Here is a 57,671-nt window from a genome sequence, read left to right as displayed (position 1 = left end):
CCCGCAGCGCCTGGGAAGTGATCACGGTCTACCCCGGCTTCCATGCCGTGGTGCTGCACCGCTGGGCGCACGCCTGTTGGACCCACGGTTTCAAGTGGCCGGCCCGCTTCATCGCGCACTGCGCGCGCGCGTTCACGGGCATCGAGATCCACCCGGCCGCCAAGATTGGCGAGCGCGTGTTCTTCGACCACGCCATGGGCGTGGTGGTGGGCGAAACCGCCGAGATCGGCGACGGCTGCACCATCTACCAGGGCGTGACGCTGGGCGGCACCTCGCTCTACAAGGGCACCAAGCGCCACCCGACGCTGGGCAAGAACGTGGTGGTGAGCGCGGGCGCCAAGGTGCTCGGCGGCTTCGTCGTGGGCGACGGCGCCAAGATCGGCTCCAACGCGGTGGTCATCAAGCCGGTGCCGGCCGGGGCGACCGCGGTGGGCATTCCGGCGCGCATCATCCCGTCGAAAGAGGGCGAGAGCGCCGACGTGGCCGCGCCGCAGAAGTTCTCGGCCTACGGCATCACGCAGGACGACGACCCGCTGAGCCAGGCCATGCGCGGCCTGATCGACAACGCCTCGAGCCAGGAGCACCAGATCGCGCTCTTGTGGCAGGCCATCGAGAAGCTGTCGGCGCAGCCGGGCACCAAGGACTGCGTGCCGGGCGACGCGGCGCGTGGCGAGTCGTTCGAGGCCGACAAGCTGACGCAGCTGATCGGCAAGTAAGAGCCGATCAGCCGGCCCGCTTGCCCGGCGCGTGCAGCGTGCCGTGCACATGCCCCGCGTGCTGGCCGAAGGTCTCGGGCGAGAGTGCGGCGGTGTCCAGCTCCTGCAGGATGCCGCAGGCGCTCGCCGATTCGGGGCCGCCGCACTGCAGGCGCAGCGCCTTCAGCTGCTTTTCGAGCGTCTTCAGCTCGGCGATGCGCGAGGCCACGTGGCCGATGTGGTCGTCCAGCAGCTGGTTCACCTCGCCGCAGTCGTCCTGCGGCGCATCGCGGAATTTCAGCAGGCTGCGGATCTCGTCGAGCGTCATGTCCAGCGAACGGCAGCGGCGGATGAAGCCCAGGCGCTGGGCATGCTCGTCGTCGTAGATGCGGTAGTTGCCGTCGGTGCGCGCGGGCGCGGGCAGCAGCTGTTCGCGCTCGTAGTACCGGATGGTTTCGACCGGCGTGTTCGTGGCCTTGGCCAGTTCACCGATTTTCATGATGCGGCATCTCAAGGAAGTGGTAATCAACGGTTGACTCTACACCTGCTTCAGGGTTTCCAATGAATGCATGACGAATCAGAACACCCTGAATCCGCCGGTGCCGCGCGCTGCGCCGCATGACCACGCCCATGACCACGGGCACAGCCACGGACACGACCACGCGCACGACCACGGGCACGACCATGCCCACGATCACGCCCCCGCCGCGCCGGCAACGGCCTGCTGCGGCAGCGCGGTGTGCGGCAGTACGCCGGCATCGGCCGAGCCGGCCGACCTGCCGAAAGGCGCCGTGCTGTTTCGCATTCCCACCATGGACTGCGCGGTCGAAGAGTCCGAGATCCGCCGCGCCCTCGAGCCCGTCGCGGGCGTGAGGGCCCTGCGCTTTCGCCTGAGCGAACGCACGCTGGCCCTCACCACCGAAGACGGCGCGCTGCCCGCTGCGCTCGAAGCCATCCGCCAGGCCGGCTTCAAGCCCGAGCCGGTGGCGTCGTCGACGGGGCAGAAGGCCGAGCCCGCGCGCTTCGCCGGCATGTCGACCGGGCTGGCGCGCCTCGTGGCCGCGCTGGTGCTGGCCATTGCGGCCGAGACCGTGTCCTTCCTGGCGCTCGACGGCGTGGGCTTCATGGCCGCCGAGATGGGGCTCGCGCTCGCGGCCATCGCGCTGGCCGGCCTGGACACCTACAAGAAGGGCTTCGCCGCGCTGGTGCGCGGGCGCCTCAACATCAACGCGCTGATGGCCGTCGCCGTCACGGGCGCCTTCATCATCGGCCAGTGGCCCGAGGCCGCGATGGTGATGGCGCTTTACGCCATCGCCGAACTCATCGAGGCCCGCGCCGTCGACCGTGCGCGCAACGCCATCCAGAGCCTGCTCGCGCTCGCGCCCGAACAGGCCGAGGTGCGGCAGCCCGACGGCAGCTGGCTGACCGTGCGCGCCGACGCGGTGGCGCTCGATGCCGTCGCGCGCATCCGCCCCGGCGAGCGCGTGCCGCTGGACGGCGTGGTGCTCGAAGGCACGAGTGCCATCGACCAGGCGCCGGTCACGGGCGAGAGCATCCCGGTCGACAAGGCTGCGGGCGACGCGGTGTTCGCCGGCACCATCAACCAGACCGGCGCGCTGGTGTTCCGCGTGACGGCCGTGGCGGCCAACACCACGCTCGCGCGCATCATCCACGCGGTCGAAGAGGCGCAGGGTTCGCGCGCGCCCACGCAGCGCTTCGTCGACCGATTCGCTGCCATCTACACGCCCACCGTCTTCGTGCTGGCGCTGGCCATCGCGGTGCTCACGCCGTGGCTGCTGGGCTGGACCTGGGTGCAGGCCGTCTACAAGGCGCTGGTGCTGCTCGTCATCGCCTGCCCGTGCGCGCTGGTCATCTCCACGCCCGTGACGGTCGTGAGCGCGCTGGCCTCGGCCGCGCGGCGCGGCATCCTGATCAAGGGCGGCACCTACCTCGAAGAGGCGCGCAAGCTCAAGGCCGTGGCGCTCGACAAGACCGGGACCATCACCGAGGGCAAGCCCAAGCTGGTCGAGTCGGTGCTGATCGACAAGGCGGGCAGGGATGAAGGCGCGGTGTACGCATTGGCCGCCAACATCGCCGGCCGTTCCGACCACCCGGTGTCGAAGGCCATTGCCGAAGGCCTGGGCGGCGCAGTCGAAGAGGTCGGCGACTTCACCGCGCTGCCCGGACGCGGCGTGCAGGCCACGCACGCGGGCCAGAGCTACGTGCTGGGCAACCACCGGCTGATCGAGGAGCGCGGCCTGTGCTCCCCGGCACTGGAAGCCGAGCTGAAGCGGCACGAAGAAGCCGGCCGCACGGTGACGCTGCTCGCATCGGAAAAGTCGGTGCTGGCGCTGTTCGCGGTGGCCGACACCATCAAGCCCTCGTCGCAGGCGGCCGTGGCCGAGCTGCGCGCGCTGGGCGTGACGCCCGTCATGCTCACCGGCGACAACACCGCCACCGCGAAGACCATCGGCGCGCACGCCGGCATCGACGACGTGCGCGGCAACCTGTTGCCCGAAGAAAAGCTGGGCGCCATCCAGGCGATGCAGCAGCGCTACGGCGCCGTTGCGATGACCGGCGACGGCATCAACGACGCCCCGGCGCTCGCCAGGGCCGACATCGGCTTCGCCATGGGCGGCGCCGGCACCGACACCGCGATGGAAGCGGCCGACGTGGTCATCATGAACGACGACCTGCGCCGCATCCCCGAGACCATCCGCCTGTCGCGCCGCTCGCATGCGGTGCTGTGGCAGAACATCACGCTCGCACTCGGCATCAAGGGCGTGTTCTTCGTGCTCGCCGTGTTCGGCAGCGCGACCATGTGGATGGCGGTGTTTGCCGACATGGGGGCGAGCCTGCTGGTGGTGGCGAACGGGCTGCGGTTGATGCGCATGCCTAAATGAGGTGATCGACGCGTTGCGCGGCGACGTTGTCCGACCCCAAGGTTCTCTCGGCTACTGAGTTCGACCCATGTAACGATCTACACTGCCCTTTCGAACAACGATTCGAACCATCGCCAGCCTCGGGGACTTCCCGCAGGCTGGCTTTCTTTTGTCAATGGAGGAGGGTGGGGATGCTTCAGAAAATGAAATGGGCGCTGGTCGTTTCGGCCGTGGCGTTGGTCAGTGCATGCGGCGGTGGAGGCGACGGCAATGGCGGGGTTCAGTTCCTGCCCTTGCCGGCTGTTGCGCCGCCCACCACCGACAACGGTTCTGCGGCCAGCGCGCCAACGGCGGTGATCACCAGCCCGTCCAGCGCGGACATCGGATTGGTCTTGAAGCTGGATGGGGCCCAGAGCACCAGTGCGTCGGGGCACAAGCTCGACTATTCGTGGCTGCTGCGCTCCAAGCCAATCGGCAGCAAGGCCGAGTTGAACGACCCACTCCTGAAGAGCCCGGAGTTCGTCCCTGATGTGGCGGGAGAGTATGTGCTGAGGCTCGTGGTCAGCGACCGGGGGATCTACAGCGAGCCGGTGTACGCGACCCTCAAGGCCACGACGCCCCCGGTTGCCGGCCCATTGTTGACGCTGACGATACAGGACACGACGGCGATGACGCTTGCTCCGGGGGTCTCATCACTGTGGGCCGTCACAGCAAGGGAGTTCTACAGGCCAGAGAAGTTTCTTGCGGACTTCTGGGCCTTTTACCCGGCGGGGGCCATGTTGAACGACAGCGTGTTTCCAAACTTCGAGGTGAATTGGACCGATCCCGGTGCGGAGGGCACGTTTGTGTCACTTCGCAATCAGCTGAGCTTCACACCGCGGAAGAACCACACGACGCTGGTGGAGCCATTCGATACGCTGCCCGGTTCGATCGACCCGCGCAGAGGCATCGAATACCGGTTGAAAGCGAACCCGAGGGGCCTGGCAACGATGCCTGTCGGACAGAGCGCAGGGTGGAACTACGGCAGCGACACGCTCGGGATGGCATCGATTTCCTCGCCGCTTCCTCCGGGCGCCCCGCGCTTGGCGACCTACAAGATCGTCGGTGAGATGTCGCCGCAGATGGTTCCTGCGGGATGGAAGGCCAATGTGGAAGTCACGGTGAATGCCACCATTCAAACGCTTGCTGCTTCAGGGGCCACTCAACGAACGTCCATTTTCCAGAAGGCTTTCACGCAGAGCTTTTCCGAGGATGTATCAATCGACCTCGACGCGAGCAAGTACCCGTCGCTGGTGGGGCAGTCGTTCATGATGAACGTTTCAAGCCGGGTCACGTACCAACGCTTGCCCTCCTGAGTCTTCCCGGGGCCAGCGAGCCCCAAAATTCTTTCGGGTCGGAGGTTCTGGCCGGCCGCTGTCGGCCGCTGGCTTGAGCCGGGCGCATGGAACTCACTAACATCAGGCGAGTTTTTCGCCCACTCCGCGCCCCCGCCCATGTCCGTCACCACCCTCCTGCTGCAACTCGTCGTCATCCTCACCACCGCGCGCCTGTGCGGCTGGGTGCTGCGCCATGTGGGGCAGCCGAGCGTGGTGGGGGAGATGGCGGCGGGGCTGATGCTCGGGCCGGCGGTCATGGGGCTGCTGTTCCCGTCGCTGCATGCGCAGCTGTTCGCCAAGGAGTCGCTGCAGGGGCTGTCGTCGCTGGCGACGGTGGGGCTGGTGCTGTTCATGTTCGTGGTGGGCCTGGAGCTGCGGGCCACGCGCAACATGCGCGCGCAGCTGCAGGCGGCCGGCGCGGTGGGCGTGCTCAGCGTGCTGGTGCCGCTGGTGCTGGGCCTGGCGATCTCGCCGGCGCTGCACCCCACGCTCGCGCCGGCCGGCGTGGGCTTCTGGCCCTTCGCGCTGTTCATGGCGGCGGCGCTGTCGATCACGGCCTTTCCGGTGATGGCGCGCATCCTGAAAGACCGCGGCATGACGCGCACGCCCTTCGGCCAGCTCTCGCTGAGCGCTGCGGCGGTGGTCGACGTGTTCGCGTGGATCCTGCTGGCCTTCGTGGTCGCGCTGGTGGGCACCAGCGACGGCTACGCGGGCCTGATCAAGATCACGGTCGGCGTGGTGGTGATGCTCACGGTGCTGTTCCTCGGGCTGAAGCCGGCCTTTGCGTGGCTGCTGCGCGTGAAGGCGCCCGACGGCGAGCCGTCGACCACGCTGATGGCCGCGCTCATGATCGGCCTGCTGGTCACGGCGCTGCTGACCGAATGGCTGCACCTGCACGCGGTGTTCGGCGCCTTCCTGTTCGGCGCCTGCCTGCCGCGCGACGACCGCCTGCTGCGCTCGCTGAGCGAGCGCATCGAGCCGATCTCCATCGTGGTGCTGATGCCGCTGTTCTTCGCGCTCGCGGGGCTGGGCACCACGGCCAACGCGTTCTCGGGTGCGAGCCTGGGCGCGATGCTGCTGATCGTGGGCGTGGCCACCGTGGGCAAGATCGCGGGCGGCGCGGCGGGCGCGCGCATCGCCGGCTACAGCTGGCGCGACAGCCTGGCCACCGGCTCGCTCATGAACGCGCGCGGGCTGATGGAGCTCATCGTCATCAAGATCGGCCTGGACGTCGGCCTGATCGGCCCCGAGCTCTTCACGATGCTGCTGGTGATGGCGCTGGCCACCACCGCGATGACCGGGCCGCTGATGACGCTGTGCATCGGCCGCAAGCCCAAGCCCGCCGAGACGGCGGCGCACGCCGAGCCCTGAACCCCTTCAGCTGCCGCGGCGCACGCTGAACCCGATGCGCGTCTGGCCGCCCTGGCTCGACGCGAACACCTGCCCGCCGTGCATGCGCGCGATCGCCTCGACGATCGACAGGCCCAGCCCGTGGTGCCGCGTGGAGCCGTCTCGTGCCTGGGCCGCGCGGTAGAAGCGCTCGAACAGGCGCGGCAGCGCCTCGGGGTCGATCGGCGCGCCGCGGTTGATCACGGCGATGGTGTGGTGTTCTCCGCCAGGGGCGGCCGCAATCTCGATGCGCAGCGTCGAGGCCGGTTCGGCAAAGCGGATCGCATTGCCCAGCAGGTTGAAGAGGGCGCGCCGGATCAGCCCCGCGTCCACCTCGGCCACGGCCTCGCCATGCACTTCGGCGCGCAGGCCGGCCTCGTCGAGCATGGCGTCGTAGAAGTCGATCACGTCGCGCGCTTGCTCCGCCAGGCTCACCGGGGCCATCGAGCGTGCCGAGGTGCCGCGGTCGGCCTTCGAAAGAAACAGCATGTCGGTCACGATGCCCGACAGCCGCCCCATCTCCTCGAGGTTGGAGGCCAGCACGGCCTGCAGCTCCTCGTTGCTGCGCGGTCGCGTGAGCGCCACCTCGGTCGAGCCGAGCAGGTTGGCCAGCGGCGTGCGCAGCTCGTGCGCCACGTCGGCGTTGAACGACTCCAGCTGCACGTAGGCGCGCTGCACCCGTGCCAGCAGCGCGTTGAACTGCGTGATCCAGGGCCGCAGCTCCTGCGCGAAGGCGCCGGGGTCGATCGACTGGTGAACGTGGTCGGGCGTGATGGCCGCGGTGCGTTCGGCCAGCGCCTTCAGCGGCCGCAGCCCGCGCCGCACCAGCCACATGCCGGTGAGCGACACCAGCGCCGTGCCCAGCACCACCGCGCCCAGCAGCGTCCAGGCCAGGCGTTCGAGCAGCCGGGAGTCCTGCGCGATGTTCACGCCGACCTGCACCGACAGGTCGGTGTGGAAGTCGCCGTTCTGCCAGGGCACGACCATGGCGCGTCGCAGCCAGCGGCCCTGCGGCGGCGGCGTGGACTGGAACAGCGGCTTGCCGGCGTTGGCGATCGACAGGGTCACGTCGTCCTGCATCGAGAAGAAGTCGTCGAGCTTGTGCCGCAGAAAGACGAGGTCGCCGCCTTTCTCGGCCTCCTTGAGCAGGTGCTCGACGAGCACCGTCTTCTGGTCGAGCGCGTCGCGCTGCTTGGCGCCGAAGCTCCAGGCGGTCACGAGGTAGATGGCCAGGCAGATGATGCTCAGGCCGGACAGCGTCTGCGCGGCGAACCAGAACGAGAGCCGGCTCTGGATCGAATGCGGCTTCGGGCTCATGCCCACGAGCGGTCTTCGAGTACGTAGCCCATGCCGCGGACGGTGTGCAGCAGCTTCACGTCGAAGGGGTCGTCGATCTTGCTGCGCAGGCGGCGGATGGCCACCTCGACCACGTTGGTGTCGCTGTCGAAGTTCATGTCCCACACCTGCTCGGCGAGCGTGGAGCGCGACAGAATCTGCCCGCGCCGGCGCAGCAGCACCACCAGCAGCGTGAACTCCTTGGCCGTGAGGTCCAGCCGCGTGCGGTTGCGCATGCACTTGCGGCTCACCAGGTCCAGCTCCAGGTCGGCCAGGCGCAGCACCGTGGGCTCCTGCGTCTTGCCGCGCCGTAGCAGCGCCTGCACGCGCGCCAGCAGCTCCGAGAAGGAGAAGGGCTTCACCAGGTAGTCGTCGGCGCCTTGCTGCAGGCCCTGCACGCGGTCTTCGACCTTGTCGCGCGCGGTGAGCACCAGCACCGGCACGTTCTTCGTGCGGCGAATGGCCTGCAGCACGGCAAAGCCGTCGATGCCGGGCAGCATCACGTCCAGCAGCACGAGCGCGTAGTCGCCCTCGGTGGCGAGGTAGCGGCCTTCGATGCCATCGCGGGCGATGTCGACCACGTAGCCGTTCTCTTCCAGCCCCTTTTTCAGGTAATCGCCCAGTTTGGGTTCGTCTTCGATGACAAGAATTCGCATGGTACGGATCGTACCCAAGGCCTTTCGAGACGCTGGTTACGATTTAGTAATCCTATTGAAGGACAAAGCGCCGACACGCTGTCGTACAGTGGGCCGGGCCCTCGGTTCGCAGGGCTTTTCTTGGTCGGCGCGCCACGCCCCGTCGATATACTTTTGTCAACAATGCGCCGCTGGCTCCTGATTTTCCTGCTGTTTCTCCTGCCTTTCCAGTACAGCTGGGCGGTGTCGGCCGCCTATTGCCTGCACGAAGGCGACAAGGGCAGCGGCCACTGGGGCCACCACGAGGACGAGCCGCGCGGCACCGACCGCACCCACGCGGGCGACGGCGCCAAGAAAGACAGCACCCGCCAGCCCAACGCGGCGGTCGGCCATTGCATCGTTGCCCACTTCGGGCAGGCCCAGCATGCGGACACCGCCGCCGCGCTGCCGGCCGAATCGCCCATCGCCTCGCAGGCGCTGCGCGCCACTGCCACCGAACGCTTCGCCTCGCACATCGCCGAAGTGCCGGTGCGCCCCGACTGGTTGCTCGCCGCCTGATTCGGCGAGAGCACAGCCCCTTTTTCTTTTTCTGATCTCACTCATCAGCTGAGCGCTCCTCGCCGAATTCGTCCGTCCGTTGTTTTGCAACCCAGGAGAATTCGATGCGCACGCTTTTCGTGCCGCTGGCCGTGTTGGCCTTGGCGGTACCCCCGGCCTTTTCACAGCAGACCCCGCAGGCGGCCGGTCCCTCGTCGTCCCTGTCGGCACCCGCCCGCACGCTGGAGCCCGAAGGCCCGCTGACCCTGCGCGCCGCCGTGGCGCTGGCGCTGCAGGCCAACCCGGGCCTGTCGGCCGCGCGCCATGAGCAGGCCGCCGCCGACGGTGCCGTGGTGCAGGCCGGCGCCTGGCCCAACCCCACGCTCGACACGCAGCTGGAAGACCTGCGCCGCAACAACCGCACGACCACGCTGCAGCTGAGCCAGCCCCTCGAGCTGGGCGGCAAGCGCGCCGCGCGCGTCACGGCGGCCGAGCGTGCGCGCGACCAGGCGGCGTCGGCGCTGTCGGCGCGGCGCGCCGAACTGCGTGCCGCGGCCGTCACTGCCTTCTTCGACGTGCTGACCGCGCAGGAGCGCCTGCGCCTCGCGCAGGACTCGGTGGGGCTCGCGCAGATCGCCACCCGCGCCGCGGCCAACCGCGTGGCGGCCGGCAAGGTGTCGCCGCTCGAAGAAACCAAGGCGCGCGTGGCCGAGGCCGGCATCCGCGTCGAACTGCTGCAGGCCGAAGGCACGCTGCGCGCGTCGCGCCAGCTGCTGGCCGCGCTGTGGGGCAACCCGGCGCCGCGCTTCACGCAGGTGGACGGCGCGGTCGACCAGCTGCCCACCCAGGCCGCCGCGCCCGAGGTGGCGCGCCGCCTGCCCGATGCGCCCGTGCTGCGCCAGGCCCGCCTCGAGGTCGAGCGCCGCCGCGCGCTGAGCGACCTGGAGCAGGCCAAGCGCATTCCCGACGTGACCGTGTCGCTCGGCGTCAAGCGCGTGCCCGCGTCCGAAGGCGAGGGCGGCGAGGCCGTGAGCAGCAGCCGGCGCAACCAGGTGGTGGTGGGCCTGTCGGTGCCGCTGCCGATCTTCGACACCAACCGCGGCAACATCGCCGAAGCACTGAGCCGCGAAGACAAGGCGCGCGACGAACTCGCCGCCGCCGAGCTGCAACTGGGCGCCGACGTGGCCCAGGCCAGCGAGCGCCTGCGCTCCGCGCGCGCCACCGCCGAGACGCTGCAGCGCGACGCACTGCCCGGCGCCGAGACCGCCTACCGCGCCGCCACCAAGGGCTTCGAGCTGGGCAAGTTCAGCTTTCTCGAGGCGCTCGACGCGCAGCGCACGCTGTTCCAGGTGCGCAACCAGTACCTCGTTGCGCTGGCCGAGGCGCACCGCGCGGCCGGCGAGCTCGACCGCCTGCTGGGCACGGAGGGCGACGACATCGCCTCGAACGCGACGCTGAACGTGACGCCGAACGTGCGCTGATGAAGAACACCGAACCGATTCCGACCATGACCACACCACACAACCGCACATCGTCCGCCGGCCGCAAACAGTGGATCGCCATTGCCGCCGTTTTGCTCGCCGGCCTCGTTGCCGGCGCGCTCATCCTGCGCACCGCGCCGTCCAAGCCCGAGGCGGGCGGGCACTCGGAGTCCGCCGGCCATGCCGACGGCGAGCACCACGAGGAAGACAGGGGCCACGCCAAGGGTAAGGAAGATGACCACGGCCATTCGCACGACGAAGGCCATGGCGACAAGGAACACCACGCGGAAGAAGGCAAGGATGCCGGCAAGGACGCAGGCAAGGAAACGCCTGCATCGGCAGAGCCGCAGAAGGCCGCCGCCAACGCCCACAAGGAAGACGAGGAAAAGATCCCCTTCACCGACGAGCAGGTCAAGGCCGCCGGCATCGCGATCGACAGCGTCGGCCCGGCGCGCATCAAGACGTCGCTGCAGCTGCCCGGCGAGATCAAGTTCAACGAAGACCGCACGGCCCACGTGGTGCCGCGCGTGGCGGGCGTGGTCGACAGCGTGTCGGCCAACCTGGGCCAGGAAGTCAAGCGCGGCCAGGTGCTGGCCGTGATCTCCAGCCCCGCGCTCTCGGAGCAGCGCAGCGAGCTGCAGACGGCGCAGCGCCGGCTGGCGCTGGCGCGCACCACGCACGACCGCGAGAAGAAACTGTGGGAAGAAAAGATCTCGCCGCAGCAGGACTACCTGCAGGCCGAGCAGGCCATGCAGGAGGCGCAGATCGCCGTGGCCAACGCCAACCAGAAGCTGCTGGCGCTGGGCGCCACGCCCGGCTCGTCGGCACTGGGCCGCTACGAGCTGCGCGCTCCCTTCGACGGCATGGTGGTCGAAAAGCACATCTCGCTGGGCGAATCGGTGGGCGAGGCGGTCAACGTGTTCACCATTTCCGACCTGTCGACCGTGTGGGCCGAGATCAGCGTGCCCGCCAGCAGCCTGAACCTCGTGCGCGTCGGCGAGGCCGTGACCATCCGCGCCGGTTCCTTCGAGCAGGCCGCGCGCGGCACCGTGTCGTATGTGGGCTCGCTGTTGGGCGCGCAGACGCGCACCGCCACCGCGCGCGTCACGCTCACCAACCCGCAGCGCACCTGGCGCCCGGGCCTGTTCGTGAACGTGGAGCTGGTGGCGTCGGAAGCCGATGCGCCCGTCACCGTGTCGGCCGAAGCCGTGCAGACCGTGGACGACCAGCCCACCGTGTTCCTGCGCGTGCCCGGCGGCTTTGTGCCGCAGCACGTGAAGACCGGCCGCAGCGACGGCCAGCGCATCGAGATCGTGGGCGGCCTGAAGCCCGGCGCGGCCTATGCGGCCAGCGGCAGCTTCGTCGTGAAGTCGCAGCAGGGCAAGAGCTCGGCCACGCACACCCACTGAGGACGACCGCATGTTCGAACGCATCATCCGCTTCTCCATCGAGCAGCGCTGGCTGATCCTGCTGGCCGTGCTCGGCATGGCGGCGCTCGGCGTCTTCAGCTACCAGAAGCTGCCGATCGACGCCGTGCCCGACATCACCAACGTGCAGGTGCAGATCAACACGTCCGCGCCCGGCTACTCGCCGCTCGAAGCCGAGCAGCGCGTGACCTACCCCATCGAGACCGTCATGGCCGGCCTGCCGGGCCTGCAGCAGACGCGCTCGCTGTCGCGCTACGGCCTGTCGCAAGTGACCGTGATCTTCAAGGACGGCACCGACATCTACTTTGCGCGCCAGCTCGTGAACGAGCGCATCCAGTCGGCGCGCGAGAGCATGCCGCCCGGCGTGTCGCCGGTGATCGGGCCCATCTCGACCGGCCTGGGCGAGATCTACCTGTGGACCGTCGAGACCGAAGAGGGCGCGAAAAAGGCCGACGGCAAGCCCTACACGCCCACCGACCTGCGGGAGATTCAAGACTGGATCATCAAGCCGCAGCTGCGCAACGTACCGGGCGTGACCGAGATCAACTCCATCGGCGGCTACGCCAAGGAGTTCCAGATCGCGCCCGACCCCGCGAAGCTCCTGGCGCACGGCCTCACGATGACCGACCTGGTCACCGCGCTGGAGCGCAACAACGCCAACGTGGGCGCGGGCTACATCGAGAAGCGCGGCGAGCAGTACCTCATTCGCGCGCCGGGGCAGGTGAAGTCGGTGGAAGACATCGGCAACGTGATCCTGGGCAACGCCGGCGGCATTCCGCTGCGCGTGTCCGACGTGGCCGAGGTCGGCATCGGCCAGGAGCTGCGCACCGGCGCCGCCACCGACAACGGCCGCGAGGTGGTGCTGGGCACGGTGTTCATGCTCATCGGCGAGAACAGCCGCACCGTCTCGCAGGCGGTCGACAAGAAGATGCAGGAGATCAACCGCACGCTGCCCGCGGGCGTGAAGGCCGTGACGGTGTACGACCGCACGGTGCTGGTCGACAAGGCCATCGCCACCGTGAAGAAGAACCTCTTCGAGGGCGCGGTGCTGGTGGTGGCGATCCTGTTCCTGTTTTTGGGCAACATCCGCGCGGCCATCATCACCGCCACGGTGATCCCGCTGTCGATGCTCTTCACCTTCACCGGCATGGTGAACCAGAAGGTCAGTGCCAACCTCATGAGCCTGGGCGCGCTCGACTTCGGCATCATCATCGACGGCGCCGTGGTGATCGTGGAGAACTGCGTGCGGCGCCTGGCGCATGCGCAGGAGAAACACGGCAGGGCGCTCACGCGCAGCGAGCGCTTTCATGAAGTGTTCGCGGCCTCGCAGGAGGCGCGCCGGCCGCTGCTGTTCGGCCAGCTGATCATCATGATCGTGTACCTGCCGATCTTTGCGCTCACCGGCGTCGAGGGCAAGCTGTTCCACCCGATGGCCTTCACCGTGGTGATTGCGCTGCTGGGCGCAATGATCCTGTCGATCACCTTCATCCCGGCCGCCGTGGCGCTGTTCATCGGCAACAAGGTCGCCGAGAAGGAAAACCGCTTGATGCTGTGGGCCAAGCGCGGCTACGCGCCGCTGCTGTCGCGTGCGATGAATGCCAAGCCGCTGGTCATCACCACGGCGGTGGTGGCCGTGGTGCTCTCGGGCCTGCTGGCCACGCGCCTGGGCACGGAGTTCGTGCCCAGCCTGAGCGAGGGCGACTTCGCCATCCAGGCGCTGCGCATTCCGGGCACCAGCCTCACGCAGTCGGTCGAGATGCAAAAGCAGCTCGAACGCACGCTGAAAGACAAGTTCCCCGAGATCGAGCGCGTGTTCGCGCGCACCGGCACGGCCGAGATCGCGTCCGACCCGATGCCACCGAACATCTCCGACGGCTACATCATGCTCAAGCCCGAGAGCGAATGGCCCAAGCCGAAGCGCACGCGCCCCGAGCTGCTGGCCGCCGTGCAGGAAGAGGTCGAGAAGCTGCCGGGCAACAACTACGAGTTCTCGCAACCGATCCAGCTGCGCTTCAACGAACTGATCTCGGGCGTGCGCAGCGACGTGGCCGTGAAGATCTTCGGCGACGACATGGACGTGCTCAACCAGACCGCCGCGCAGGTGTCGAGCGTGCTGGGCAAGGTGCCCGGCGCCGCCGAGGTGAAGGTGGAGCAGACCACCGGCCTGCCGATGCTCACCGTGAACATCGACCGCCAGAAGACCGCGCGCTACGGCCTCAACGTGGGCGACGTGCAGGACGCCATTTCGACCGCCGTGGGCGGGCGCGAGGCCGGCACGCTGTTCGACGGCGACCGCCGCTTCGACATCCTCGTGCGCCTGCCCGAGACCCTGCGCACCGACCTGGACGCCATCCGCCGGCTGCCGATCGCGCTGCCCAAGGGTGCGGGCGGCGAAGGCCTGCGCACCAGCTTCATCCCGCTGGGCGAAGTGGCCACGCTCGACCTCGCGCCCGGCCCCAACCAGGTCAGCCGCGAAGACGGCAAGCGCCGCATCGTGGTGAGTGCCAACGTGCGCGGTCGCGACCTCGGTTCCTTCGTGGCCGAGGCCGAGGAGGCCATGCGCGCCGTGCGCATTCCGCCGGGCTACTGGACCGTGTGGGGCGGCCAGTACGAGAACCTGGCCTCGGCCACGCAGCGCCTGCAGGTGGTGGTGCCCGTGTCGCTGCTGCTGGTGTTCACGCTGCTGTTCGCCATGTTCGGCAACCTGAAGGACGGCCTGCTGGTGTTCACCGGCATTCCGTTCGCGCTCACGGGCGGCATCGTCGCGCTGTGGCTGCGCGGCATTCCGCTGTCGATCTCGGCGGCCGTGGGCTTCATTGCGCTGTCGGGCGTGGCCGTGCTCAACGGGCTGGTGATGATCTCGTTCATCCGCAACCTGCGCGAGGGCGGCCTGCCGCTGGACGAAGCGATTCGCGAAGGCGCGCTCACGCGGCTGCGCCCCGTGCTCATGACCGCGCTGGTCGCCTCGCTGGGCTTCGTGCCCATGGCCATCGCCACCGGCACCGGCGCCGAAGTGCAGCGCCCGCTGGCCACCGTGGTCATCGGCGGTATCCTGTCGTCGACCGCGCTGACGCTGCTGGTGTTGCCGCTGCTGTATCGCATCGCGCACCGGCGCGATGAAGACGAGGTGCAGGAAGCCAACGCAGAGCAGCAACATGGCGCACCTCTCGATCCCGCACTGCAAGGTTCCCATGGCCCATGAGCATTCACATGCAGTAGGTGGCAATGAAAAGGCGCTGCGCTGGGCGCTGGCGCTGACCTCGACCTACCTCGTCGCCGAGGTGATCGGCGGGCTCGTGTCGGGCAGCCTGGCGCTGCTGTCCGACGCGGCCCACATGGCCACCGACACCGTGGCGCTGGCCATCTCGCTGGCCGCCATCTGGCTGGGCAAGCGGCCGGCGGACAAGCGCCGCACCTTCGGCTACTACCGCTTCGAGATCCTGGCGGCCGTGGTCAACGCGGTGCTGCTGTTCTTCGTGGCGATCTACGTGCTCTACGAGGCGTACCGGCGCATCTCGCAGCCGGCCGAGATCCAGTCGACCATGATGCTGCTCGTGGCCATCGGCGGCCTGGTGGTCAACCTCATCGGCATGCGCCTGCTGGCCAGCGGCAAGGACGAAAGTCTCAACGTGAAGGGCGCGTACCTCGAAGTGTGGGCCGACATGCTCGGCTCCGTCGGCGTGATCGCCGGCGCGCTCGTCATCCGTTTCACCGGCTGGGCCTGGGTCGACTCGGTGATCGCCGTCGCCATCGGCCTGTGGGTGCTGCCGCGCACCTGGCGCCTCTTGCGCGAGAGCCTCAACGTGCTGCTCGAAGGCGTGCCCGACGAGATCGACCTGCCCGAGGTCGAGCGCGCGCTGCAGGCGCAGCCGGGCGTGGCCGGCCTGCACGACCTGCATGTGTGGGCGCTGTCCAGCGGCAAGGTGAGCCTGAGCGTGCACGTGGTGTGCACGCCCGACGTGGTCGACCTGGCGCCGCTGATGCTGCGGCTGCGCGCGCTGCTGGCCGAGACGTTCGACATTCACCATTCGACCGTGCAGGTGGAGCGGGTGCCTTGCGAGCAGGCGGGGGAGACCCATGGGTTCGGGCCTGCGGTGACGGCGGGCTGACGCGAGGGCAGGGCACGGAAAAAACGCGACAGTCGCACGGGGCGGCTGTCGCGTCGGGGGCGGCGCCGATGTGGCGCCGCGTGGCCTGTCTGCAGGCTTAGAGGATGGTCACGTGGACCTTGTCCTCGACCAGCAGTTCGGCGGTGCCTGCGAGGTTGGTGTAGACGCTGTAGGTCACGCCGCCGACGGTGGCTGCATTGCCCAGGGTCCAGCCGTCGTCGCCGCCGAGCAGGTTCACATCGCCATTGGCGCCGTTGACCAGCATCTGCACCTTGCCGTCGGCCGTGACCATGTCGCGTGCACCACCGGCCAGCAGGTCTTGCGCGCTCAGCGCGAGCGTGTTGCCGCCTGCGCCCAGGTCGAACTTCTCGAAGCCCAGCACCTTCGCGCCGAGGGCCGACAGGTCGATGTGCATGGCGGTGCCGTCCATGACGAGCGTGTCGATGCCCAGGCCGCCGTCGAGGCGCGCGAAGTCGCCGCTGTTGATGCGGATCGTGTCGTCGCCCGCGCCACCGTGCACCGTGTCGCCCGTGCCCACCTTCATGAAGGTGTCGTTGCCGGCACCGCCCTCGAGGCGGTCGGCGAAGCCGAGCCTGGCGATGAGCGTGTCGTCGCTGTCGGTGTAGGTCTGCGTGGCGTGGTCGAGCACATGGACCTCGGCCTCGGGACTGATGTGGAACGTGCCAGCGCCCGTGTTCTGCAGCGTGACCGTCACGCCCTGCTGCACCAGCAAGTCGGCCTTGAAGCCCGAGTGCTGGTACACCTCGTAAACCACGCCCCACACCGAGATGTTGGCCTGCTTGACCCAATCGCCGGTGTCGGTGCCGTTGGGCAGCACGTCGGACAGCGTCACCGCATCACCGGCATTGCCCTTGACCATCATCTGCACGCGACCGTCGGCCACGAACTGGTTGATGGCGCCGTTGTTCATCACGTCGGCCAGCGACAGCTTGAGCGTGTTGTTGCCCGAGCCGGTGAGGTCGATGATTTCAACCGAACTGACTTTGCCCGCGAGCGCGGTCAGGTCCAGCACCTGGTTGGCGCCGGTCAGCTTGAGCGTGTCGATGCCGCCGTTGCCGGAGATGGCCGAATCGGACAGGTGCTTGATGTCGGTGACGACGAATTCGTTGTTGTCCGAACCGCCATGCAGCGTGCCCACCGATCCTTCGGTCAGCGTCTGTTGCTGCGCAGGACTCGAGCCCGTGTCGACGCCGCTCCAGCTCAGGTCGCCGATCAGGATGGCGTCGTTGACCCCCGGCGCCGTTCCGCTGTCCTGGCCGTACACCTTGATGTAGGAAATGGGGGTGTTCGACGAGAAGCCGATCTTGGCCATGCCAGCCGACGAATCCGGGTGGGCGACCATGTTCTTCGTGCCCAGCAAGACGCCTTCTGCCGAATAGAACTCGACCTTGCCGTAAGGCGCCCCGTGCGTGTTCCCATATTCGATCTCCACCGATTTGGCGGGCGTGGGAATCTTGAAGCTCACGATGCCCTGAGCCGAAAGGTACAGGCTGGAGTAATTGGAAGGCTCCACAAAACCTTGAACCATTTCAATATCGACGCCCTTGGCAGTCGTATGCGATGTGCCTGCATTAATCTTGGATAGATTGTCAAAAGAATCTTTCCCTCGAAGATTGGAGGATGTGTATTTCGATATGTTGCCGGCAGGATCGGAAATTGCAGCGGTTATTTCGAATTCTGACAAGGGCTTGCCTATTTTGATGTCATCAACCGTATAACCATCCGTTTCGCCTCTTGGTGTGAAAATGATAAAGCTGCCAATCATCTTGCCAGGAGGGGGGTCAAAAGAAACCCGCTGAACGGAACCCAGTGGATACTGTAGATCTAATTGCCCCAGCTTTTGTCCATCTACGTCGAAATAGACCAAATACTCCTTCCCTGCTGTGTCTCCGTTGATTCCATTTAAATCAAAGGAAACATGATTGGCTCCATTCTTAATCAAATATTCACTGGAGTAATTTACGCCTCCAACTGTCCCGATCCAAAGGCGTGGGTCGTTGTTGGTAGGTGTCGGAATCCAAATTCGAACGCCGTTGTCGCATTTGATTGTCAGATCGCCAAATGTCATGGATTTTGAGTTGACTGTTTCTTTCAATCCGTTGAAATTCAAAAGAACTGGAGGAGACTGATCTGCAATTTGCACCTTTCCTGTCGCGATGTCAGCAGCGGTCAGTACATAGTCGAAATGATCGCCACGCAGAACCAAGCTGAGCTTGTGGCCCACAGCCACATCCGCCGGATTGAATCGAACCTCCACGCCACCAGCGACCACGGCCACCTCGGTCGGCGCCGCAGGGGCGACGGTATCCAGCGCCATCGCCTGCGATTGCACCGGGCCCGCATTACCGGCCTCGTCCACCGTGCGCGTCTGCACGGTCCAGCTTTCGGTATGGCTGTTGCCGTCCTGCGCGCTCCATTGATCACCGGCCACGAAGGCGGTCGTCCAGGTGGTGCCGCCGTCGGTCGACACCTGCAGCGTCTCGCCGGCGCCCAGAGCGGCCGACAGCTTGCCCTGCAGCAGCCGTCCGGCGCCGCCGTCGTTGGTCAGGTAGTCGTCGGCGTTGAAGCCGCTGTCCTTGCCGATGTCGGTGACGGTGCCGGTCTGCGTCGGGGGCGTGGTGTCGATCACGAAGTTCCAGGCGCTGCTGGCATCGCTGGTCTGGCCCACGGGGCTGGTCGACGTAGCGGTGATGCCGTGTGCGCCGTCAGTCAGATTGGTCTGGGGCGTGAAGCTCCACTTGCCGCTCTCATCGGCCACGGTCTGGCCCAGGTAGGTGGCGCCGTCGTAGAACTTGACGATGTGGTTCGCCTGGGCCGTGCCCGCCAGCGTCGGCCTGGCGTCATTGGTGGCTTCGCCTTGCTGCAGCATGTGCGCCTCGCCCACGTCGTCGAACACGCTGTCGATGACGGGCGCGTTCGGCTTGTCGGTATTGACGGTGACCTTGTAGCGCCCGGTCGGCATGGTCTCGTTGCCCGCGGCATCGCGCTCCACGAGCATGAAGGTGTTCAGGCCTGCGGCCAGCGGGGTGTCGACCTGGAAAGTCCACTGGCCGTTCTCGCCGATGATGGCCGGGCCCAGCTCATGAGTGCCGGTGGCGTCTTTCACCATCACGGTGACGGTGTGGCCGGGCGTGCCGTTGCTGATGCCGCTGAGCAGAGGGCGCGTTTCATCGGTGGTGCCGCCCGAGATCACGTTGCCGGTGACCCCGCCCACGTTGTCCGTGAAGCCGCTGACGTTCAGCCGGCTGGCGTCGGGCGGGGTGACGTCGATCTCGAAGTTGAAGGCGGGCGAAGGCGTGCCCTCGTTGCCGCTGTCGTCGCGCGTGACGATGGTGATGGCGTGCTGGCCTTCGAGCAGGTCGGTCGAGGGCGTGAAGGTCCAGCTGCCGTTGGCGTCGACCTCGGTGGTGCCGATCTCGTTGCCGTTGTCGCGGATGACGATGGTGTCGCCCGGCGTGCCTTGGCCGTGGAAGCCGGGCTGGCGGTCGTCGGTCATACCGCCGGGGGCGATGGGGTTCTGGATGTCGCCGGCGTCGTCGAGGGCGCCGCTCACGATGGCGGGAGGGGCGGCGAAGGTGGTGCTCGGGTGGTCGATGGCGACCTGAGTTTTCTCGGAGGGCATGGAATTCTCTGTTCTGAAAAGGAAAGAAAAGACCGCATCGGCGCGCAAATGAACGCAGCGCAATCAAACGGTCTGGGGGAATGGAGCACTCTAGGAAGAACGGCCCTGCGGGACCATCGGACGAGTCCGAAACCTAAGCTCGAAGGAATAAGTCGGTGCTCAAAGCGCGCACAAAGTCGTGTGGGAAGGCACAACCGGGCGTGGTGGCTCCGCGCGGGCCACTGCCACGCAGCAGAAACAAAAAACGCGACGGTCGCTGGGGGCGGCTGTCGCGTTGTCGGTGCACCGGCGCGGGTTGCGCCGGTGAGTGGGGTGGCTTACATGAGCGTCACGTGAACCTTGTCCTCGACCAGCAGCTCGGCGGTGCCTGCGAGGTTGGTGTAGACGCTGTAGGTCACGCCGCCGACCGTGGCGTTGCCGCCTTGGCTCCAGCCGCCGTCGCCTGCGCTGCCGCCCAGCAGGTCGACCTCACCGTTGGCACCGTTGACCAGCATCTGCACCTTGCCATCGGCCGTGACCATGTCGCGCATGCCGCCGGCCAGCAGGTCGCTGGCGTGCAGCGCCAGCGTGTTGCCGCCCGCGCCCAGGTCGAACTTCTCGAAGCCTTGCAGCTTCAGGCCGAAGGCCGCCAGGTCGATGCGCATGGCGGTGCCGTCCATGACGAGGGTGTCGATGCCCAGGCCGCCGTCGGCGCGTTCGAAGTCGCCGCTGAGCACGTGGATGACGTCGTTGCCCGCGCCGCCATGCACCACATCGCCCGTGCCGACGTTGGTGAAGGTGTCGTTGCCGGCGCCGCCTTCGAGGCGGTCGGCAAAGCCGAGCCTGGCGATGAGCGTGTCGTCGCCATCGGTCCAGGCCTGCGTCGCGTGGTCGAGCGCACCGTCCGATACGAGATCGAGGCTGAACGCCTTGAGCGCGACGTTGCTGAGCTTGACGGTCACGCCCTGCTGCACCAGCAGCTCGGCGGCGAGCGTGGAGAACTGGTACACGTCGTACGCCACGCCCTGCACGGTGACGCTGCCCTTCTTGAGCCAGTCGCCCTGGTCGTTCTTGTTGGGCAGCAGGTCGCTCAGGTTCACGATGTCCCCGGCATTGCCCTTGACCATCATCTGCACGCGGTTCTTGTCGCCCTGGTGGAACAGGTCGAGGCCGCCGTGGTTCAGCACCTCGGCCAGCGACAAGGTCAGCGTGTTGTTGCCCGTGCCCGTGAGGTCGATGATTTCCATCGAGCTCAACTTGGTGCCGACCTTGGTCAGGTCGAGCACGTGTGCGTAGCCCATGAGCTTGAGCGTGTCGATGCCGCTGCCGCCGTGGATGGCCGCGGTGGCCTGGTTGAAGTAGGTCGTGGCGCTCACCTGCAGCGACACCACGTCGTCGCCCGCGCTGCCGTAGAAGGTCTCGGGGGCATAGTCGATCAGGTTCGGGTCGCGCGTTTCCGCCACGTGGTTCACCACGCGCTGGCTGAACGCGTCGAGCGTCACGCTCGGGCTGAGCGCCGTGACCTGGAACGAGCCGATGTCGACCAGCGCCGCCGAGGTGTAGGCGAACACCTTGGTGTGACGGGTATCGGTGCCGCCGATGAAGTTCTCGATGTGGATCAGGTTGCCCTTCACGTCGAACACCTGGATTTGCGCACCCGTGGCGTTGTCGATGCCGGTCAGGCGCAGCGTGAAGTAGTTCGCCGGCTTGTCCAGGGTGAACAGGGCGTTGGCCTGCGTGGTGTCGTTCAGCGTGAGGCCGGCCAGTGCCTTCGTGTTCACGACCGTCTTGGCCAGCGTGCCGGTGGTCGTGACCGTGAAGCCGGTGCCCGCGTACACGTCGCCCACCGGCGCCTTCTGCAGGGTGTCGCCCACCACCGTCAGCGCGGCCGTGCCCACCACGTCGTAAGGTTTGGACACTGCGCCCAGCGCGCCGTCCTTGCCGACGATCTGCACGGTGACCGCGAAGTCCTTGGCCGCACCCTGGTACGAGTAGGTCACGGTCGCCGGCACCTTGAGGGTGGCGGTGCCGTTGGTGATGTCGGCCTGCGTCAGCACCTGGTCGTAGGTGCTCATGCCCCACTGCACATGCACCTTGTCGCCGGCCTGGGCGCCGGTGCCGGCGAGCGACACGTTCACCAGCGAACCGTCTTGCGCCTTCGTGGTGGTGTAGATGCCTTCGGCCTCCGCAATGCGCGTGATGACGGGAGCCCCGGGCGCGTCGAGCAGCGTGACCTCGCGCTCGACCACCGGGCTGCTGTGCCCCTGGCCGTCGCTCACGCGCGCCTGCACGCGCCAGTCGCCGCCGTGCGCCTGGGTGTCCACGAAGGCCCAGGCCTTGCCGTTGACTGCGGCGTCGTGCCAGGTCTGGCCGCCGTCGACCGACACCTGGACCTTCAGGCCGTAGGGCAGGACGCCGCTGAGGCTGCCCGTGACCACGCGGCCCGCGCTGCCGTCGGCCGTCACGAAGTCGGTGGCGATGCCGCTGTCCTTGCCCAGGCTGTCGATGGTGAGCGTCGTGCCCACGCCCAGCGTGACCGTCACGCCTTGCTGCACCAGCAGGTCGGCGCCGAAGCCCGAGTGCGCGTACACGGTGTAGACCACGCCGTCGAGCGTGACGGTGCCGTTCTCGACCCAGTCGCCCGGGAAGGTGCCGTCGGGCAGCAGGCCGCTCAGCGTGACCGCGTCGCCGGCATTGCCCTTGACCAGCATCTGCACGCGGCCGTTGGCCACGAACTGGTCGACCGTGCCGTTCTCCATCACGTTGGCGAGCGACAGATTGAGCGTGTTGTTGCCCGTGCCGGTGAGGTCGACGACCTCGACCGAGCTGAGCTTCGCGCCGAGCGCGACCAGGTCGAGCACCTGGTTGGCGCCGGTCAGCTTCAGGGTGTCGAGCCCGCCGTTGCCGGCAATGCCCGAGTCGCTGAAGTCGGCCACGGCCCCTACCTTGAAGACGTTGTTGCCCGCATCGCCGTTCAGCACGGCCGCGCTGTCGGCCGTGAGCGTGAACACGCCCGTCGTGGCGACCTTGCCGCTGCTGGAGATCTGGATGTTGTCGATCCACAGCTGGTCGTTGCCGCGCTGACCCGCGTTGTAGTAGGTGACGATCTCGAACCTGGAGAACGACTTGCCGGTCGACGCGACATCGATGTTGATGGTGCCGTTCAGGGGCGCCATGCTGGCGCTGTGCAACAGGCTGCCGTCCTTGGCGTACAGCCGGATGGTGGCGTAGTTGTTGTTGTCGCCGATGTAGAAGCTGAGCTTGTCGCCCACCAGGCCGCCGTCGAGCGACACGCGGATGCTGCCTGCGACCCAGAGCGCGTTCGAGTACGGCTTCTGGTGCATGTAGGGGGTGTAGTAGCTGGAATACAGGCCTTGCGGGTAGGTCATGCCGTTGACCGAGCCGCCGCTGGAGGACAGGCTGTAGAAGGTCAGGCTGCCGAGCTTGTAGGAGGCGCCCGTCGGCAGGCTGATCGCGCCGGTGACGGCGTTGAAGTTCTCCAGGTACACCGACTCCCGCAGCGACTCGGCCGACACGTTGCCGGCCTTGTCTACCAGGCCGGCGGTGGTCTGGCTGCCCAGTGCGAAGGGCGCGTTGATGACGACGCGACCGGCCGCCACGTCCGCGGCCGTCAGCACGTGGTCGTAGCGCTTGTCGCCTTGGGTCAGGGTGATGCGCCCGCCGACTTCGGCGTTGGCCTTGGCGAACGCCACGGTCGCCTGCGAGCCGTTGATCGTCATCGAGGTCGGTGCTGCGGGTGCGGTGGTGTCCAGGGCCACGGCGTGCGAGTTCACGGGGCCTGCATTGCCTGCCGCATCGACGACGCGTGTCTGCACCGTCCAGCCGCCGGCGTGGCTGTGGTCGTCCTGCGCGCTCCACTTGTCGCCGGTGACGATGGCCGGCTTCCAGGTGGTGCCGCCGTCGGTCGACACCAGCAGGGTCTCGCCCGCGCCCAGGGGCGCCGACAGGCTGCCGCGCATCAGGCGGCCCGCGCTGCCGTCGTTGGTGAGGAAGTCGCTGTCGCTCGTGCCGCTGTCCTTGCCGAGGGCGGTGAGCGTGGCGGTCTGCGTCGGCGCCGTCGTGTCCACGGTGAAACCGAACGGGTCGGACGGTGCGCTGGTGTTGCCCGCCCGGTCGATGGCGGCCACCGTGATGCGGTGCGGGCCCTCGCTCAGCGCGGTAGTCGGCGTGAACGTCCAGTGGCCCGAGGCGTCGGCCGGCACGCGGCCGATCTCCACGCCGTCGTCGTACACGACGACCGTGCTGTTGGCCTCGGCCGTGCCGGTGAAGCCGGGGCGCGTGTCGTCGGTGATCGCGCCGTCGGCCATGTTCTGGGTGACGATGCTGCCCACGTCGTCGGCCACCGACACGATGACCGGCGCCTGCGGCGGCGTGGTGTCGACCACGAAGTCCCAGGCGTTGCTGGCGTCGCTGGTCTGGCCCAGCGGGCTGGTCGAGGTGGCGGTGATGTGGCGCGGCCCGTCGGGCAGCGCGGCCGTGGGCGTGAACGTCCAGCGGCCGTTGGCATCGGCCGTCACCTCGCCCAGGAAGGTCGCACCGTCGTAGAGCCTGACGGTGTGGTTCGCCTGCGCCGTGCCGGCAAGGGCCGGCCGGGCGTCGTCGGTCACTTCGCCCTGTTGGAGCATGTGCGGCGTGCCCACGTCGTCGTACACGCTCTCGATCACGGGCGGCGGGGGCGCGTCGGTGTTGACCGTCACGCGGTACGGCGCCGTGAGCGCGGTCTCGTTGCCCGCCGCGTCCTTCTCGTAGACACGGATCACGTTCAGGCCCGGAGCCAGCGGCGGGTCGACCTGCAGCGTCCAGCGGCCGCCTTCGCCGATGGTGGCGTGGCCCAACTCGCGCTCGCCATTCGCGTCCTTCACCATCACGATGACGATGTGGCCGGGCACGCCGGAGCTGGCGCCGCTGATCACCGGGCTGGCATCGTCGGTGGTGCCGCCCGAGGCCACGTTGCCGGTGACGCTGCCCACGGCGTCCGCGACGCCGGTGATGCTCAACTGGCTGGCGTCGGGCGGGGTCACGTCGATCTCGAAGTTGAACGCGGCGGAGGGCTCGCTCTCTTCGCCGGCCGCGTTGCGCGCGACGACCGTGATGGCGTGCAGGCCCTCGAGCAGGTCGGTCGACGGCGTGAACTCCCACTGGCCGTTCTCGGCGACTTCGGTGATGCCGATCAGCACGCCGTTGTCGCGGATGAGGATGGTGTCGCCCGGCGTGCCCTGGCCATGGAAGTCCGGCTGGCGGTCGTCGGTGACGCCGCCGTGGACGATCGGGTCCTGGATGTCGCCGGCGTTGTCGAGGGCGCCGTCGATCACGGGACGGGTCGGCGCGCTGCGGCCGGTGTCGGCTTCGAATGGTGTGCGTTCGTCAGGGGGCATCGGCGACGAGGCCGTGGCCCATCCGTCTGCACTCAGCGTGCGGTCCATGTTCTTGCTGTTGTTGTCGTCGAGGGCGACGCTTGTTCTCGGGGAGGGCATGCAGTTCCTGTGTTCTCAAAGGGGGGCGACCGGATCGGCGTGCTCATGCGCGCGCTTCGATCACGGTCTGGGGGAGCGGGCACTCTAGGGAGGCGCAGCGGGCAAGGCCATGGGACGAGTCTGAAAGACAGGCACGAAGGCATAGGCCGGCGCCGAAGCGCGAACAAAGTCGCGGGCGAAGGCACAAGGGCGAACGGGGCTGCTGTCCGGAAAGAAAAAACGCGACAGTCGCACGGGGCAACTGTCGCGTTGAGGGCGGCGCCGATATGGCGCCGCGTGGCCTGTCTGCAGGCTTAGAGGATGGTCACGTGGACCTTGTCTTCGACCAGCAGCTCGGCGGTGCCGGCGAGGTTGGTGTAGACGCTGTACGTCACGTCGCCCACCGTGGTGTTGCCGCCTTGGGTCCAGCTGTCGTTGCCGCCGAGCAGGTTCACGTCGCCGTTGGCGCCGTTGACCAGCATCTGCACCTTGCCGTCGGCCGTGACCATGTCGCGCATGCCGCCGGCGAGCACGTCGCTGGCGTGCAGGGCCAGCGTGTTGCCGCCGGCACCCAGGTCGAACTTCTCGATGCCCTGGATCTTCAGGCCGAACGCCGACAGGTCGATGTGCATGGCCTTGCCGTCCATCACCAGGGTGTCGATGCCAAGACCGCCTTCAACGCGCTCGAAGTCGCCGCTGTTGATGCGGATCGTGTCGTCGCCTGCGCCGCCGTGCACCGTGTCGCCCGTGCCGACCTTCGTGAAGGTGTCGTTGCCGGCGCCGCCGCTGAGGCGGTCCGCGAAGCCGAGCTTGGCGATGATCGCGTCGTCGCCATGGGTGTAGCCTTGGGTCGAGTGGCTCAGCACCTCGTCGTCGGGGAGGGCGCCCACCACGGCATCCGACGGCGCTTCGAACGTGCCGATCGCACCGACCAGCGTCGAGTTGGTGACCTTGACGACCACGCCCTGCTGCACCAGCAGTTCGGCGCCGAGTGACGAGTGCTGGTAGCCGTCGTACACGATGCCGCCCAGCGTGACCACGCCGACCTTCTTCACCCAGTCGCCCTGGTCGATGCCACCGGCGAGCAGGTCGCTCAGGTTCAGAGTGTCGTCGGCATTGCCCTTGACCATCATCTGCACGCGGCTCTTGTCGCCCTTGTAGAACAGGTCGACCCCGCCGTTGTTCAGCACTTCGGCCAGCGACAGCGTCAGCGTGTTGTAGTAGCTGCCGGTGATGTCGATGACCTCGATCGAGCTGAGCTTGCTTCCGACCTTGGTCAGGTCGAGCACGTGCGCGTAGCCTTCGAGCTTGAGCGTGTCGATGCCGCTGCCGCCGTGGATGCCCGCCGTGGCCTGGTTGAAGTAGGTCGTAGCGCTGACCGACAGCGACACCGCGTCATCTCCAGTGCCGCCGTAGAAGGTCTCGGGGGCGTACTCGATCAGATTCGGGTCGCGCGTTTCCGCCACGTGGTTCACCACCTGCTGGCTGAACGCGTCCAGCGTCACGCTCGTGCTCAGCGAGATGACCTTGAACGAGCCGATGTCCACCAGCTCCGCCGAGGTGTAGGTGAACACCTTGGTGTGGCGGGCATCCGTGCCGCCGATGAAGTTCTCGGTGTGGATGAGGTTGCCCTTGACGTCGAACACCTGGATCTGGGCGCCCATGGCGTTGTCGATGCCGGTCAGGCGCAGCGTGAAGTAGTTCGCCGGCTTGTCCAGGGTGAACAGGGCGTTGGCCTGCGTGGCGTCGTTCAGCGTGAGGCCCGCCAGTGCCGTCGTGGTCGCGGCCGTCTTGGCCAGCGTGCCGGTGGTCGTGACCTTGAAGCCGGTGCCGGCGTACACGTCGTCGACAGGTGCCTTCTGCAAGGTGTCGCCGACCGCCGTCAGCGCAGCCGTGCCTACCACCTCGTAAGGGTTGGACACCGCGCCGATCGCACCATCCTTGCCGATGATCTGCGCGGTGACCGCGAAGTCCTTGGCCGCACCCTGGTAGGAGTACGTGACTGTCGAGGGCACGTTGATCGTGGCCAGACCGGTGTTGATGTCCAGCTGTGTCAGCACCTGGTCGTAGGTGCTCATGCCCCACTGGATGTGCACGGTGTCACCGGCCTTGGCACCCGTGCCGGTGAGCGACAGCGCCACCTGCGAGCCGTCCTGGGCCTTCGCCGTGGTGTAGGTGCCTTCGGCGTCCGCAATGCGCAGGATGGCGGGTGCCGCCGCCGGGGCCGTCCAGGTCACGTCCTGGCTGGCCAGCACGCCGCTGGTGCGGCCCTTGTCGTCGACGATGCGGGTCTGGATCTTCCAGTCGCCCGGGTGTGCCTGCATGTCGACGAAAGCCCAGTGGCCGCCGTTCAGCGTCGCGTTGTGCCAGCTGGCGCCACCGTCGGTCGACACCTGCAGCGACAGGCCGCTGCCCAGCGGGGCCTTGAGGGTGCCGGCAATAAGGCGGCCGGCGCTGTCGTCCGCGGTGACGTGGTTGCCGGCCACCCCTTCGTCCTTGCCCACCAGGGTCACTGTGACCGCGTCGGCGCCGAGCGCCGGCGCCTTGTCGGTGATGTACAGCTTCGACGTCTGGCTCTCGCCCTTGCTGTTGACGGCGGTGTAGCCATAGACGTACTCGATGTCGTCCACCAGCTGCAGCGTGTCGCTCGCATACTTGCGGAAGATGTAGTCGCCTGCGGCATGGCCACTCGCGGTCTTCATGTACACGGTGAGTTGCCCCGCATCGGTGCGCAGTGTCAGCACACCGGACGCCGCGTCGTAGAGCGCGGTGACCTTGCCGCTGGGATTGTCCACCACCAGCTTGTCCGCGGCGGTGATGCGGAACACCTCGTTGCCGATGGTGAACTGGCTGATCTTCGACTGGGCGTCCATGACCACCTGCGTGTCGTTCTCCAGCAGGCTGCCGTAGGCCCAGGCCACGAACATCTGGTCGATCACCGTGTCCTTCAGCTTGGCCGGATCGGCGACGGCCACCGTCGTTCCGCTGGTCGACACTTGGTTCAGGGCGGCCAGGCCGGCGTCCGAGCCGATGGCCACCGTGGTGACCTCGATCTGGTTCGCCGTCGCCGTCTTGCCGTCCGGGTCGCTCATCAAGGCCTGCCATTGCTTCAGCGTTGCGGCGCTGGTGGCGTAGGGGTAGGGGTGGCCGTCCGACAGGAAGAACACCTGTTTCGTCTTGAACGGGTTATTGCCCGCAGCCGCGTACTCCGCCTTGATGACTTGGCTTGCCAGGGTCAGCGCAGCATCGAAGTTGGTGGTTTCGCTGCGCGAGACCGTCGAATCGATGGCCGCGAGCAGCTTGATGTAGTTCGGGTCTTTCTCGCCGTTGAAGGTGAAGGTTCCCTCGTGGGTCGCGCTGCTCCCGAACGCGATCAGGCTGAACGTCGCTGGCACGTTCATCTTGGCGTACGCCTCGGCCAGCGCCCGCATGGACTGGACCTGGTTCGCGCTCTTGGCCCCCGCCATGCTGCTGGAAACGTCCGCAACGAAGGTCACGCTGATCGACTTCTTGCTTTCGAGCAGGCTGGCGTAGTCGTCGCCGCTGTTGTCCACGCTGAAATCGATCGCCTTGGAGGGCGCGCTGCTGTTGCCCGCCGCGTCGACGACCGTGTGGCTGAAGCTGTGCTGGCCGAGGTCCAGCGGCACGGAGGGCGTGAATGTCCAGTCGCCTGTGTCGTTGGCCTGCGTGTGGCCGATTTCCTTGCCGTGGTCGTAGATGAAGACGGTGGTGTTCGGCTCGGCCTTGCCCGAATACGTCGGAGTGATGTCATCGGTGACGGAACCATGGGAAATGGGGCCTTGAATCGCCCCGGCATCGTCAGTCAGTACAGCGTCCGACGCTGAAGGCGCCGTGTAGTCGGTGCTCAGCACAAACTCGGTGGACGGCGCGCTCACGTTGCCTGCCTTGTCGGTCGCAGTGACCGTGAACTTGTGTTCACCCTCGGCCAGCGGCGACGTCGGCGTGCAGTTCCAGTTGCCGCTGCTGTCGGCCACGACCGTGCCGAGCTTGATCGCACCGTCGTACACCGTCACGGTGCTGCCGGGCTCGGCCTTGCCCGCCAGCGTGGGCGAGGGGTCGTCGGTCACGCCGCCGTTGGGCAGCAGGCCCTGCTTGCTGCCCACGTCGTCGACCGCCGTGTCGATGGTCGGCGTGTTCGGTGCCACGGTGTCGATCGTGAAGCCGAAGACCGGCGTCGGGTTGCTCACGTTGCCCGCCAGGTCGGTGGCGGTGGCGGTGATGTTGTGCCGGCCCTGGGCCATGTCGGTCAAGGGCGTGAAACTCCATGTGCCATCGACTTGCACGACGGTGCTGCCCAGGAAGTACCCGCTGGCATACACCTTGATGGTGCTGCCGGCCTTGCCCGAGCCCTGGATCTCGGGGCGCAGGTCGTCGGTCAGGCCGTCGGCCGCGATCGGGCCCTTGACGCTGCCCTGATCGTCCATGACCCGGTCGATCGACACCGTCACATTCTTGGTGTCGATGACGAGGTTCAAAGGCTCGCCCTGGCCGCTGCTGTTGCCTGCAGGGTCCACCACCCCGGTGGTCAGCGCGTGCGGGCCGTCCGCCAGCGGCGTGATCGGCGTGAACGTCCAGTCGCCGTGGGCGTCGACCGGTGCATCGCCGATCTTCACGCCGTTGTCGTACACGTTCACCGTCGCGCCGGGCTCCGCCTTGCCGTTGAGGGTGGGCTTGTTGTCGTCGGTGGTGTCGCCGTTCGAGAGAGGGCCGGTCTTGCTGCCCACGTCGTCGATCACCTCCAGGCCCGTGACCTGGCCGGGGGGCTGCGTGTCCACCGAGAAATTCCAGATGCCGGTCGCATCGCTGGTCTGGCCCAGCGCGTTGGTCGCGGTGGCGGTGATGTCGTGCGGGCCATCGGCCAGCGGGACGTCGGGCGTGAAGTGCCAGGTGCCGGTGGGGTCGGTCACGGTCTCGCCCAGGTAGGTGCCGTGGTCGTAGACCTTGACCGTGGTGCCTGCCTGTGCCGTGCCGATGATGGTGGGCCTGGCGTCGTCGGTCACTTCGCCCTTTTGCAGCATGTGCACCTCACCCACGTCGTCCTTGACGTTCTGGATCGACGGAACCTCCGGACGCCCTGTCTCCACATTCACCTGGTAGCGCCCGGTGGGCGCGGTCTCGTTGCCGGCGGCGTCGCGTTCCACGAGCATGAAGGTGTTCCGGCCGGCAGCCAGAGGGGCCTCGACCTGGAAGGTCCACTGGCCGTTCTCGCCGATGGTGGCCAGGCCCAGCTCATGGGTGCCGGTGGCGTCTTTCACCATCACGGTGACGGTGTGGCCGGGCGTGCCGTTGCTGATGCCGCTGAGCAGCGGGCGCGTTTCATCGGTGGTGCCGCCCGAGATCACGTTGCCCGTGACCCCGCCCACGTTGTCCGTGAAGCCGCTGACGTTCAGCCGGCTGGCGTCGGGCGGGGTGACGTCGATCTCGAAGTTGAAGGCGGGCGAAGGCGTGCCCTCGTTGCCGCTGTCGTCGCGCGTGACGATGGTGATGGCGTGCTGGCCTTCGAGCAGGTCGGTCGAGGGCGTGAAGGTCCAGTTGCCGTTGGCGTCGACCTCGGTGGTGCCGATCTCGTTGCCGTTGTCGCGAATGACGATGGTGTCGCCTGGCGTGCCCCGGCCGCCAAATTCGGGCTGGCGGTCGTCGGTGACGCCGCCGTGGGCGATGCTACCCAGGATGTCGCCGGCGTCGTCGGCGGCGCTGCCCACATGAGGAGGCGGGGGCGCGAAGGTCGATGCGAGGTCGATGTTCTGGAAAGGGGCGACGCTGTTCGTCTGCTCGAGTGCCATGGAATTCCTGTGCTCTGAAATGAAGAAACCAGACCGCATCGGCATGCGAGCGAACGCAATCCGATCGTGGGGTCTGGTGGGGTAGGGCACTCTAGAAAGAAGCCCTGTGCAAGGCCATCGGACGAATCTGAAAGCGGCACGCGAAGAAGTCAGTCGGCGCTGAAAGCGCGAACAAAGTCGTGCCGAAGGGCACAAGGCGATGTGTTGCCAGGCAGAAATGAAAAAACGCGACAGCTGCACGGGGCGGCTGTCGCGTTGTCGGCTGCACGCGGCGCTGGGTGCGCCGGCGAGTGGGAGGCCTAAAGGATCGTCACGTGGACCTTGTCCTCGACCAGCAGTGCAGTGCCGGCGAGGTTGGAGTAGATGTGGTCGGCGGTGCCGCTCACCGCGGCATCGCTGCCGTGGACCCCGCCGCCGTCGAGCGGGTCGACCTCGCCGTGGGGGCCGGTGGCCTGCATCTGCACCGTGCCGTCGGGAGACACCGGGTTCTGCGCGCCCTGCGCCGTCTTCAGGTCGAGGGCCGACAGGTCGATGTGCATGGCCTTGCCGTCCATCACGAGGGTGCCGACGCCCAGGCCGCCAGGGACGCGCGCGAAGTCGCCGTCGCCATGGAGGCGGACGGTGTCGTCACCCGCGCCGTCCTCCAGCCGGTCTGCATAACCGAACCGGGCGATGTGTGTTTCGTCGCTGTCGGTGAGCGTTGGTGTTGCCCCGGGTCCGGCATCGCTGAACGTGACGGGCGTGTTCTGCAAGTTGACAGTCACGCCCTGCTGCACCAGCAGTGCGGCGTCAAAGCCCGAGTGCGCGTATTCCTCGTAGACCACGCCGTCGATGGTCACGTTGGCGCCCTTCACCCAGTCGCCGGGGTCGGTACCGTTGGGCAGTGCGTCCGACAGCGTCACCGCGTCGCCGGCGTCGCCCTTGACCAGCATCTGCACGCGGCCGTTGGCAACGAACTGATCGACCGCGCCGTTCTCCATCACGTCGGCCAGCGAGAGCTTCAAGGTGTTGTCGCCCGTGCCAGTAAGGTCGATGACTTCGACGGCGCTGAGCTTGCCCGTGACCGAGCTCAGGTCGAGTGTCTGGTCCGCGCCGGTCAGGGTGAGGGTGTCCAGTCCCTGGTTGCCGATGACCTTCGCATGGCTGCCCTCGAAGTACGACACGTCGGGAACCAGGAACACGTCGTCTCCCGCCCCGCCGTAGTGGACGTCGGAGCCTGCCTGGATTTCCTGCAGGGTGGGGATGTCCACCAGTTCAGGGTGCGGGTACAGCACGGCGAGGGACAGGTTGTCGACCTCGATCCAGTCGGTTTCCATGCCGTCGACGAGCCCGGTCCGGATGTCGAAGGAGGCAAAGGAAAGCCCGTCGGGCATGATGAATTTCGCGTGTCCGTCGGCCGGAAGGCTGTGACTTTCTCCGAAGGTGCCTTCGAAGATGACCTTGCCCGATGCGTCGTAGAAGGTGACCGACTGTGTGGCCTGGGAATGCCGCCAGTCGAATTCGATGGCGTTGTAGTGGTTGCCCTTCAGTGAAGCGTTGGTCGTGCCGCTGATGTGCCATGCCTGCCCATGGTCGGGCGAGGCGCTGTCGAAAACGCCGTTGTTCGACGAAGCGTCGGCCGCCGCGTCTTTTCTTGTCAGGAGCAGCATGCCGGCATCGGCTGCTTGCCCCGGCGCAAGTTGAACTGTCTCACCGGCATCGAAATCTTCCTGTTCGGTGTTCGACCGGATCACCAGGTAGAGGGAATGATTGCCCGTTGCGCTGACCACCGACGCGGCCAGATTCAGTGAGACGTCGGTCACGGCGATGGTGGCCTGGCCCGCAGCAATGTCTGCCGCCGCCAGCAGGTAGTCCACGTTCTGCTTGCCGTTGAGCAGGTGAATCCGGTCGCCCGGCGACACCGCGGCCTTGTCGAAGCTCACGGTCACTTGCCCGTTGCCCAGCACGACCGCAGTGGGCGTGTGGGGCGTGGCGGTGTCCAGGGTCACCGCCTGCGAATTCACCGGCCCCACGTTGCCGGCCGGGTCCACCACGCGCGTCTGCACCGTCCAGTCGCTCGCATGGCTGTGGTCGTCCTGGGCACTCCATTGCGTGCCATTCACGAAGGCGGTCTTCCAGGTCTGGCCGCCGTCGGTGGACACCTGCAAGGTCTCGCCGGCCGCGAGCGATGCGCTCAGGCGGCCCGTCATGAGGCGCCCCGCGCTGCCGTCGTTGGTGGTGCGGTCGTCGGCGTCCATGCCGCTGTCCTTGCCGATGCCCGAGACGGTGGGGGTCTGCGTGGGCGCCAGGGTGTCGACCTCGAAGTGCCAGCCGTTGCTCGCGTCGCCGGTCTGGCCCACCGGGCCGGTGGCCGTGGCGGTGATGTGGTGCGCACCCTCGCCCAGGTTGTCTTTGGGCGTGAACGCCCAGGTGCCGTCGGCAGCGGTCTGGGTGGTGCCCAGGAAGGTGGTGCCGTCGTGGAACGTCACGGTATGGCCGGGCTGGGCCGTGCCGTGCAGGGTCGGCCGGGCGTCGTTGGTGACCTCGCCGGGGGCCAGCATGTGGGGCACGCCCACGTCGTCGTAGACGTGCTCGATCACCGGGGGCGTCGGCTTGCTGGTGTCGATGGTCACCTGGTAGCGCCCTGTCGGCGCCGTCTCGTTGCCCGCTGCGTCTTTCTCCACGAGCGTGAAGGTGTTCAGGCCCGCGGCCAGTGGCGCCATGACCTGCAGCGACCACTGGCCGTTGTCGCCGACGACGGCTTCACCCAGCGCGTGGGTGCCGGTGCTGTCCCTGACCATCACCGTGACGGTGTGGCCGGGCTGGCCGGTGCTCGTGCCAGTGAGCAGCGGGCGCGTGTCGTCGGTGGTCTTGCCGGCGGCCACGTTGCCGGTGATGCCGCCTGCGGTGTCGAGGACGCCGGTGATGGACAGCTTGCTGGCGTTGGGTGGCGTGACGTCGATCTCGAAACTGAACGGGCCCGAAGGCTCGCTCTCGTTGCCGGCGGGGTCGCGCGCCACGATGGTGATAGCGTGGTGGCCTTCATTCATGTCGGTCGACGGCGTGAAGGCCCATTGGCCGTCTTCGTCCACGACGGTCTGGCCGATCTCGACGCCGTTGTTCCTGATGAGGATGGTGTCGCCCGGCGTGCCCTGGCCCTGGAACTCGGGTTGGCGGTCGTCCGTGACGCCGCCGGAGGCGAGGGTGCCCATGATGTCGCCTGCGTCGTCGATGACGCTGTCCATGGTGGGCGGCTGTGGTGCGAAGACCTGTGCGCGTGCTGTCTGATCGATGCTCGGGTTGTCGACGAAGACGTTTGCCTTTTTGGATGCCATGCAGTTCCTATGCTCTGAAAAGGGAAAGAAAGATCGGATCGGGCAGCGAATTCACGCTGTTCGATCCGGCGGCCCGGGCGTCAGGAACTCTAGGAAGAACAGGGGAGCGGAACCATCGGACGGGTCCGATAAAAGCCGGAGCGAGCGATGCGGGCGCGAGCGCGCCCTTCGCGCATCGGCGAAGCAGAAAGTCTTCGGTGAAAGCCGCCGCGCGAGAACCGGCGGCGGAGAGGCTCAGCGCGCGGCGCGGATCGCCGACTTGGGCCGGAAGGCCTTGCAGACCGTGTCGTCGGTCTCGAGGTACGGCCCGCCGATCAGGTCGATGCAGTAGGGCACGGCGGCGAAGATGCCGGGCACGAGCTGCGTGCCGTCGGCGTCCTTCAGCCCTTCGAGCGTCTCGGCGATCGACTTGGGCTGGCCCGGCAGGTTGATGATGAGGCTCTGGTCGCGGATGACCGCCACCTGCCGCGAGAGGATGGCGGTCGGCACGAAGCGCAGGCTGATCTGGCGCATCTGTTCGCCGAAGCCGGGCATTTCCTTGTGGGCCACGGCCAGCGTGGCCTCGGGCGTGACGTCGCGCAGCGCGGGGCCGGTGCCACCGGTGGTGAGCACGAGCGAGCAGCCAGCATCGACCAGCTCGATGAGCGTGGCGCTGATGCGCGCAGTCTCGTCGGGGATCAGGCGGGCTTCGAACTCAATGGGGTTTTTCAGCGCGCGGCCCAGCCATTCCTTGAGCGCGGGCAGGCCCTTGTCTTCGTAGGTGCCGCTGGAGGCGCGGTCGCTGATGGAGACGATGCCGATGCGCACCGCGTCGAAGCCGCCGTCGCTCATGCGTCTTCTTCCCGGTCTTGCGCCGCAGCCGCTTCGGCGTGATCGTCGCCGCCATGCACCGCGAGTTGCGCGCGCACGAGCTGGAAGATCTCGCGGTAGGCCTTGCCCTGGCGCGGTGCTTCGCCGGCGGGGCCGGACTTCAGGTCCTTGCGGGCCTGGCGCACGAGGGCGCGCAGCTGCTGGGAGTCGGTGGCGGGGTGGGTTTCGATCCAGCCGCCGAGGGCGTCGTCGTCGGCGATCAGGCGTTCGCGCCAGCGCTCGGCCTCGTGCAGCGCAGCGGCTTCGGCGGCCGGCACGGTGTTCTGCTCGGTCAGCGCCTGCTTCACGGCCTCGAGCACCTCGGGGTCGAGGGCTCGCATGAGCTTGCCGATGAACTGCATCTGGCGGCGCTTGCCCTCGAAATTGGTGATGCGTTTCGCCTCGGCGATGGCATCGACCAGTTTCTCGCTCAGCGGGAGGGCGTCGAACAGGCCGGCACGCAGGGTGAGCAACTCTTCGCCCAGTTTCTGCAGTTCGGCGCTCTCGCGCTTGAGTTCGGTGCGGCTGGCTTCGTCGGTGCCGCCCTTGAGCTCGCGCTTGAGCTCCAGGTCGAGTTCGCTGCCTTCGGCAACGAAGTGGCCACGGACGAAATAGCCTTTTTTGGGTTTGCGGGACATGGGGTGGATTCTGGGCCGCGCCGTGCGGCGCTGCAACGCGCACAGGGGGCGCGGAAGGGAAAACGTGAAACAGGGGGCGCAAGTATCATAGCCACCACATGACGACATCCTCCTCGCGCGCCGATTCCGGCTTCGCCTACAGCCGCTCCTTCTTCGAAAACCTGGTCGATTCGGCCCTGGCCCACGCCAAAAAGCTCGGGGCCACCGACGCCGGCGCCGAGGCCTCCGAGGGCTGCGGCCTGAGCGTCTCGGTGCGCAAGGGCGAGCTCGAGAACGTCGAGCGCAACCGCGACAAGTCGCTGGGCATCACGGTCTACGTGGGCCACCGCCGCGGCAACGCCAGCACCTCCGACTTTTCCGAGGCGGCGATCGCCCGCACGGTGCAGGCGGCCTACGACATCGCCCGCTTCACGGCCGAAGACCCGGTGAGCGGCCTGCCCGACGAGGAAGACATCGCCAAGGTGCAGCCCGAGCTCGACCTGTTCCACCCCTGGGACGTGACGAGCGAGCAGGCCGCCAAGCTGGCCCTCGAATGCGAGGCGGCAGCCCTTTCCACCGACAAGCGCATCACCAACAGCGAAGGCGCTGGCGTCTCGGCGCAGCAGAGCCACTTCTTCAGCGCCCACACGCACGGCTTTCGCGGCGGCTACGCCAGCTCGCGGCACTCGATTTCGGTGGCCCCCATCGCCGGCAAGGGCGACGACATGCAGCGCGACGCCTGGTACAGCTCGATGCGCTCGGCCGACGAACTGGCCAGCCCGCAGGCCGTGGGCCGCTACGCCGCCGAGCGCGCGCTCAGCCGCCTCAAGTCGCGCAAGATCAAGACCACCGAATGCCCGGTGCTGTTCGAGTCGCCGCTGGCCGTGGGCCTGCTGGGCGGGCTGGTGCAGGCCGTGAGCGGCGGGGCGCTGTACCGCAAGAGCACCTTCCTGCTCGACTCCCTGGGCAAGCCGGTGCTGCCCAAGCACGTGGACGTGGCCGAAGACCCGCACGTGCTGCGCGGCAAGGGCAGCTCGCCCTTCGACGACGAAGGCGTGATCACCCGCGCCCGCAAGGTGGTCGATGCCGGCCGCCTCGAAGGCTACTTTCTCTCGACCTACTCGGCGCGCAAGCTGGGCATGAAGACCACCGGCAACGCCGGCGGCTCGCACAACCTGACGCTGAGTTCGCGCCTCACGAAGCACGGCGACGACCTCGACGCGATGCTCGCCAAGCTCGGCACCGGCCTGTTCGTGATCGAGCTGATGGGGCAGGGCGTCAACTACGTGACAGGCGACTATTCGCGCGGCGCCAGCGGTTTCTGGGTGGAAAACGGCCGCATCGCCTATCCGGTGCAGGAAATCACGATTGCCGGCAATTTGCGTCAGATGCTGATGGGAATTGAAGCGATTGGCGCAGATGCTTACACTTTCGGCGCAAAAACCACGGGGTCGATCCTGGTCAACCGCATGAAGGTGGCGGGCGCCTGACAGGCCCTGCCGCTCGCAACGGCGCTGGCTCGACGACCCCTCCATTCAAGGACAGGGGGACAGGACATGAGCAAACACAGCGCCGTACGCAAGCCGGCCCTCGAACACGAACTCTTGCGTGATCCGCGCCTGGGCTTCGAGCCGGCGGGCAGCAGCTCGGTGCGCTGCCTGCAGCACGGCGTGCCCTGGCCCTTCGACTGCTGGCACTACCACGACGAGTACGAGCTGCAGTGCATCAACCGCACCAGCGGCGACGCCTTCGTCGGCAACCACATCGGCCGCTTCGAGCCCGGCTATGTCGCCCTGGTGGGCGCGCGGCTGCCCCACACCTGGATCTCGCACGACGTGCCGCCCGAGGGCGTGGCCGACCGCAGCATGGTGATCCACTTCCGCGACGCGCCCCTGCGCCAGGGCGTCGACCTGTTCCCCGAGCTGGAAACCGTGCTGCCGATGCTCGACCGCGCCAAGCTGGGCATCGAGTTCTTCGGCATCGGTGACCTCGTGCGCGAGCGCTTCGGGCGCGTGCAGAAGCAAAAGGGCATGGCGCGGCTGTCGGAGTTCATCGGCCTGTTGCACGAACTCGCCAGCTGGAGTGACTGGCGCCAGATCTCGAGCAACGCCGACCCGAGCGACGAGGACCCCACGGCCAACACCCGCATGCGCCGCGTGCTCGACTACCTGCACGCGCACTTGGCCGAAGAGCTTTCGCTGCCCACCGTGTGCGGCGTCGCCAACATGGCCGAGAGCAGCTTCTCGCGCTACTTTCACAAGCACATGGGCAGCACCTTCACCGACTTCGTCACGCGGCTGCGCATCACCAAGGCCTGCGAGATGCTGCAGGTGTCCGACCGGCTGGTGAGCGACATCTGCTACGAGGTCGGCTTTTCGAACCTCGCGAACTTCAACCGCCGCTTCCTGCAGCTCAAGGGCATGACGCCCTCGGCCTACCGGCAGCAGGCGCAGGAGCGTTTCGGCCTGCGCAGCGCGCAGCACACGCCACTCGCTGCCTGATGGGCGACTGATACGCACTTGCCTCTCGGGCTAAACCCCGAGACGGTTTGGCAGCAAAGTATCAGGTGCCCGGTGGGCATGTAGGAGGCCCTTCGGATCGGCCTCCTAACCTTCGTCTCGTTGCATTTGCCGGCATTTCGTCGGCAATTTGCACGAACAACGAAGGAGACAAGCATGCCGATTCCGCATTCCCACCGTCTGGCCGGCCTCGCGCTCGCGCTGGCCACGCTGGCGCCCGCCGCGCTGGCGCAGGTCTGCAAGGAGGACGTGCGCGTCCTGTCGCAACCGCGCGAAGGCCTGACGCTGCTCGAAAAATCCAAGGACGAGTTCAAGCGCCTGAGCGGCGCCTCGTTCAGCATCGACAACCTCAACGAGAACGACCGCCGCGCCAAGTCGCGCGCCGATGCGTCCACGGTCGGCAAGTACCACGTGTACTACGTCGACGAGGCCAACGTCGCGCAGTTCGTCCAGTCGAAGTGGATCGTGCCGCTCACGCCGTATTACCCGGCCAGCTACGACTACGCCGACTTCGACGCCGGCCGCCAGAAGGTCGCGACCTTTGCCGGCCAGGCCTGGTTCGCGCCCCTTACCGGCGGCGGCGACCTCATGGTCTACCGCAAGGACCTGCTCGAGAAGGCGGGCATCAAGCCGCCGGCCACGCTCGACGAGTTCGTGGCGGCCGTGAAGAAGCTCAACGACCCGGCCAACGGCGTCTACGGCGTGGCGCTGCGCGGGCAGCGCGGCTCGGGCGCCAACGTGTGGCGCTGGATGCCGTTCTTCCGCGGCTACGGCGGCCAGTGGTTCGACGGCGACAAGCCGGTCTTCAACTCGCCCGCCGCCGTGAAGGCGACCCAGACCTACCTCGATCTGTTCAAGTACTCCGCGCCCGGCACCAAGACGGGCGGATGGGACGAGTCCACCGGCGCCTTCCTGGCCGGCAAGGTCGCGATCCTGGTCGAATCGACGCCGCTGGCGGGTAACGCACTCGACCCGAAGATGTCGACCGTGGTCGGCAAGATCGCCTACGCCGTGCCGCCCACGCCGCTCACCGGCGGCGGCTACGGCCACGGCCTGGCCATCGGCGCGCGCGCCAACAAGAGCGAAGAGGCGAAGAAGTGCGCGGGCCTCTTCATCGCCTGGGCCACGTCCAAGGAGAACGAGCAGCGCCGCCTCGCGCAAGGGCAGTTCGGCGAGCTCAACCGCACCAGCGTGCTCGGCAGCCCCGAGTTCGCCAAGCGCTACGGCGCCGACCTGGGCAAGGCGCTGGCCGACACCGGCAAGGTCACGGCCGTGAACTTCTGGCAAGACCCGGCCTGGCCCGACCTGGGCGACCGCTGGGGGATCATTCTGGAAGAGCTGATCACCGGCTCGCGCACCGACATCCAGGGCGGGCTCGACGAACTCGACGCCTATGCCAAGCAGCTGATCGCGCGTCGCAAGAAGTGAGCATGCGTTCCCACACCACACGGCTGCCGGCCGTGTTCATCGGGCCGGGGCTGCTCGTGCTGGCGGTGCTGGCGCTGGTGCCGACGGTGTTCGCCATCGCCATCTCGCTGCAGGACCGCGAGCTGGGCCAGGCCGACACGGCCTGGGTCTGGTTCAGCAATTACGTGCAGCTGTTCTCCGACCGGCGCTTTCTGAACTCGGTGCGCGTGTCGCTGGTGTGGGAGGTGCTGACCGTCAGCGCCACCATGGCCCTGGCCGTGCTCATGGGCACGCTGATGCACCGCTGCGCCACGCCGCGCTGGCGCCAGGTGCTGTCGATGCTGTTCATCGTGCCGGTGCTGCTGCCGCGCGTGTCGGCCGCCTTCGTCTGGAAGTTCGCCTTCCATCCGCTGTTCGGCCTCATCACGTGGCCGTACAAGGCGATCACCGGCGAGCCGCTGGACCTGTTCGCCGACCCGGTGCTGGCGCTGCTCACGGTGGCCTTCGTCGACGTGTGGCAGTGGGGGCTGTTCTTCGGGGTCATCGTGCTGAAGCTGCTCGAGACCCTGCCGCCGCAGCCCTTCGAGGCGGCGCGGCTGGACCACGCGAAGACGTGGGAGGTGTATGCCTACGTGGCATTGCCGATGCTGAAGGCGCCGCTCATCAGCCTGGCCTTCGTGAAGATGGTGGAGTCGCTGCGTGCCTTCGACCTCATCTACGTGATGACGCGCGGCGGCCCCGGCATTTCGACCGAGACGCTCGACATGTACGCCTTCTCGCAGGGCTTCATCGAGTCGGGCCGCATCTCGTACGCGTCGAGCATGGCGGTGCTGATGATGGTCGCCTCCACGGTCGCGTTCACCTACATCTGGAAATGGACCAAACCGTCATGAAGAAGCTTGCCATCGGAACGCTGCTGGCGCGGCTGGCGCTCATCGCGGCCGGGCTCTCGGCGCTCGTGCCCGTGCTGTGGACCTTTCTCAACTCGTTCAAGAACCGGGTCGACATCGTCTCGGCCGTGCCGAAGTTCTTCTTCACGCCCACGCTCGACAACTACCTCTACGTGCTGAACCGCGAGGCCGTGGCCGCGGGGCTGGTCAACTCGATCGTGGTGGCGGGCGCGGCGGTGATCCTCGGCGCGGTGCTGGGCCTGCCGGCCGCCTATGCGCTGGCGCGCTACCCGCTGCGCTGGGGCAACGACATCCAGTTCTTCGTGCTGTCGATGCGCTTCCTGCCGCCGGTGGCGGTGGCCATTCCGCTCATGGTGATCTGGCTGCAGCTGGAGCTGTACGACTCGCGCGTGGCGCTCATCGCCACCTACACGCTGCTCACGCTCTCGACCGTGATCTGGCTCGCCATTCCGGCCTTCAAGGCAGTGCCGAAGGAAGTGGAAGAAGCAGGCCGCGTCGACGGCTACGGGCCCTACGCGATCTTCTTTCGCATCGCGCTGCCGATTGCCGCACGCTCGCTGGTGGGCGCCATCGCCTTCGGCTTCGTGCTGGTGTGGAACGAGTTCCTCATCGCGCTGATGCTCACCACCTCCGAGGCCAAGACGCTGCCCATCGTGGCGTCGGAGCTCAGCCAGCTCGGGCGCGACGTGCCCTGGGGCATCCTGAATGCCTCGGTCATCCTGCTGTCGCTGCCGCCGCTGCTCATGGTGGGCGTGCTCAGCGGTTTTCTCAATGCCGCGTTCAAGCGCAAGCGGGAGGCTGCATGAGCGCCATCACCTCTCTTTCTCCAGAACAAAAAATGTCTGCCATCCGCTGTCACCACCTCATCAAGCGCTACGGGGAAACGCAGGTCGTCCACGCCTTCGATCTCGACGTGGCCGACAACGAGTTCGTCGTGTTCCTCGGCCCCTCGGGCTGCGGCAAGTCGACCATCCTGCGCATGCTCGCGGGCCTGGAAGACATCAGCGGCGGCGACCTGCACATCGGCGGCCAACGTGTGAACGACCTGCCGCCGCAGGAGCGTGGCATCGCGATGGTGTTCCAGAACTACGCGCTGTACCCGCACATGACGGTGCGCGACAACATCGCGTTCGGGCTCAAGCGCCTGAAGGTGCCCAAGGCCGAGATCGACAGCCGCATCAAGGAGGTGTCGGACACGCTGGGCCTGGAGCGCTACCTGCAACGCAAGCCCACCGAGCTGTCGGGCGGCCAGCAGCAGCGCGTGGCGATTGCGCGCGCCATGATCAAGACGCCGAAGGTGTTCCTGTTCGACGAGCCGCTGTCGAACCTGGACGCCAAGCTGCGCAACCACATGCGCATCGAGATCGCGAAGCTGCACCAGACGCTGAAGACCACCACCGTGTACGTCACGCACGACCAGCACGAGGCCATGACGCTGGCCGACCGCATCGTGCTGCTGCGCGACGGGCGCATCGAGCAGGTCGGCACGCCGCAGGAAATCTTCGAGCGCCCGCGCTCGGCCTTCGTGGCCGGCTTCATCGGCACGCCGCCGATGAACCTGATGGAGATGACGGTGCACGGCCTGGATGGTGGGCAGTGCGAGCTGCGCGGAGGCGGTGGCTCGGTGCGCGTCGATGCGCGCCGCTTCGCGCTCGAAGGCCGCGCGCGCGTGACGCTGGGCGTGCGCCCGGCGCACCTGCACCTCGACACCGCCAAGTCGAACGGCGAAGGCTTTGCCGGCGAGGTCCAGCTCATCGAATACCTCGGCAACGAAGTGCTGGTGAGCGTGGGGCAGGGCGGCGAAGAGATCGCCGTGCTCCTGCCGTCCGCAGCGGGCCCCCGGCTCGGCGAGCCGCTGCGCTTCGTGGCCGATGCGCAGCAGGTGCACCTGTTCGACATCGCGACGGGCGCCTCGCTGCTGCGTCCGGACGCCGTGCTGCACTGAATGGCGGCCCCCGTTTCAACCCTCTGAGAAAGATGCAATGAAAGCACTGGTTCTGGAAAAGGCGCACGAGATCACGCTGCGCGATGTCGAGCTGCCGCTGCACGTCGGCCCGCGCGACGTGAAGATCCGCATGCACACCGTGGGCGTGTGCGGCAGCGATGTTCATTACTACCAGCATGGCGGCATCGGCCCGTACGTCGTCGATGCGCCGATGATCCTCGGCCACGAGGCCTCGGGCGTGGTGGCCGAGGTGGGCGCCGAAGTCACCCACCTGAAGCCCGGCGACCGCGTCTGCATGGAGCCCGGCATTCCCGACATGGACTCGCGCGCCGTGCGCGAAGGCTTCTACAACCTCGACCCTGCGGTGCGCTTCTGGGCCACGCCGCCGATCCACGGCTGCCTCACGCCCTACGTGGTGCACCCGGCGGCCTTCACTTTCCGCCTGCCCGACAACGTGAGCTTCGGCGAAGGCGCCATCGTCGAGCCGCTGGCCATCGGCCTGCAGGCCGCGAAGAAGGCGGCGCTGAAGCCGGGCGACGTGGCGGTGGTCATCGGCGCCGGCACCATCGGCGCGATGACGGCGCTGGCCGCGCTCGCGGGCGGCGCGGCGCGCGTGATCCTGGCCGACCTCGTGCCCGAGAAGCTGGCGCTGTTCGCCCACAACCCGGCGGTGACGACGGTCGACGTGCGCAGCACGAGCCTCGCCGACACCGTGCAGGCCCTCACCGACGGCTGGGGCGCGAACGTGGTCTTCGAAGCCAGCGGCAGCGCGCGCGCCTTCGACAACGTGTTCGACCTGCTGTGCCCCGGCGGCTGCCTCGTGCTGGTGGGCATACCCGCCGCGAAGGTGCCTTTCGACATCGTCGCGATCCAGGCGAAGGAGGCGCGCATCGAGTCGGTGTTCCGCTACGCCAACATCTTCTCGCGCGCGCTGGCGCTCATCGCGTCGGGGCAGGTCGACGTGAAGCCCTTCATCTCGCGCACCTTCGCGTTCGAGGACGGCATCGCCGCCTTCGAGGAGGCTGCGGCCGGGCGCGTCACGGATGTGAAGATCCAGATCGAATTTCCCGCCGCCGAAGCCGCCTGAACGGCCCGCAAGGGCGCGGGACAAGGGGAAACGCTGGGGAGTGCACCGGCAGGGCGCGGCTACAGTGGCTGCGTTTTGCCACTCGCAGCCCTGCGCGCCTCCCTGCCCATGCTCTTGCCGTTTCGCAATGTCGTTCTCACCGGTGCCTGCGGTGGCCTGGGGCAGGCGCTGGCGCGAGCGCTGATCAACAGCGGTGCGCGCGTGGCACTGGTGGGGCTCGACACCGAACGCCTCGCCGCGCTCGCTGCCCAAGGTGACGGGCGCTGCAAGGCCTACACGCCCGACGTGTCCGACGGCCCCGCCATGCAGGCGATGGCGGCCGACTGGATGCAGCGCTTCGGCCCGCCGGACCTCGTGATCGCCAACGCGGGCGTGGCCGGCGGCTACGACACCGCCGAGGCCGACGACCTGGCCGTGTTCCGCCGCATGCTCGAGATCAACCTGCTCGGCGCGGCCACCACCTTCCAGCCCTTCGTGCAGCCGATGCGCGACCAGGGCCGCGGCGCGCTCGTCGGCGTGGCCAGCATCGCGGGCTGGCACGGCATGCCGGGCAACGGCGCCTACTGCGCGAGCAAAGGCGGGCTGATCCGCTATCTCGAAAGCCTGCGCGCCGAGCTGCGTGGCACGGGGCTCACGGTGCACACGGTGAGCCCGGGCTACATCCGGACCGCGCTCACGGCCGGCAATCGCTTCGCGATGCCGGGGCTGCTCGAGGCCGACGCGGCGGCGCGTCAGCTGCTGGCGGGCCTGGCGGCCCGGCGAGAAAAGATCGTGCTGCCGCGGCGCATCGGCTGGCTGTCGAAAGCACTCGGCCTGTTGCCCGCACCGCTGCACGACCGCCTGCTGCGCGGCCAGCCGCGCAAGCCGCGCGTGGGCGAGGCGGGCGCCACCGCCATCCCCGGCCTGAACTCCCAGAAAGAACCTCCTCGCCGATGACGTCTTCTGACACTGCCGTTCCGACACACGAACAGATCGCCCTCATCGGCGCCGGCCCCTCGGGCCTGGCGGGCGCGCGCAATCTCCAGAAGCTCGGCGTTCCGTTCCAGGGCTTCGAGGCGCACAGCGACGTGGGTGGGCTGTGGGACATCGACAACCCGCGCTCCACGGTCTACCACTCGGCGCACCTGATCTCGAGCAAGCGCACGACGGAGTTCGCCGAGTTCCCGATGGCCGACACCGTGGCCGACTATCCGAGCCACCGCGAGTTGCGCCGCTACTTCAGCGACTTTGCCGACCGCTTCGGCCTGCGCGCGCACTTCCGCTTCGGCACGCGCGTGCTGCGCGTGGAGCCGGTGAGCGACGCGCCCGACACGCGCTGGCGCGTCAGCGTCGAGGCGCCTGACGGCACCGTGGAGACCGACGAGTACAAGGGCGTGGTGATCGCCAACGGCACGCTGTCGGAGCCCAAGCATCCGCAGTTCGAAGGCCACTTCGACGGCGAGCTGCTGCACACCAGCAGCTACAAGCACGCCGAGCTCTTCAAGGACAAGCGCGTGCTGATCGTCGGCGCCGGCAACTCGGGCTGCGACATCGCGGTCGATGCGGTGCACTACGCGCAAAGCGTCGACATCTCGGTGCGGCGCGGCTACTACTTCGTGCCCAAGTACGTGTTCGGCAAGCCGGCCGACACGCTGGGCGGCAAGCGCCCGCTGCCGCCGTGGCTCAAGCAGAAGGTCGACGCCACCGTGCTGCAGTGGTTCACCGGCGACCCGGTGCGCTTCGGTTTTCCGAAGCCCGACTACAAGATGTACGAGTCGCACCCGGTGGTGAACTCGCTGGTGCTGCACCACGTGGGCCACGGCGACATCGGCGTGCGCGCCGACATCGCGCGGCTCGCCGGGCGCACCGTGCATTTCAAGGACGGCAGCGCGCGCGACTACGACCTGATCCTCACGGCCACGGGCTACGCGCTGCACTACCCGTTCATCGACCGCGAGCTGCTCAACTGGCAGGGCATGGCGCCGCGCCTGTACCTGAACATCTTCTCGCCGCGCTTCGAGACGCTGGGCGTGCTCGGCATGATCGAGGCCAGCGGCATCGGCTGGCAGGGGCGCTACGAGCAGGCCGAGCTGCTGGCGCGCTACTTCCGCGCGCAGGCTGCGGGCTCGCCCAAGGCAACGGCGCTGCGCACGGCAGTGCAGGGGCCGCCGCCCGACCTGTCGGGCGGCTTCAAGTACCTGCAGCTGGAGCGCATGGCCTACTACGTCCACAAGGACACCTACCGCGCGGCCGTGCGCCAGGCCGCTGCCGCACTGGCCGACTGATCGTCTTTCTACAAGAGGTTCCGCGCATGCTGCCTGTCGACGAGATCCGCCTGCACTTCAACCCGGCCTCGCTGGTGCTGCTCAACGTGGTGCTGGGCTTTCTGATGTTCGGCATTGCGCTGGACACGCGCATCGACGACTTCAAGCGCGTGGCGCGCATGCCCGGTGCGATGGCGGTGGGCATCGGCGCGCAGTTCGTGGTGCTGCCGGCCGTGACCTTTGTGCTCACGCTGATCCTGCAGCCAGGGCCGAGCATCGCGCTGGGCATGATCCTCGTGGCCTGCTGCCCGCCGGGCAACATCTCGCAGATCCTCACGCACCGCGCGGGCGGCAACGTGGCGCTGTCGGTGTCGATGACGGCGATCTCGAACGCGCTGTCGATCGTGGTGATGCCGCTGAACTTCGCGTTCTGGGGCGGCCTGCATCCCACGGCCTCGGTGCTGCTCAAGACCATCGCGCTCGACCCCTTCGACATGCTGGGCCACATCGTGATGATCATCGGCATTCCCTTCGTGCTGGGCGTGGCCTGTGCGCACAAGCTGCCGGGGCTCACGGCGCGCATCAAGAAGCCGGCGCGCATCCTGAGCTTCCTGGCGCTGATCGCCTTCATCGTCGGCGCCATCGCGGGCAACTGGCGCTACTTCCTCGACTATGTGGGGCTGGTGCTGATGGCCGTGGTGATCCACGACGCGCTGGCCTTCGGCACGGGCTACCTGTGCGCGCGGCTCTCGGGGCTGGGCGACTACGACCGGCGCGCGGTGTCCATCGAGGTGGGCATCCGCAACGCGGGGCTCGGGCTGGTGCTGATCTTCAGCTTCTTCGGCGGGCTCGGCGGCATGGCCGTGGTGGCCGGCGTGTGGGGCTTCTGGGACATCATCGCGGGCCTGGCGCTGGCGAGCTGGTGGGGGCGCAAGCCTGCGACGCCATGAGCGAGGTCTGGAAGGCGTCCGCGCGGCGCGTGCTGGTGACGGGCGGCGATGGTTTTCTGGGGCGAAGCGTGCTCGCCGCATTGGCCGCGCAAGGTTCCTTCGAAAGGCTGGTGGCACTCGACGTGCGCGAGGTGCCCGCCGAGCGGCGGCTGCCCGGCGTGGTCTACCTGCAGCAGGACGTGCGCGACGACGGCATCGCCGACGTGCTCGCCGAACACGCGATCGACACGGTGGTGCACCTCGCATCCATCGTCACCCCCGGCAAGGACTCGAACCGCGCCTTCGAGCATTCGGTGGACGTGGGCGGCACGCGCAACGTGCTCGACGCCTGCGTGGCGCGCGGCGTGGGGCACATCGTGGTGTCGTCCAGCGGCGCGGCCTACGGCTACCACGCGGACAACCCGGCCTGGATCACCGAGTCGCAGCCGCTGCGCGGCAACCCGGTGTTCGCCTATGCCGACCACAAGCGGCAGGTGGAAGAAATGCTGGCCGACTGCCGCGTGCAACATCCCGCGCTGGCGCAGACGGTGCTGCGCATCGGCACCATCCTCGGCGAGCGCGTCGACAACCAGATCACGGCGCTGTTCGAGAAGAAGCGGCTGATCGCCATCCGCGGCAGCGACAGCCCCTTCGTGTTCGTGTGGGACGAGGACGTGACCGGCGCCATCGCCCATGCGCTCGGCGGCGCGCCGCCCGGCTGCTACAACCTCGCGGGCGACGGTGCGCTCACGATCCACGAGATTGCCGCGCGCCTGGGCAAGCGCGCCATCGCCTGGCCCGCCGGCGTGCTGCAGGCGGCGCTGGCCGCGGGCTCGGCATTGGGCGTGAGCCGCTACGGGCCCGAGCAGCTCGACTTCCTGCGCTACCGGCCGGTGCTGCTGAACACCGCGCTGAAGACCCAGTTCGGCTACGTGCCGCGCAAGACCAGCCGCGAGGCCTTCGAGGCCTTCATCGCGGCGCGTGCGCGGCAGGGGCGGCCGGTCACTTGCGTGTAGCGTCCGCCGGCGGCGGTGGCGCGATCAGGTAGTCGAGCATGCGCCGCGCATTGAGCGGCAGGTCTTGCGACGAGCGCACGCAGGCCATGAGCGTGCGTTCGGCCCACGGATCGGCCAGCGAGGCCCGCGCGATCTTCATCGAACGGGCGCAGCGCTCGGCCGCGGTCTGCGGCACGATGCCCACGCCGATGCCGTACTCGACCATGCGGCACACGGCCTCGAAGTTGCGCACGCGCACGCGGTAGGCCAAGTGCCTGGCGAGCGCGCGCACGTGCCCGGTGATCAGCTGCTGCAGCGCGCTGTCGGCGGGCAGGCCGACGAACTCGCTGTCGACCACCTCGGCCAGGTGCACGCGCCGCCGGCTCGCCAGCGCGTGGCCGCGCGGCATCACGAGCACGAGGTCGTCGCGGCGGAAGGGGTGGCATTCGAGGCCGTCGCTGTCGATGGCGTCGGAGACGATGCCGATGTCGCACAGGCCGCTGCGCAGGGCCTCCACGGTGTCGGGGCTGGCGCGCTCCTCGAGGTCGACCGAGATGCGCGGATGCTCGGCCAGGAAGCGGCTCAGCACCTCGGGCAGGTGCTCGGTGAGCGCCGAGGTGCCGCACATGAAGCGCACGTGGCCCTTCAGGCCCTGGCCGTACTCGCCGAGTTCGCCGCGCAGCCGCTCCATCTGCTGCAGCACGACGCGCGCATGGTGCAGCAGCGTGCGGCCGGCCTCGGTGGGGCGCACGCCCTGTGCGTGGCGGGTGAGCAGCGGGGTGCCGAGCGCGTCTTCCATGCCGCGCACGCGCTGGCTGGCCGAGGCCAGCGTCATGTGCGAGCGGCCGGCGCCGGCCGTGAGGCTGCCGGCTTCGACGACGTGGAGAAAGAGCCGCAGGTCGGTCAGATCGAATCGCATGATGGGCCGCAAGGTAGCACGCCAGCCTCAGCCTGTGCCTGAGGCTGGCTGCGCGAAAGCCGCATTTCCAGCCGGTGAGTCGGTCGGCAGACTCCGCGGCGATGACGATTTCCAACGATGCAATGGGCCTGTGGGCGGCGGCGGCCGCGGTGTTCCTGCTGGCCGGCCTGATCAAGGGCGTGATCGGCCTGGGGCTGCCGACCGTGGCGATGGCGCTGCTCGCGCTGTGGATGTCGCCCGCACAGGCGGCGGCGTTGCTGATCGTGCCCTCGCTGGTCACCAACCTCTGGCAGACCGGACCGCGCACCAGCTTCGGTGCCGTGTTCCGCCGCATCGGTCGCATGCAGGCCGGTGTCGTGGTGGGCACGCTCGCTGGGGCGTGGTGGCTGGGCGTACCGGCCGGGGCCTGGGCCTCGCTGGCGCTCGGCGTGGCACTGGTGATCTATGCGCTGTGGGGGCTGACGGGGCGGCAGCTGCACGTGAGCGACGCGCAGGCGCGCTGGCTCGGTCCCGTGGTGGGCGCTGCGACGGGACTGGTGACGTCCGTGACCGGCGTGTTCGCGGTGCCGGCCGTGCCGTACCTGCAGGCCCTGGGTTTCCAGCGCGATGCGCTGATCCAGGCCATGGGCATCTCGTTCACCACCTCGACCGTGGTGCTGGCCCTGGGGCTGGCGGCCAACGGAAGCTACCCGGCGGCGGTGCTGGGCGGGTCGCTGGCGATGCTGGTGCCGGCGGTCGGCGGCATGGTGCTGGGCACCTGGTTGCGGCAGCGGCTGCCGGTCGCCGTGTTCCGGCGCTGCTTCCTGATCGGGCTGGCGCTGTTGGGGGCGTACATGGCGCTGCGCGCCGTCATGTCCGCCTGATCCCGTGATCGGTCAGCTGGCGGCCAGCAGGGCCGCGCGCACGCGCTCGATGGTCTGGCGGTAGGGCAGGGCGAAGTCCTCGATGGCTGCGTCGGCCTCGAGCCAGTAGAACGAGAACACCAGGCCTTCTTCTTCGGGGCTGCCCGTGGCCATGTGCTCGAAGGTCTCGGGCAGGGCGCGGTGGTCGCGCATCAGGAAGATGTGCCAGCGCTGCGGGTGGCGGTGCGTGTTGCCTTCGACGCCGGCTTCGCATTCGCGCTCCAGCGTGCCCAGCGATTCGAGCCGGCCGGCGAACACCAGGCCCGACTCTTCGAGCAGCTCGCGCCGCACGGCCGCCTCGGGCGACTCGCCGGGCTCGATGGTGCCCTTGGGCAGCTGCATGTTGCCGTCTTCGGGGTGACGGAACACCAGCAGCCGGCCCTGCGCATCGACCAGGCAGGCGCAGGCCTTCGGGATCGTCGCGACGGGGGCGGCGCCGAGCGGGCTGCTGCCGTTCTTCATGGCGGTGGCCGCCTCAGGCGCCCGTGAGGGCGGCCTTGACCGCGGCGCTGACCTGGCCCATGTCGGCCTTGCCGGCCAGGCGGGTCTTGACCACGCCCATCACCTTGCCCATGTCGCCGGGGCCCGAGGCGCCCAGTTCGGCCACGATGGCCTTCACCGCGGCGGCCGTTTCATCGGCGCTCATGCGCTGGGGCAGGTAGACCTCGAGCACCTTGATCTCGGCGGCTTCCTTGTCGGCCAGGTCGGCGCGGCCACCCGTGGTGAACGCGGCGATCGAGTCCTTGCGCTGCTTGACCATCTTGTCGACGATGGCCACGACCATGGCGTCATCGAGCTCCACGCGCTCGTCGACTTCCTTTTGCTTCATGGCGGCGAGCAGCAGGCGGATGGTGGCCAGGCGCTCCGAATCCTTGGCGCGCATCGCCGTCTTCATGTCTTCGGTGATTTGTTCTTTGAGAGTCATTCTTCGCAACCTTTCGGAAAAAACAAAAGCCGCGGCAGGTTTCCCTGGCGCGGCTGGTGCAACGGGGCGCTGGCGGGGACTTTCGTCGGGGCCAGCCACCCTGGGCGTTGCTTAGTACAGCTTCTTGGGGAGCTGCATGCTGCGCACGCGCTTGTAGTGGCGCTTGACCGCAGCTGCCTTCTTGCGCTTGCGCTCGGCCGTCGGCTTCTCGTAGAACTCGCGGGCGCGCAGGTCGGTCAGCAGGCCGAGCTTTTCGATGGTGCGCTTGAAGCGGCGCAGGGCGACGTCGAAGGGCTCGTTTTCTTTAACGCGGATGGTGGTCATTGATGAATCGTTGAAATGGATTTGGCCGGGGGAGATCGAGGCCCCAAGCCGGGGTTCCTCAACTGAAAAATTTTGTGGCCGTTGAGGGAAGGCCAAAAGTTAGCCCGCGAGTATAGCACTCCCCCAGGCTGCGCGCACTTCGTGTCGCTTCTCCAACCCCCTCGCCGGGGGCGACACCTGAGGCCCGGCAAAGCCGGTTCCTCGGTGTCCTGGAAAAAACCTCAGGGGCGCCTTCAGAGTGCCTGTGCGCACGCATGTGCGCTCGCCCAGGCCCATTGGAAGTTGTATCCGCCCAACCAGCCGGTCACATCGACCACTTCCCCGATGAAATACAGGCCCGGCTGCTTCGATTCCATGGTCTGGGACGACAGATCGCGCGTGTCGACGCCGCCCGCCGTCACCTCGGCCTTCTTGTAGCCCTCGGTGCCGCTGGGGGTGATCTGCCAGCGGGCGATGCGCTCGGACAGCGCCGCCAGCGCCTTGTCGGTGGCCTCGTTGACCGGGCGCTGCAGGGCCGGGTCTTCGCCGACCCAGGCGTCGGCCAGGCGCGAGGGCACCAGCGCGGCCAGCTCGTTGGCGATGCGTTTCTTGGAGCGCCGCTTGGCGTCGGACAGCGACTCGGCCACGTCCGTGCCGGGCGCAAAGTCCAGCGTCAGCGGGGCGCCGGGCTTCCAGTAGCTCGAAATCTGCAGCACTGCCGGGCCCGACAGGCCGCGGTGGGTGAACAGCAGGTCTTCCAGGAAGGCCATCTTGTCCTTCTTGCCGCCGGTCTCGATGCGCACCGGCAGCGCCAGCCCGGCCAGGCCGGCGTAGGGCGCCCAGGCGTCGCCGCCGAAGGTCAGCGGCACCAGCGCCGGGCGCGGCGTGACCAGGCGCAGGCCGAACTGCTCGGCGAGCCGGTAGCCGAAGTCGCTGGCACCAATCTGGGGAATCGACAGGCCGCCGGTGGCCACCACGAGCTTGGGCGTGTCGATCGGGCCGCGCGTGCTACTGATTTGGTAGCGCCCGTCGACAAAGGCGATGTCGCCGAGCTTGCACGGCTGCCAGCGTTCGACGTTGCCGGCGGCGCACTCGGCCAGCAGCATGTCGACGATCTGCTGCGAGGAGCCGTCGCAGAACAGCTGGCCCTTGTGCTTCTCGTGGTACGCGATGCCGTGGCGCTGCACCATGTCGATGAACTGCTGCGGCGCGTAGCGCGAGAGCGCCGAGCGGCAGAAATTCGGGTTGTCGCCGACGAAATGGCGCTGCGGCGCGCGCACGTCGAGGTCGCGGTTGGTGAAGTTGGCGCGGCCGCCGCCCGAGATGCGGATCTTTTCGCCGACCTTCTCGCTGTGGTCGACCAGCAGCACGCGCAGGCCGCGCTGGCCCGCCAGTGCGGCGCACAAGAGACCGGCGGCGCCGGCACCGACGACAACGACGTCAAAGGAAGAAGGGGAAGAGCTCAAGCGGGTCCGTCCGCCGCCAGCACCGGCGGCGGGTTGTATTTGAGGTGGCCCACGTAGCGCAGCGGCTGCGTGGCGGCGATCGAGGGCACGTCGCCCTCGCGCATGTGGAGCAGGTCGGCGGGGCTCACCCAGCGCGGGTCGGCGTCGGTGATCGGCACGCCGGCCTGGCGGTAGGCCTCCAGCACGAACTGGGAGCAGAAGAACTGGTCGTTGCGGCTGGCGCCCAGCTGCACCGTGGCCAGGCCGCTGATGCAGTACGCGCTGACGGCCGAGGGAATCAGCGGCAGCTCGCACAGCCGGCGGTTCAGCACGAAGGGCGCGTTCAGCAGCACGCCGGCGGTGTTGTAGCGGGTGCCGACCTGCGAGTGCGCCCATTCGCGCATCTTCTCGACGTCGGCCTCGACGAGGCCCGGCACGCGAAAGGCAACGACCATCTGCTCTTCGTCGACCACCTCGGCCAGCGGCCGCGCGCGCACGCCGGTGCCCACGGCCTCGGCGATCTGGCCGTCGCCCAGGTACAGCACGGCATGGCTCACGGGCGAGAAAGTGCCCAGGCGGATGCCGAACGAATTCACCGTGGCGATCGAGGTCAGCAGGATGTCGCCGGGCGCCAGCACCTCGGCGCCGATCAGCTCGCCGCCGTTGCCGGGGGCGATCACCGAGCTCTGCACGCGCAGGCGCAGGCCCGAGGTTTCGGAAGGCATCTCGATGCGCGTGGCGCAGGCCGAGAGCAAGAGCGGCAGCGCCGCGGCGAGCGCCACGGCGCGAAGAAGGGAAGCCATGCTCATCCCTTCCAGACGAACGGGAACTTCAGCTGCTTGAAGAAGCCGTTGGGCACGTAGTCGCCCAGCACGCCGTACTTCTCGGGCCAGAGCTTGGTGCTCTTCACCGCGGTGCCGAAGATGTAGTCGAGGAAGGCGTAGTGCGCCGCGTAGTTCTTGTCGAGCGCCTCGATGTCCTGGCTGTGGTGCCAGTGGTGGAAGTTGGGCGTCACGATGAGGTAGCGCAGCGGCCCCAGGCGCACGCTCACGTTGCAGTGGTTGAACACCGCCTGGAAGCCGACCACCACGATGTAGGCGTCGATCACGTCCTTGCTGAAGCCCAGCACGTAGATGGGCGCGAGCACCAGCGTGCGCGTGATCAGCAGCTCCAGGATGTGCTGGCGCGAGCCCGCCATCCAGTCCATGCTCTTCACGCTGTGGTGCACGGCGTGCAGGCGCCACAGCACCGGCACCTCGTGGTACGCGCGGTGCGTCCAGTACTGCACGAGGTCGGCCACCAGGATGATCAGCAGGATGCCGGCCCAGAACGGCAGGTTGCTTACCCAGCCGCGGATGCCGTCGTTGGCGGCCCAGCCGAAGAGCTTGTGCACCATGAGGTTGGTGGCCAGCAGCACGAAGCCCACAATCATGTGGTTCACCACGAAGTGGTGAAAGTCGGTCTGCCACTCTTCGCGGAACACCGGCTGGTCCTTGCGCAGTGCAAAGAGCTTCTCGATGAAGATGAAGATCAGCGACGAGCCCAGCAGGTCGAGGATGAACCAATCGAGCCCGATGTACGGCGTGTGGTCCGCGAAGTCGTGCACCGGCACCTTGTGCCCGCCCAGCAGCGCCGACACCGCCACCAGCAGGAACGCGGCCGACGAGAGCCAGCGCGAGCGGTTGAAGATGATGTTGACCAGCGAGAGCCCGCCCGCAATGACCAGCGCCGTCAGCAGGATGACGCGCATCACGTCGACGTTGTAGCTCTTGCGCAGCTCGGGCGTCGTCAGGTACTGCGGGAAGTGGAAGGCCAGCACGCCCAGGAAGCACAGGGCAGCGAGGCTGAAGGCGATGGTGCCCGTGACCAGCCCGCGCCCGCGGCGCAGCTCGCCGTGGCTTTCGGTGAATTCGTTGAGTTTGTCGAGCATCCCTGCCTCTTCCTTCTTGTTCGTTGGGCCGGGCGGGATTTTAGGCGGCGCCCGGACGGCGGCGCTACACTGCGGCTCCTCATGGCCCGCCGCTCCCTTCGTCGCTGCACGACCGCGATTTTCGTGGTCCTGTCGCTGCTGTTCTCGCAGCTGGCGCTGGCAGGCTATGTCTGCCCCGGCGCGTCGGACAGCCCGGGCTCGATGGCCGACATGATGGCGTCGGGCGAGCCCTGCGAAGGCATGGACATGGCCCAGCCGGTGCTGTGCTTCCAGCACGCCGCCGACCTGTCGCTGTCCTTCGAGCCGGTGAAGCTGACCACGCCTTCGCTGCCGGCCATCGTGCAGCTCGTGGTGATGCCGCTGGTGCTGGTGTCGGAAGGCCATGTCCTTCCGCCGCAGGCCGTGCCGGAGCGGCAGCATCCACCGCCCGATCCCGTTTTTCTCGCCACGCGCCGACTGCGCGTCTGACATCTCCGTCGACTGACCGGTGCTGATGCGGCGCGTCCGCCCGCCAGCGATTCGCTCGTTCGTTTGCGGAGTTTTCATGTTCATTTCCTTTTCGCGCGCGGCCGCCTGGGCTGCCGCGCTGGTGCCGTACCTGGCGACGGCGGCCCCCCTGTCCCTGGAGGACGCGCTTCAGCGGGCGACGCAACGCTCCGAAGCCGCCCGCGCCGCCCGTGCCGGCGTCGCCAGCGCCACGGCGGCGGCCTCCGCGGCCCCGCAGCCTCCCGACCCCACGCTGCGCATCGGCGTCGACAACCTGCCCGCGACGGGCGCGGACCGTTTCCACACCACGCGCGACTCGATGACGATGAAGCGCATCGGCCTCAGCCAGGAATGGCTGTCCGCCGACAAGCGCGCCGCGCGGCAGGCCGCCGCCGAGGCGTCGGTCGGGGTGGAAGCGGTGCGGGTGCAGGCCGCCGTGGCCGACACCCGCCGGCAGGCCGCGCTCGCCTACGTGAACGCCTTCTACGCCGGCGAGAGCATCAAGCTCGCGCGGCGCATGGAACACCATGCGCACGAAGAACTGGAAGCCTCGCGCGCACGCCTGTCGTCGGCCGCAGGGAGCAGCCAGGACGTGCTGGCCCTGGCCGGCGCCAGAGGCATCGCGGAAGACGAGACGGCCGACCTCCTGCAGCAGCAGGAAGCCGCCAGCGTCGCCTTCCAGCGCTGGGTCGGCGTACCGCCCGACGAACTGCAGTCGCCGGGCGCCATCGCCGTGCCATCCGAAGCGGCCTACGTGGCCGCGCACCCCACGGTCGCAGCCATGCAGCGCGATGTCGACGTGGCCAGGCAGACGGCGGCCGTCACCGCGTCCAACCGCAAGCCGAACTGGACTTGGGAGCTTGCCTATGGCCAGCGCACCGGCTACGCCGACATGGTGTCGGTGGGCCTGAGCATTCCTCTGCCCGTGGCGCCCGGCGAGCGGCAGGACCGGGACACCGCCGCCAAGCTGGCGTTGGTCGAGAAAGCCGAGGCCGACCTGGCCGAAGCCACCCGGGCCGCGACCGCCGAATACCAGGCGCTGCGCAGCGATGCGCAACGCCTGCAGCAACGCATCGACCGCTACCGCACGGGCGTGGTCGTTCCGGCCGGCCAGAGAACCGCGGCCGCAACGGCGGCCTACCGCTCCAACCAGGGCAGCCTCGTCACGCTGTTCGAGGCGCGCCATGCCGAAGTGGAAGCGCAGCGCAAGCTGCTGACGCTGCAGCGCGACCTGGCCAGAACCCACGTCCAACTGGCCTTCCGGCCGCTCACCACCGAGGGGGCCCCATGAACCGCACACGCACGATCGGCGCAGCGCTGCTGGCCGCCCTGTTGCTCGCAGCAGGCGCCTTCTACCTGGGGCGCACGACAGCCCCGTCCACGGAGGCGTCGGCGACCACGCCGTCCACCTCGGACGGCCGCAAGGTCCTCTACTGGCACGACCCCATGGTGCCGGGCCCGCGCTTCGACAAGCCCGGCAAGTCGCCTTTCATGGACATGCAGCTGGTGCCCATGTACGCCGACAGCGCCACCGGCACGGGCAGCGAAGGCGGCGTGCAGGTGAGCCCCACGGTCCAGCAGAACCTCGGCATCCGGTATGCCGGCGTGCGGCGGGCGGAAACCTCCGCGTCCTTCGACGCGGTCGGCGCCGTGCAGTTCGACGAGCGGCTCAACGTCGTCGTTCAGACGCGCGTGGCGGGCTACGTCGAGCGCCTGTCGGTCCGTGCGCCGATGGAGCGCGTGCGCAAGGGGCAGGCGTTGGCGACGGTCTTCGCGCCTGAATGGCTGGGCCCGCAGAACGAGTTGCTGGCCCTCAAACGATCGGGCGTTTCCGCCGACCTCGTCGCCGCGGCGCGTGATCGCATGCGTGCCCTGTCCATCCCCGCCGAGCTCATCCGCCGCAGCGAGGAGACCGGCACGGCGCAGGCGCGCTACGTGCTCACCGCGCCGTCCGACGGCGTGGTGGCCGAGCTGGGCGTGCGCGAAGGCGTCGCCGTCACGCCTGGCATGACGCTGTTCCGCATCGCGGGCCTGGAGAAGGTCTGGGCGGTGGCCGAGATTCCGGAAGCGCAGGCCGTGCGGCTCGCGCGCGGCCAGAAGGTCAGGGCAGTCCTCCAGGCCGATGCCGCCCAGTCGTTCGACGGCACGCTCGACGAGATCCTGCCCGAGGTCAACGCCGCCACCCGTACCCTGAAGGCCCGCTTCGAGGTCAACAACAGCAACGGGAAGCTCACGCCCGGGATGCTGCTGCGCCTGCAGGTGACGGGGCCCGCCAGCACCCGGCTGGTCGTGCCGTCCGAAGCCGTCATCCGCACCGGCAAGCGCGCGGTCGTCATCGTGCGCAAGGCCGACGGCGCGTTCGAGCCGCGCGACGTGTCGACTGGCGCGGACCTGGGCGACGACACCGAAGTCATCTCCGGCCTGAATGAAGGCGAGCAGGTGGTGGCCAGCGGCCAGTTTCTCATCGACTCGGAGGCCCGGCTGCGCTCGGTGCTGGGCAGCATGGCGTCGCCTGCGGTCACGGCCGCAGCGCCGGCCGCCGTGCTGCACCAGGCCGAAGGCAAGGTCGAAAGCGTGGCGCCCGACGGCCTCACGATCTCGCACGGCCCTGTCGCCACGCTCAAATGGCCGTCGATGACGATGGGCTTTGCGAAGGCATCGCCCGAGGCGTTCCCGGACATTCAGCCCGGCGACCTAGTCCGCTTCGAGTTCAAGGAAGGCGGTCCCACGGGCTACGAGCTGGTCTCCGTCCAGCGCATGCCACAGGGCGCCAAGCGATGATCGCCGCAGTCATCCGCTGGTCGATCGGCAACCGCTTCCTGGTGCTGATCGCGACCTTGTTCCTGGTGGCCGCGGGGTGGTGGTCGGTGGTGCGCACGCCGCTCGATGCGCTGCCCGACCTGTCGGACACGCAGGTCATCATCCGCACGCCTTTCCCCGGCAAGGCGCCCCAGGTGGTCGAAGACCTCGTCACCTACCCGCTGACCACCACCATGCTCAGCGTGCCCGGCGCCAAGACGGTGCGCGGCTACTCGTTCTTCGGCGACTCGTTCGTCTACGTGCTGTTCGGCGACAAGACCGACCCGTACTGGGCGCGCTCGCGCGTCGTCGAGTACCTGAGCCAGGTGCAGGGCAGGCTCCCCGCCGGCGCGAACGCCTCGCTGGGCCCCGATGCCACG

Annotated in this window: 41 protein-coding genes (2 of these 41 running past the window's edge); 25 read left to right on the top strand and 16 right to left on the bottom strand. The window is 68.0% G+C overall.

Annotated features, from left to right (window positions below):
* On the top strand, window positions 1-716 hold the 3' portion of the coding sequence (gene cysE, locus AC1RL8_RS07150) for a serine O-acetyltransferase (RefSeq protein WP_223301446.1). 76 nt of this gene lie to the left of the window's left edge; the window shows 716 of its 792 coding nt (coding positions 77-792); the start codon falls outside the window, past its left edge; it ends in the stop codon at window positions 714-716.
* Window positions 717-723: 7 nt separating this feature from the next.
* Here the strand turns inward: cysE and cadR are convergent, their stop codons facing one another.
* Window positions 724-1,194: a Cd(II)/Pb(II)-responsive transcriptional regulator gene (gene cadR / locus AC1RL8_RS07145; protein ID WP_492684338.1), complete on the bottom strand. Its 471-nt coding sequence runs from the start codon at window positions 1,192-1,194 to the stop codon at window positions 724-726.
* Window positions 1,195-1,264: 70 nt separating this feature from the next.
* Here cadR and AC1RL8_RS07140 point away from each other — a divergent pair, with 70 nt between their 5' ends.
* From AC1RL8_RS07140 to AC1RL8_RS07130, 3 genes are all read left to right on the top strand, one after another.
* Entirely contained in the window at window positions 1,265-3,598 is a 2,334-nt protein-coding gene (locus tag AC1RL8_RS07140; RefSeq protein ID WP_492684337.1) for a heavy metal translocating P-type ATPase, read from the top strand.
* A gap of 170 nt (window positions 3,599-3,768) precedes the next feature.
* Window positions 3,769-4,932, top strand: coding sequence for a hypothetical protein (locus AC1RL8_RS07135; protein WP_492684336.1), 1,164 nt, complete (start codon window positions 3,769-3,771; stop codon window positions 4,930-4,932).
* A 138-nt stretch (window positions 4,933-5,070) separates the two neighbouring features.
* Window positions 5,071-6,324, top strand: a complete 1,254-nt coding sequence (locus AC1RL8_RS07130; protein ID WP_354344899.1) for a cation:proton antiporter — start codon at window positions 5,071-5,073, stop codon at window positions 6,322-6,324.
* 6 nt (window positions 6,325-6,330) lie between these two features.
* On the opposite strand, the gene AC1RL8_RS07125 is transcribed toward AC1RL8_RS07130, so the two are convergent.
* Together AC1RL8_RS07125 and AC1RL8_RS07120 are read right to left on the bottom strand one after the other, a co-directional pair.
* On the bottom strand, window positions 6,331-7,659 hold the full coding sequence (locus AC1RL8_RS07125) for a heavy metal sensor histidine kinase (protein ID WP_492684335.1): 1,329 nt from the start codon (window positions 7,657-7,659) through the stop codon (window positions 6,331-6,333).
* Window positions 7,656-8,333: a heavy metal response regulator transcription factor gene (locus AC1RL8_RS07120; protein ID WP_062481258.1), complete on the bottom strand. Its 678-nt coding sequence runs from the start codon at window positions 8,331-8,333 to the stop codon at window positions 7,656-7,658. The genes AC1RL8_RS07125 and AC1RL8_RS07120 overlap by 4 nt, the downstream gene beginning before the upstream one ends.
* 162 nt (window positions 8,334-8,495) lie before the next feature.
* On the opposite strand from AC1RL8_RS07120, the gene AC1RL8_RS07115 reads away from it, so the two are divergent.
* The 5 genes from AC1RL8_RS07115 to AC1RL8_RS07095 all read left to right on the top strand — a co-directional run bounded on the left by AC1RL8_RS07115 (window position 8,496) and on the right by AC1RL8_RS07095 (window position 15,866).
* A complete protein-coding gene (locus tag AC1RL8_RS07115) occupies window positions 8,496-8,870 on the top strand; it encodes a hypothetical protein (RefSeq protein WP_492684334.1) in 375 nt (124 codons plus the stop codon).
* A gap of 104 nt (window positions 8,871-8,974) precedes the next feature.
* On the top strand, window positions 8,975-10,330 hold the full coding sequence (locus AC1RL8_RS07110) for a TolC family protein (protein ID WP_492684333.1): 1,356 nt from the start codon (window positions 8,975-8,977) through the stop codon (window positions 10,328-10,330).
* A 26-nt stretch (window positions 10,331-10,356) separates the two neighbouring features.
* Entirely contained in the window at window positions 10,357-11,739 is a 1,383-nt protein-coding gene (locus AC1RL8_RS07105) for an efflux RND transporter periplasmic adaptor subunit (protein ID WP_492684332.1), read from the top strand.
* A gap of 10 nt (window positions 11,740-11,749) precedes the next feature.
* A complete protein-coding gene (locus AC1RL8_RS07100; RefSeq protein WP_492684331.1) occupies window positions 11,750-14,959 on the top strand; it encodes a CusA/CzcA family heavy metal efflux RND transporter in 3,210 nt (1,069 codons plus the stop codon).
* Window positions 14,949-15,866 (top strand): cation diffusion facilitator family transporter, encoded by a 918-nt coding sequence (locus AC1RL8_RS07095; RefSeq protein WP_492684330.1) that lies wholly within the window; start codon window positions 14,949-14,951, stop codon window positions 15,864-15,866. Before AC1RL8_RS07100 ends, AC1RL8_RS07095 begins: the two co-directional genes overlap by 11 nt.
* Window positions 15,867-15,963: 97 nt before the next feature.
* On the opposite strand, the gene AC1RL8_RS07090 is transcribed toward AC1RL8_RS07095, so the two are convergent.
* The 6 genes from AC1RL8_RS07090 to yjgA all read right to left on the bottom strand — a co-directional run bounded on the left by AC1RL8_RS07090 (window position 15,964) and on the right by yjgA (window position 35,567).
* Window positions 15,964-19,509: an Ig-like domain-containing protein gene (locus tag AC1RL8_RS07090; RefSeq protein WP_492684329.1), complete on the bottom strand. Its 3,546-nt coding sequence runs from the start codon at window positions 19,507-19,509 to the stop codon at window positions 15,964-15,966.
* A 317-nt stretch (window positions 19,510-19,826) separates the two neighbouring features.
* Entirely contained in the window at window positions 19,827-24,983 is a 5,157-nt protein-coding gene (locus tag AC1RL8_RS07085) for an Ig-like domain-containing protein (RefSeq protein ID WP_492684328.1), read from the bottom strand.
* Between the two features lie 293 nt (window positions 24,984-25,276).
* Window positions 25,277-30,766 (bottom strand): Ig-like domain-containing protein, encoded by a 5,490-nt coding sequence (locus AC1RL8_RS07080; RefSeq protein ID WP_492684327.1) that lies wholly within the window; start codon window positions 30,764-30,766, stop codon window positions 25,277-25,279.
* 299 nt (window positions 30,767-31,065) lie between these two features.
* Entirely contained in the window at window positions 31,066-34,080 is a 3,015-nt protein-coding gene (locus AC1RL8_RS07075) for an Ig-like domain-containing protein (RefSeq protein WP_492684326.1), read from the bottom strand.
* A 234-nt stretch (window positions 34,081-34,314) separates the two neighbouring features.
* Window positions 34,315-34,911 (bottom strand): molybdopterin adenylyltransferase, encoded by a 597-nt coding sequence (mog, locus tag AC1RL8_RS07070; protein ID WP_492684325.1) that lies wholly within the window; start codon window positions 34,909-34,911, stop codon window positions 34,315-34,317.
* Window positions 34,908-35,567 (bottom strand): ribosome biogenesis factor YjgA, encoded by a 660-nt coding sequence (yjgA, locus tag AC1RL8_RS07065; protein WP_062476481.1) that lies wholly within the window; start codon window positions 35,565-35,567, stop codon window positions 34,908-34,910. Before yjgA ends, mog begins: the two co-directional genes overlap by 4 nt.
* Before the next feature lie 98 nt (window positions 35,568-35,665).
* On the opposite strand from yjgA, the gene pmbA reads away from it, so the two are divergent.
* The 11 genes from pmbA (at window position 35,666) to AC1RL8_RS07010 (ending at window position 47,603) form a co-directional block, all read left to right on the top strand.
* Window positions 35,666-37,036 (top strand): metalloprotease PmbA, encoded by a 1,371-nt coding sequence (gene pmbA, locus AC1RL8_RS07060; protein WP_062476484.1) that lies wholly within the window; start codon window positions 35,666-35,668, stop codon window positions 37,034-37,036.
* Between the two features lie 66 nt (window positions 37,037-37,102).
* Window positions 37,103-38,047 carry a helix-turn-helix domain-containing protein gene (locus tag AC1RL8_RS07055; RefSeq protein WP_070063149.1) on the top strand — a complete coding sequence of 315 codons (945 nt, stop codon included), beginning with the start codon at window positions 37,103-37,105 and terminating at the stop codon, window positions 38,045-38,047.
* Between the two features lie 174 nt (window positions 38,048-38,221).
* Window positions 38,222-39,493, top strand: coding sequence for an ABC transporter substrate-binding protein (locus tag AC1RL8_RS07050; RefSeq protein WP_492684324.1), 1,272 nt, complete (start codon window positions 38,222-38,224; stop codon window positions 39,491-39,493).
* Between the two features lie 2 nt (window positions 39,494-39,495).
* On the top strand, window positions 39,496-40,365 hold the full coding sequence (locus AC1RL8_RS07045) for a carbohydrate ABC transporter permease (RefSeq protein ID WP_307588960.1): 870 nt from the start codon (window positions 39,496-39,498) through the stop codon (window positions 40,363-40,365).
* Window positions 40,366-40,376: 11 nt separating this feature from the next.
* On the top strand, window positions 40,377-41,189 hold the full coding sequence (locus tag AC1RL8_RS07040) for a carbohydrate ABC transporter permease (RefSeq protein ID WP_492684864.1): 813 nt from the start codon (window positions 40,377-40,379) through the stop codon (window positions 41,187-41,189).
* A 32-nt stretch (window positions 41,190-41,221) separates the two neighbouring features.
* Entirely contained in the window at window positions 41,222-42,328 is a 1,107-nt protein-coding gene (locus AC1RL8_RS07035; protein WP_492684323.1) for an ABC transporter ATP-binding protein, read from the top strand.
* A 37-nt stretch (window positions 42,329-42,365) separates the two neighbouring features.
* Window positions 42,366-43,415: an NAD(P)-dependent alcohol dehydrogenase gene (locus tag AC1RL8_RS07030; RefSeq protein ID WP_492684322.1), complete on the top strand. Its 1,050-nt coding sequence runs from the start codon at window positions 42,366-42,368 to the stop codon at window positions 43,413-43,415.
* 108 nt (window positions 43,416-43,523) lie between these two features.
* Entirely contained in the window at window positions 43,524-44,351 is an 828-nt protein-coding gene (locus AC1RL8_RS07025; protein WP_492684321.1) for an SDR family oxidoreductase, read from the top strand.
* Window positions 44,348-45,679 (top strand): flavin-containing monooxygenase, encoded by a 1,332-nt coding sequence (locus AC1RL8_RS07020; RefSeq protein WP_492684320.1) that lies wholly within the window; start codon window positions 44,348-44,350, stop codon window positions 45,677-45,679. The genes AC1RL8_RS07025 and AC1RL8_RS07020 overlap by 4 nt, the downstream gene beginning before the upstream one ends.
* A gap of 26 nt (window positions 45,680-45,705) precedes the next feature.
* Window positions 45,706-46,608 carry a bile acid:sodium symporter family protein gene (locus AC1RL8_RS07015; RefSeq protein WP_492684319.1) on the top strand — a complete coding sequence of 301 codons (903 nt, stop codon included), beginning with the start codon at window positions 45,706-45,708 and terminating at the stop codon, window positions 46,606-46,608.
* Window positions 46,605-47,603 carry an SDR family oxidoreductase gene (locus AC1RL8_RS07010; protein WP_492684318.1) on the top strand — a complete coding sequence of 333 codons (999 nt, stop codon included), beginning with the start codon at window positions 46,605-46,607 and terminating at the stop codon, window positions 47,601-47,603. Before AC1RL8_RS07015 ends, AC1RL8_RS07010 begins: the two co-directional genes overlap by 4 nt.
* On the opposite strand, the gene AC1RL8_RS07005 is transcribed toward AC1RL8_RS07010, so the two are convergent.
* Window positions 47,590-48,501, bottom strand: a complete 912-nt coding sequence (locus AC1RL8_RS07005) for a LysR family transcriptional regulator (protein WP_492684317.1) — start codon at window positions 48,499-48,501, stop codon at window positions 47,590-47,592. The two genes, AC1RL8_RS07010 and AC1RL8_RS07005, sit on opposite strands and share 14 nt — an antisense overlap.
* 101 nt (window positions 48,502-48,602) lie before the next feature.
* Here AC1RL8_RS07005 and AC1RL8_RS07000 point away from each other — a divergent pair, with 101 nt between their 5' ends.
* Window positions 48,603-49,364: a sulfite exporter TauE/SafE family protein gene (locus tag AC1RL8_RS07000; RefSeq protein ID WP_492684316.1), complete on the top strand. Its 762-nt coding sequence runs from the start codon at window positions 48,603-48,605 to the stop codon at window positions 49,362-49,364.
* 12 nt (window positions 49,365-49,376) lie between these two features.
* Here AC1RL8_RS07000 and AC1RL8_RS06995 read toward each other — a convergent pair whose 3' ends face one another.
* The 6 genes from AC1RL8_RS06995 to AC1RL8_RS06970 all read right to left on the bottom strand — a co-directional run bounded on the left by AC1RL8_RS06995 (window position 49,377) and on the right by AC1RL8_RS06970 (window position 54,006).
* The gene (locus tag AC1RL8_RS06995) at window positions 49,377-49,865 is read right to left on the bottom strand and encodes an NUDIX domain-containing protein (protein WP_492684315.1); all 489 of its coding nucleotides are present in this window, start codon (window positions 49,863-49,865) and stop codon (window positions 49,377-49,379) included.
* Between the two features lie 13 nt (window positions 49,866-49,878).
* Window positions 49,879-50,328 (bottom strand): GatB/YqeY domain-containing protein, encoded by a 450-nt coding sequence (locus AC1RL8_RS06990; protein WP_062476513.1) that lies wholly within the window; start codon window positions 50,326-50,328, stop codon window positions 49,879-49,881.
* 111 nt (window positions 50,329-50,439) lie between these two features.
* Window positions 50,440-50,652 (bottom strand): 30S ribosomal protein S21, encoded by a 213-nt coding sequence (rpsU, locus tag AC1RL8_RS06985; protein WP_007833691.1) that lies wholly within the window; start codon window positions 50,650-50,652, stop codon window positions 50,440-50,442.
* A gap of 233 nt (window positions 50,653-50,885) precedes the next feature.
* Entirely contained in the window at window positions 50,886-52,097 is a 1,212-nt protein-coding gene (locus AC1RL8_RS06980; RefSeq protein ID WP_492684314.1) for a BaiN/RdsA family NAD(P)/FAD-dependent oxidoreductase, read from the bottom strand.
* Window positions 52,094-52,879, bottom strand: a complete 786-nt coding sequence (locus AC1RL8_RS06975; protein WP_159276073.1) for a YaeF family permuted papain-like enzyme — start codon at window positions 52,877-52,879, stop codon at window positions 52,094-52,096. The genes AC1RL8_RS06980 and AC1RL8_RS06975 overlap by 4 nt, the downstream gene beginning before the upstream one ends.
* 2 nt (window positions 52,880-52,881) lie before the next feature.
* The gene (locus AC1RL8_RS06970; protein ID WP_492684313.1) at window positions 52,882-54,006 is read right to left on the bottom strand and encodes a sterol desaturase family protein; all 1,125 of its coding nucleotides are present in this window, start codon (window positions 54,004-54,006) and stop codon (window positions 52,882-52,884) included.
* Window positions 54,007-54,087: 81 nt separating this feature from the next.
* Between AC1RL8_RS06970 and AC1RL8_RS06965 the strand changes: the two genes are divergently transcribed.
* The 4 genes from AC1RL8_RS06965 to AC1RL8_RS06950 form a co-directional block, all read left to right on the top strand.
* Entirely contained in the window at window positions 54,088-54,474 is a 387-nt protein-coding gene (locus tag AC1RL8_RS06965) for a hypothetical protein (protein WP_369646411.1), read from the top strand.
* 76 nt (window positions 54,475-54,550) lie between these two features.
* Complete coding sequence (locus AC1RL8_RS06960; RefSeq protein WP_492684311.1) at window positions 54,551-55,783, top strand: TolC family protein; 1,233 nt, start codon at window positions 54,551-54,553, stop codon at window positions 55,781-55,783.
* The gene (locus tag AC1RL8_RS06955) at window positions 55,780-57,273 is read left to right on the top strand and encodes an efflux RND transporter periplasmic adaptor subunit (protein ID WP_492684310.1); all 1,494 of its coding nucleotides are present in this window, start codon (window positions 55,780-55,782) and stop codon (window positions 57,271-57,273) included. The genes AC1RL8_RS06960 and AC1RL8_RS06955 overlap by 4 nt, the downstream gene beginning before the upstream one ends.
* A protein-coding gene (locus AC1RL8_RS06950) for an efflux RND transporter permease subunit (protein ID WP_492684309.1) crosses the window boundary here: on the top strand, window positions 57,270-57,671 show its 5' end (the start). It continues 2,766 nt past the right edge of the window; 402 of the gene's 3,168 nt are visible here — the first part of the coding sequence; it begins with the start codon at window positions 57,270-57,272; the stop codon falls past the right edge of the window. Before AC1RL8_RS06955 ends, AC1RL8_RS06950 begins: the two co-directional genes overlap by 4 nt.

The organism is Variovorax sp. GW822-FHT04E09 (genome assembly GCF_058800845.1).
This window is presented reverse-complemented; position numbering and strand designations above follow the sequence as displayed.

Coding starts and splice junctions, on each gene's coding strand:
- cadR (WP_492684338.1), bottom strand. CDS start 1,194: ATGAAAATCGGTGAACTGGCCAAGGCCACGAACACGCCGGTCGAAACC.
- AC1RL8_RS07140 (WP_492684337.1), top strand. CDS start 1,265: ATGACGAATCAGAACACCCTGAATCCGCCGGTGCCGCGCGCTGCGCCG.
- AC1RL8_RS07135 (WP_492684336.1), top strand. CDS start 3,769: ATGCTTCAGAAAATGAAATGGGCGCTGGTCGTTTCGGCCGTGGCGTTG.
- AC1RL8_RS07130 (WP_354344899.1), top strand. CDS start 5,071: ATGTCCGTCACCACCCTCCTGCTGCAACTCGTCGTCATCCTCACCACC.
- AC1RL8_RS07125 (WP_492684335.1), bottom strand. CDS start 7,659: ATGAGCCCGAAGCCGCATTCGATCCAGAGCCGGCTCTCGTTCTGGTTC.
- AC1RL8_RS07120 (WP_062481258.1), bottom strand. CDS start 8,333: ATGCGAATTCTTGTCATCGAAGACGAACCCAAACTGGGCGATTACCTG.
- AC1RL8_RS07115 (WP_492684334.1), top strand. CDS start 8,496: ATGCGCCGCTGGCTCCTGATTTTCCTGCTGTTTCTCCTGCCTTTCCAG.
- AC1RL8_RS07110 (WP_492684333.1), top strand. CDS start 8,975: ATGCGCACGCTTTTCGTGCCGCTGGCCGTGTTGGCCTTGGCGGTACCC.
- AC1RL8_RS07105 (WP_492684332.1), top strand. CDS start 10,357: ATGACCACACCACACAACCGCACATCGTCCGCCGGCCGCAAACAGTGG.
- AC1RL8_RS07100 (WP_492684331.1), top strand. CDS start 11,750: ATGTTCGAACGCATCATCCGCTTCTCCATCGAGCAGCGCTGGCTGATC.
- AC1RL8_RS07095 (WP_492684330.1), top strand. CDS start 14,949: ATGGCCCATGAGCATTCACATGCAGTAGGTGGCAATGAAAAGGCGCTG.
- AC1RL8_RS07090 (WP_492684329.1), bottom strand. CDS start 19,509: ATGCCCTCCGAGAAAACTCAGGTCGCCATCGACCACCCGAGCACCACC.
- AC1RL8_RS07085 (WP_492684328.1), bottom strand. CDS start 24,983: ATGCCCTCCCCGAGAACAAGCGTCGCCCTCGACGACAACAACAGCAAG.
- AC1RL8_RS07080 (WP_492684327.1), bottom strand. CDS start 30,766: ATGGCACTCGAGCAGACGAACAGCGTCGCCCCTTTCCAGAACATCGAC.
- AC1RL8_RS07075 (WP_492684326.1), bottom strand. CDS start 34,080: ATGGCATCCAAAAAGGCAAACGTCTTCGTCGACAACCCGAGCATCGAT.
- mog (WP_492684325.1), bottom strand. CDS start 34,911: ATGAGCGACGGCGGCTTCGACGCGGTGCGCATCGGCATCGTCTCCATC.
- yjgA (WP_062476481.1), bottom strand. CDS start 35,567: ATGTCCCGCAAACCCAAAAAAGGCTATTTCGTCCGTGGCCACTTCGTT.
- pmbA (WP_062476484.1), top strand. CDS start 35,666: ATGACGACATCCTCCTCGCGCGCCGATTCCGGCTTCGCCTACAGCCGC.
- AC1RL8_RS07055 (WP_070063149.1), top strand. CDS start 37,103: ATGAGCAAACACAGCGCCGTACGCAAGCCGGCCCTCGAACACGAACTC.
- AC1RL8_RS07050 (WP_492684324.1), top strand. CDS start 38,222: ATGCCGATTCCGCATTCCCACCGTCTGGCCGGCCTCGCGCTCGCGCTG.
- AC1RL8_RS07045 (WP_307588960.1), top strand. CDS start 39,496: ATGCGTTCCCACACCACACGGCTGCCGGCCGTGTTCATCGGGCCGGGG.
- AC1RL8_RS07035 (WP_492684323.1), top strand. CDS start 41,222: ATGTCTGCCATCCGCTGTCACCACCTCATCAAGCGCTACGGGGAAACG.
- AC1RL8_RS07030 (WP_492684322.1), top strand. CDS start 42,366: ATGAAAGCACTGGTTCTGGAAAAGGCGCACGAGATCACGCTGCGCGAT.
- AC1RL8_RS07025 (WP_492684321.1), top strand. CDS start 43,524: ATGCTCTTGCCGTTTCGCAATGTCGTTCTCACCGGTGCCTGCGGTGGC.
- AC1RL8_RS07020 (WP_492684320.1), top strand. CDS start 44,348: ATGACGTCTTCTGACACTGCCGTTCCGACACACGAACAGATCGCCCTC.
- AC1RL8_RS07015 (WP_492684319.1), top strand. CDS start 45,706: ATGCTGCCTGTCGACGAGATCCGCCTGCACTTCAACCCGGCCTCGCTG.
- AC1RL8_RS07010 (WP_492684318.1), top strand. CDS start 46,605: ATGAGCGAGGTCTGGAAGGCGTCCGCGCGGCGCGTGCTGGTGACGGGC.
- AC1RL8_RS07005 (WP_492684317.1), bottom strand. CDS start 48,501: ATGCGATTCGATCTGACCGACCTGCGGCTCTTTCTCCACGTCGTCGAA.
- AC1RL8_RS07000 (WP_492684316.1), top strand. CDS start 48,603: ATGACGATTTCCAACGATGCAATGGGCCTGTGGGCGGCGGCGGCCGCG.
- AC1RL8_RS06995 (WP_492684315.1), bottom strand. CDS start 49,865: ATGAAGAACGGCAGCAGCCCGCTCGGCGCCGCCCCCGTCGCGACGATC.
- AC1RL8_RS06990 (WP_062476513.1), bottom strand. CDS start 50,328: ATGACTCTCAAAGAACAAATCACCGAAGACATGAAGACGGCGATGCGC.
- rpsU (WP_007833691.1), bottom strand. CDS start 50,652: ATGACCACCATCCGCGTTAAAGAAAACGAGCCCTTCGACGTCGCCCTG.
- AC1RL8_RS06975 (WP_159276073.1), bottom strand. CDS start 52,879: ATGGCTTCCCTTCTTCGCGCCGTGGCGCTCGCCGCGGCGCTGCCGCTC.
- AC1RL8_RS06970 (WP_492684313.1), bottom strand. CDS start 54,006: ATGCTCGACAAACTCAACGAATTCACCGAAAGCCACGGCGAGCTGCGC.
- AC1RL8_RS06965 (WP_369646411.1), top strand. CDS start 54,088: ATGGCCCGCCGCTCCCTTCGTCGCTGCACGACCGCGATTTTCGTGGTC.
- AC1RL8_RS06960 (WP_492684311.1), top strand. CDS start 54,551: ATGTTCATTTCCTTTTCGCGCGCGGCCGCCTGGGCTGCCGCGCTGGTG.
- AC1RL8_RS06955 (WP_492684310.1), top strand. CDS start 55,780: ATGAACCGCACACGCACGATCGGCGCAGCGCTGCTGGCCGCCCTGTTG.